At 70.4% G+C, this 56,969-nt stretch carries 50 protein-coding genes and 1 pseudogene (2 of these 51 only partly in view); 29 read left to right on the top strand and 22 right to left on the bottom strand.

The genetic code is table 11. The features are described 5' to 3' along the window. Positions 1-1,408, bottom strand: the 5' portion of a protein-coding gene (treS, locus tag ACTWPT_RS09255) for a maltose alpha-D-glucosyltransferase (protein WP_443176850.1). It extends 296 nt beyond the left edge of the window; only the first 1,408 of its 1,704 coding nucleotides appear in the window; the start codon lies at positions 1,406-1,408; its stop codon lies off the left edge, out of view. Between the two features lie 70 nt (positions 1,409-1,478). Next, entirely contained in the window at positions 1,479-3,566 is a 2,088-nt protein-coding gene (locus tag ACTWPT_RS09250; protein ID WP_443176849.1) for an alpha-1,4-glucan--maltose-1-phosphate maltosyltransferase, read from the bottom strand. A 243-nt stretch (positions 3,567-3,809) separates the two neighbouring features. Here ACTWPT_RS09250 and glgP point away from each other — a divergent pair, with 243 nt between their 5' ends. Beyond that, the gene (gene glgP / locus ACTWPT_RS09245; RefSeq protein WP_443176848.1) at positions 3,810-6,392 is read left to right on the top strand and encodes an alpha-glucan family phosphorylase; all 2,583 of its coding nucleotides are present in this window, start codon (positions 3,810-3,812) and stop codon (positions 6,390-6,392) included. Positions 6,393-6,468: 76 nt separating this feature from the next. Beyond that, positions 6,469-7,365 (top strand): MurR/RpiR family transcriptional regulator, encoded by an 897-nt coding sequence (locus ACTWPT_RS09240; protein WP_443176847.1) that lies wholly within the window; start codon positions 6,469-6,471, stop codon positions 7,363-7,365. Here the strand turns inward: ACTWPT_RS09240 and ACTWPT_RS09235 are convergent. The 5 genes from ACTWPT_RS09235 to ACTWPT_RS09215 all read right to left on the bottom strand — a co-directional run bounded on the left by ACTWPT_RS09235 (position 7,328) and on the right by ACTWPT_RS09215 (position 12,881). Further along, positions 7,328-9,241, bottom strand: a complete 1,914-nt coding sequence (locus ACTWPT_RS09235) for an N-acetylmuramoyl-L-alanine amidase (RefSeq protein ID WP_443176846.1) — start codon at positions 9,239-9,241, stop codon at positions 7,328-7,330. The genes ACTWPT_RS09240 and ACTWPT_RS09235 overlap by 38 nt on opposite strands. Positions 9,242-9,363: 122 nt before the next feature. Further along, a complete protein-coding gene (locus ACTWPT_RS09230) occupies positions 9,364-10,359 on the bottom strand; it encodes a CU044_5270 family protein (RefSeq protein ID WP_443176845.1) in 996 nt (331 codons plus the stop codon). Continuing rightward, positions 10,352-10,948 (bottom strand): RNA polymerase sigma factor, encoded by a 597-nt coding sequence (locus tag ACTWPT_RS09225; protein WP_443176844.1) that lies wholly within the window; start codon positions 10,946-10,948, stop codon positions 10,352-10,354. The genes ACTWPT_RS09230 and ACTWPT_RS09225 overlap by 8 nt, the downstream gene beginning before the upstream one ends. A gap of 75 nt (positions 10,949-11,023) precedes the next feature. After that, entirely contained in the window at positions 11,024-12,166 is a 1,143-nt protein-coding gene (locus tag ACTWPT_RS09220; protein ID WP_443176843.1) for a helix-turn-helix domain-containing protein, read from the bottom strand. Continuing rightward, the gene (locus tag ACTWPT_RS09215; RefSeq protein WP_443176842.1) at positions 12,159-12,881 is read right to left on the bottom strand and encodes a hypothetical protein; all 723 of its coding nucleotides are present in this window, start codon (positions 12,879-12,881) and stop codon (positions 12,159-12,161) included. Before ACTWPT_RS09215 ends, ACTWPT_RS09220 begins: the two co-directional genes overlap by 8 nt. 141 nt (positions 12,882-13,022) lie before the next feature. Between ACTWPT_RS09215 and ACTWPT_RS09210 the strand changes: the two genes are divergently transcribed. The 4 genes and pseudogenes from ACTWPT_RS09210 to ACTWPT_RS09195 all read left to right on the top strand — a co-directional run bounded on the left by ACTWPT_RS09210 (position 13,023) and on the right by ACTWPT_RS09195 (position 15,465). Next, positions 13,023-13,817, top strand: a complete 795-nt coding sequence (locus ACTWPT_RS09210; RefSeq protein WP_443176841.1) for a hydroxypyruvate isomerase family protein — start codon at positions 13,023-13,025, stop codon at positions 13,815-13,817. Between the two features lie 67 nt (positions 13,818-13,884). Then, positions 13,885-14,729 (top strand): annotated as a pseudogene (locus ACTWPT_RS09205) (2-hydroxy-3-oxopropionate reductase). A gap of 23 nt (positions 14,730-14,752) precedes the next feature. Continuing rightward, a complete protein-coding gene (locus ACTWPT_RS09200; protein WP_443176840.1) occupies positions 14,753-14,926 on the top strand; it encodes a hypothetical protein in 174 nt (57 codons plus the stop codon). A 116-nt stretch (positions 14,927-15,042) separates the two neighbouring features. After that, the gene (locus ACTWPT_RS09195) at positions 15,043-15,465 is read left to right on the top strand and encodes a TetR/AcrR family transcriptional regulator C-terminal domain-containing protein (RefSeq protein WP_443176839.1); all 423 of its coding nucleotides are present in this window, start codon (positions 15,043-15,045) and stop codon (positions 15,463-15,465) included. 81 nt (positions 15,466-15,546) lie between these two features. Here the strand turns inward: ACTWPT_RS09195 and ACTWPT_RS09190 are convergent, their stop codons facing one another. Next, a complete protein-coding gene (locus ACTWPT_RS09190) occupies positions 15,547-15,768 on the bottom strand; it encodes a hypothetical protein (protein WP_443176838.1) in 222 nt (73 codons plus the stop codon). Positions 15,769-16,038: 270 nt separating this feature from the next. Between ACTWPT_RS09190 and ACTWPT_RS09185 the strand changes: the two genes are divergently transcribed. Further along, complete coding sequence (locus ACTWPT_RS09185) at positions 16,039-16,758, top strand: helix-turn-helix transcriptional regulator (RefSeq protein ID WP_443176837.1); 720 nt, start codon at positions 16,039-16,041, stop codon at positions 16,756-16,758. On the opposite strand, the gene ACTWPT_RS09180 is transcribed toward ACTWPT_RS09185, so the two are convergent. Beyond that, positions 16,755-18,770 carry a CehA/McbA family metallohydrolase gene (locus ACTWPT_RS09180; protein ID WP_443176836.1) on the bottom strand — a complete coding sequence of 672 codons (2,016 nt, stop codon included), beginning with the start codon at positions 18,768-18,770 and terminating at the stop codon, positions 16,755-16,757. The genes ACTWPT_RS09185 and ACTWPT_RS09180 overlap by 4 nt on opposite strands. 85 nt (positions 18,771-18,855) lie before the next feature. Between ACTWPT_RS09180 and ACTWPT_RS09175 the strand changes: the two genes are divergently transcribed. Next, the gene (locus ACTWPT_RS09175) at positions 18,856-19,545 is read left to right on the top strand and encodes a rhodanese-like domain-containing protein (protein ID WP_443176835.1); all 690 of its coding nucleotides are present in this window, start codon (positions 18,856-18,858) and stop codon (positions 19,543-19,545) included. On the opposite strand, the gene ACTWPT_RS09170 is transcribed toward ACTWPT_RS09175, so the two are convergent. Continuing rightward, the gene (locus ACTWPT_RS09170; RefSeq protein WP_443176834.1) at positions 19,542-19,826 is read right to left on the bottom strand and encodes a Fe-S cluster assembly protein HesB; all 285 of its coding nucleotides are present in this window, start codon (positions 19,824-19,826) and stop codon (positions 19,542-19,544) included. The two genes, ACTWPT_RS09175 and ACTWPT_RS09170, sit on opposite strands and share 4 nt — an antisense overlap. A gap of 96 nt (positions 19,827-19,922) precedes the next feature. Here ACTWPT_RS09170 and ACTWPT_RS09165 point away from each other — a divergent pair, with 96 nt between their 5' ends. The 12 genes from ACTWPT_RS09165 (at position 19,923) to ACTWPT_RS09110 (ending at position 33,533) form a co-directional block, all read left to right on the top strand. Beyond that, a complete protein-coding gene (locus ACTWPT_RS09165) occupies positions 19,923-20,579 on the top strand; it encodes an endonuclease (protein ID WP_443176833.1) in 657 nt (218 codons plus the stop codon). A 95-nt stretch (positions 20,580-20,674) separates the two neighbouring features. Beyond that, positions 20,675-21,448, top strand: coding sequence for an enoyl-CoA hydratase/isomerase family protein (locus ACTWPT_RS09160; protein WP_443176832.1), 774 nt, complete (start codon positions 20,675-20,677; stop codon positions 21,446-21,448). A 56-nt stretch (positions 21,449-21,504) separates the two neighbouring features. Then, positions 21,505-21,888, top strand: coding sequence for a hypothetical protein (locus ACTWPT_RS09155; RefSeq protein WP_443176831.1), 384 nt, complete (start codon positions 21,505-21,507; stop codon positions 21,886-21,888). Further along, positions 21,879-23,096 (top strand): DUF6395 domain-containing protein, encoded by a 1,218-nt coding sequence (locus ACTWPT_RS09150; protein ID WP_443176830.1) that lies wholly within the window; start codon positions 21,879-21,881, stop codon positions 23,094-23,096. The genes ACTWPT_RS09155 and ACTWPT_RS09150 overlap by 10 nt, the downstream gene beginning before the upstream one ends. A gap of 277 nt (positions 23,097-23,373) precedes the next feature. After that, complete coding sequence (locus ACTWPT_RS09145) at positions 23,374-24,216, top strand: M55 family metallopeptidase (protein ID WP_443176829.1); 843 nt, start codon at positions 23,374-23,376, stop codon at positions 24,214-24,216. Positions 24,217-24,231: 15 nt separating this feature from the next. Then, a complete protein-coding gene (locus ACTWPT_RS09140; RefSeq protein ID WP_443176828.1) occupies positions 24,232-25,791 on the top strand; it encodes a flavin monoamine oxidase family protein in 1,560 nt (519 codons plus the stop codon). 75 nt (positions 25,792-25,866) lie between these two features. After that, positions 25,867-26,379, top strand: coding sequence for a YbaK/EbsC family protein (locus ACTWPT_RS09135; protein ID WP_443176827.1), 513 nt, complete (start codon positions 25,867-25,869; stop codon positions 26,377-26,379). A 121-nt stretch (positions 26,380-26,500) separates the two neighbouring features. Further along, positions 26,501-28,477 (top strand): protein kinase domain-containing protein, encoded by a 1,977-nt coding sequence (locus ACTWPT_RS09130; RefSeq protein WP_443176826.1) that lies wholly within the window; start codon positions 26,501-26,503, stop codon positions 28,475-28,477. Between the two features lie 16 nt (positions 28,478-28,493). Then, positions 28,494-30,296, top strand: a complete 1,803-nt coding sequence (locus ACTWPT_RS09125) for a serine/threonine-protein kinase (protein ID WP_443176825.1) — start codon at positions 28,494-28,496, stop codon at positions 30,294-30,296. A gap of 55 nt (positions 30,297-30,351) precedes the next feature. After that, the gene (locus ACTWPT_RS09120; RefSeq protein WP_443176824.1) at positions 30,352-31,545 is read left to right on the top strand and encodes a serine/threonine-protein kinase; all 1,194 of its coding nucleotides are present in this window, start codon (positions 30,352-30,354) and stop codon (positions 31,543-31,545) included. Positions 31,546-31,781: 236 nt separating this feature from the next. After that, complete coding sequence (locus ACTWPT_RS09115) at positions 31,782-32,561, top strand: electron transfer flavoprotein subunit beta/FixA family protein (RefSeq protein ID WP_443176823.1); 780 nt, start codon at positions 31,782-31,784, stop codon at positions 32,559-32,561. 18 nt (positions 32,562-32,579) lie between these two features. Further along, the gene (locus ACTWPT_RS09110) at positions 32,580-33,533 is read left to right on the top strand and encodes an electron transfer flavoprotein subunit alpha/FixB family protein (RefSeq protein WP_443176822.1); all 954 of its coding nucleotides are present in this window, start codon (positions 32,580-32,582) and stop codon (positions 33,531-33,533) included. A 154-nt stretch (positions 33,534-33,687) separates the two neighbouring features. On the opposite strand, the gene ACTWPT_RS09105 is transcribed toward ACTWPT_RS09110, so the two are convergent. The 6 genes from ACTWPT_RS09105 to ACTWPT_RS09080 form a co-directional block, all read right to left on the bottom strand. Continuing rightward, positions 33,688-35,127, bottom strand: a complete 1,440-nt coding sequence (locus ACTWPT_RS09105; RefSeq protein WP_443176821.1) for an ATP-binding protein — start codon at positions 35,125-35,127, stop codon at positions 33,688-33,690. Beyond that, a complete protein-coding gene (locus tag ACTWPT_RS09100) occupies positions 35,124-35,831 on the bottom strand; it encodes a response regulator transcription factor (RefSeq protein ID WP_443176820.1) in 708 nt (235 codons plus the stop codon). Before ACTWPT_RS09100 ends, ACTWPT_RS09105 begins: the two co-directional genes overlap by 4 nt. Before the next feature lie 24 nt (positions 35,832-35,855). Continuing rightward, the gene (locus ACTWPT_RS09095; RefSeq protein WP_443176819.1) at positions 35,856-36,620 is read right to left on the bottom strand and encodes a hypothetical protein; all 765 of its coding nucleotides are present in this window, start codon (positions 36,618-36,620) and stop codon (positions 35,856-35,858) included. Beyond that, positions 36,617-37,522 (bottom strand): ABC transporter ATP-binding protein, encoded by a 906-nt coding sequence (locus ACTWPT_RS09090; protein ID WP_443176818.1) that lies wholly within the window; start codon positions 37,520-37,522, stop codon positions 36,617-36,619. The genes ACTWPT_RS09095 and ACTWPT_RS09090 overlap by 4 nt, the downstream gene beginning before the upstream one ends. A gap of 119 nt (positions 37,523-37,641) precedes the next feature. Beyond that, positions 37,642-38,835 carry an MFS transporter gene (locus tag ACTWPT_RS09085; protein ID WP_443176817.1) on the bottom strand — a complete coding sequence of 398 codons (1,194 nt, stop codon included), beginning with the start codon at positions 38,833-38,835 and terminating at the stop codon, positions 37,642-37,644. A gap of 152 nt (positions 38,836-38,987) precedes the next feature. Further along, complete coding sequence (locus ACTWPT_RS09080) at positions 38,988-39,497, bottom strand: TetR/AcrR family transcriptional regulator (protein WP_443176816.1); 510 nt, start codon at positions 39,495-39,497, stop codon at positions 38,988-38,990. 53 nt (positions 39,498-39,550) lie between these two features. Here ACTWPT_RS09080 and ACTWPT_RS09075 point away from each other — a divergent pair, with 53 nt between their 5' ends. Next, on the top strand, positions 39,551-40,714 hold the full coding sequence (locus ACTWPT_RS09075) for a cysteine desulfurase family protein (RefSeq protein ID WP_443176815.1): 1,164 nt from the start codon (positions 39,551-39,553) through the stop codon (positions 40,712-40,714). 15 nt (positions 40,715-40,729) lie between these two features. Here the strand turns inward: ACTWPT_RS09075 and ACTWPT_RS09070 are convergent, their stop codons facing one another. Continuing rightward, complete coding sequence (locus ACTWPT_RS09070) at positions 40,730-41,785, bottom strand: DUF695 domain-containing protein (RefSeq protein ID WP_443176814.1); 1,056 nt, start codon at positions 41,783-41,785, stop codon at positions 40,730-40,732. A gap of 67 nt (positions 41,786-41,852) precedes the next feature. Between ACTWPT_RS09070 and mnmA the strand changes: the two genes are divergently transcribed. Further along, entirely contained in the window at positions 41,853-42,914 is a 1,062-nt protein-coding gene (mnmA, locus tag ACTWPT_RS09065) for a tRNA 2-thiouridine(34) synthase MnmA (protein ID WP_443176813.1), read from the top strand. 98 nt (positions 42,915-43,012) lie between these two features. On the opposite strand, the gene ACTWPT_RS09060 is transcribed toward mnmA, so the two are convergent. Beyond that, positions 43,013-43,645: an MBL fold metallo-hydrolase gene (locus ACTWPT_RS09060; protein ID WP_443176812.1), complete on the bottom strand. Its 633-nt coding sequence runs from the start codon at positions 43,643-43,645 to the stop codon at positions 43,013-43,015. Between the two features lie 24 nt (positions 43,646-43,669). Between ACTWPT_RS09060 and ACTWPT_RS09055 the strand changes: the two genes are divergently transcribed. The 3 genes from ACTWPT_RS09055 (at position 43,670) to ACTWPT_RS09045 (ending at position 49,391) form a co-directional block, all read left to right on the top strand. Next, positions 43,670-44,662, top strand: a complete 993-nt coding sequence (locus ACTWPT_RS09055) for a methionine synthase (protein WP_443176811.1) — start codon at positions 43,670-43,672, stop codon at positions 44,660-44,662. A 45-nt stretch (positions 44,663-44,707) separates the two neighbouring features. Beyond that, positions 44,708-46,954 (top strand): NAD-dependent DNA ligase LigA, encoded by a 2,247-nt coding sequence (ligA, locus tag ACTWPT_RS09050; RefSeq protein ID WP_443176810.1) that lies wholly within the window; start codon positions 44,708-44,710, stop codon positions 46,952-46,954. Positions 46,955-47,315: 361 nt separating this feature from the next. After that, entirely contained in the window at positions 47,316-49,391 is a 2,076-nt protein-coding gene (locus tag ACTWPT_RS09045; RefSeq protein ID WP_443176809.1) for a putative bifunctional diguanylate cyclase/phosphodiesterase, read from the top strand. Here the strand turns inward: ACTWPT_RS09045 and ACTWPT_RS09040 are convergent, their stop codons facing one another. Then, complete coding sequence (locus ACTWPT_RS09040) at positions 49,392-49,883, bottom strand: hypothetical protein (protein WP_443176808.1); 492 nt, start codon at positions 49,881-49,883, stop codon at positions 49,392-49,394. A gap of 146 nt (positions 49,884-50,029) precedes the next feature. Here ACTWPT_RS09040 and gatC point away from each other — a divergent pair, with 146 nt between their 5' ends. The 4 genes from gatC to ACTWPT_RS09020 all read left to right on the top strand — a co-directional run bounded on the left by gatC (position 50,030) and on the right by ACTWPT_RS09020 (position 54,790). Then, complete coding sequence (gatC, locus tag ACTWPT_RS09035; RefSeq protein ID WP_443176807.1) at positions 50,030-50,329, top strand: Asp-tRNA(Asn)/Glu-tRNA(Gln) amidotransferase subunit GatC; 300 nt, start codon at positions 50,030-50,032, stop codon at positions 50,327-50,329. Then, on the top strand, positions 50,326-51,816 hold the full coding sequence (gene gatA / locus ACTWPT_RS09030; RefSeq protein WP_443176806.1) for an Asp-tRNA(Asn)/Glu-tRNA(Gln) amidotransferase subunit GatA: 1,491 nt from the start codon (positions 50,326-50,328) through the stop codon (positions 51,814-51,816). The genes gatC and gatA overlap by 4 nt, the downstream gene beginning before the upstream one ends. 2 nt (positions 51,817-51,818) lie before the next feature. Next, positions 51,819-53,306, top strand: a complete 1,488-nt coding sequence (gatB, locus tag ACTWPT_RS09025; RefSeq protein ID WP_443177002.1) for an Asp-tRNA(Asn)/Glu-tRNA(Gln) amidotransferase subunit GatB — start codon at positions 51,819-51,821, stop codon at positions 53,304-53,306. Positions 53,307-53,446: 140 nt separating this feature from the next. Further along, positions 53,447-54,790: an MFS transporter gene (locus tag ACTWPT_RS09020; protein WP_443176805.1), complete on the top strand. Its 1,344-nt coding sequence runs from the start codon at positions 53,447-53,449 to the stop codon at positions 54,788-54,790. Here the strand turns inward: ACTWPT_RS09020 and ACTWPT_RS09015 are convergent. The 3 genes in view from ACTWPT_RS09015 to ACTWPT_RS09005 are tightly spaced (each overlapping or abutting the next) and all read right to left on the bottom strand, a layout consistent with a single transcriptional unit that may run on beyond the window. After that, the gene (locus ACTWPT_RS09015) at positions 54,774-56,282 is read right to left on the bottom strand and encodes a tripartite tricarboxylate transporter permease (RefSeq protein WP_443176804.1); all 1,509 of its coding nucleotides are present in this window, start codon (positions 56,280-56,282) and stop codon (positions 54,774-54,776) included. The two genes, ACTWPT_RS09020 and ACTWPT_RS09015, sit on opposite strands and share 17 nt — an antisense overlap. Next, a complete protein-coding gene (locus tag ACTWPT_RS09010) occupies positions 56,283-56,768 on the bottom strand; it encodes a tripartite tricarboxylate transporter TctB family protein (RefSeq protein ID WP_443176803.1) in 486 nt (161 codons plus the stop codon). Then, a protein-coding gene (locus ACTWPT_RS09005) for a Bug family tripartite tricarboxylate transporter substrate binding protein (RefSeq protein ID WP_443176802.1) crosses the window boundary here: on the bottom strand, positions 56,768-56,969 show its 3' portion. Its footprint extends 770 nt past the window's final position; 202 of the gene's 972 nt are visible here — the last part of the coding sequence; the start codon falls outside the window, past its right edge; it ends in the stop codon at positions 56,768-56,770. The genes ACTWPT_RS09010 and ACTWPT_RS09005 overlap by 1 nt, the downstream gene beginning before the upstream one ends.

Genomic DNA, 56,969 nt, shown 5'->3' with positions numbered 1-56,969 from the left:
GGATCTCGATCATGCGCCGGGTCCAGTGCAGCAGCGAACCGGCGTTCTTCTGCATGGCCTCAACGTTGATGGCCTGGTAGCCGTAGATCGGGTCCATGATCACTGGCAGGTAGAGCCGCCCCGGGTCGCAGTCGGAGAAGCCGGCGTTGCGGTCCGGGTCCCACTGCATGGGCGTGCGGACGCCGTCGCGGTCGCCGAGCCAGATGTTGTCGCCCATGCCGATCTCGTCGCCGTAGTAAAGCACCGGGGAGCCGGGCAGCGACAGGAGCAGCGCGGTGAACAACTCGATCTGGTTGCGGTCGTTCTCCAGCAGGGGGGCCAGGCGGCGGCGGATGCCGACGTTCGCCCGCATGCGGGGGTCCTTGGCGTACTCGGTGTACATGTAGTCGCGTTCCTCGTCCGTGACCATCTCGAGCGTCAGCTCGTCGTGGTTGCGGAGGAAGATCCCCCACTGGCAGTGCTCAGGAATCTTCGGCGTCTGGGCCAAGATTTCGGAGATGGGGTAGCGGGACTCCCGGCGTACGGCCATGAAGATGCGAGGCATCAGCGGGAAATGGAAGGCCATGTGGCATTCGTCCCCGCCGCCTACGGGGTCGCCGAAGTACTCCACCACGTCCGACGGCCACTGGTTGGCCTCGGCGAGCAGCACGCGGTCCGGGAAGAGCCGGTCCACCTCGGCCCGGACGCGCTTGAGGTATTCGTGCGTCCTCGGCAGGTTCTCACAGTTGGTGCCCTCCTCCTCGAAGAGGTACGGCACCGCGTCCAGCCGGAACCCGTCGATGCCCAGGTCCAGCCAGAACCGCAGCACCTCGAGCATCGCGTCCTGCACGTCCGGGTTCTCGTAGTTGAGGTCCGGCTGGTGGTGGAAGAACCGATGCCAGTAGTACTGGCCGCGCACCGGATCGTAGGTCCAGTTGGACGTCTCGGTGTCGATGAAGATGATCCGGGCGTCCTGGTACCTCTCATCGGTGTCCGACCACACGTAGAAGTCGCCGAACGGCCCCTCCGGATCGTGCCGCGAGGCCTGGAACCACGGGTGCGCGTCGCTGGTGTGGTTCATGACCAGGTCGGCGATGACCCGCATGCCGCGCTTGTGCGCCTCATCGACGAGCCGTACGAAGTCCCCCAGATCCCCGAACTCGGGCAGGATCTTCATGAAGTCGGCGATGTCGTAGCCGCCGTCCCGCAGTGGCGACTCGTACAGCGGCAGCAGCCAGAGGCAGTCGACACCCAGCCACTGCAGGTAGTCGAGCTTGTTGATGAGGCCACGGATATCACCCGTGCCGTCGCCGTTGGAATCGGCGAAACCTCTGATCAGGACCTCGTAGAAGACGGCCCGCTTGTACCAGTAAGGATCGCGCGGCTTTTCCTCGTCAAAGGTGTTGGGAATGGGCGTGGTGGAGCTCATGAGCGCCCTCGCCGAGAGCTCATGAGGGAGGCGCTTTCACACACGTTGAAGACTCCCCGCTGAATCTGTTCTACCGTGGCGCGGCTCGGACGGTGAGAATGTGGGCAGGCTGGATATGGGGGTCGAGGCGTACATAGTTGCTCTGCCTCCAGCGGAACGACTCGCCGGAGAGCTCGTCGTCGACGACGAACTCGGTGCCCCAGTCGAGGCCGAGCGCGGGCAGGTCAAGATCAACAGTTGCCTCATGGGTGTGGTGCGGATCCAGGTTGACGACCGCCAGAACGACGTCGCCCATCCCGTGCCTTCGTGTGGCCGTGTCATAGGCGCCCGGGAGCCGCTTCGAGAAGCAGACGATGTCCGGTTGGTCGACCCTGTGGAACCGTAGATTACGCAATTCCTGCAGAGCCGGATGCGCTCTTCGGAACAAATTCAGGTGGGTAATGAAGGGGGCCAGGCTCCGTCCTTCGCGTTCGGCCGTAATCCAATCGCGGGGCCTGTACTGATATTTCTCACTATCTAGGTATTCCTCGCTTCCTGGGCGAACCGGGATACTTTCGCCGAGTTCGTACCCGGAATAGACGCCCCACGTCGGCGACGTGAGCGCGGCCAGCACCGCCCTGATCTTGAACGCCGGGATCCCGCCGTGCTGCAGGTACTCGTGCAGGATGTCCGGCGTGTTCACGAACAGGTTCGGCCGCAGGTAGGCGGAGGTCTCGTGGGAGAGCTCCGAGAGGTACGTCTCCACGTCGTACTTGGAGTTCTTCCACGTGTAGTACGTGTACGACTGGTGAAAGCCGATCTTGGCCAGCGTGCGCAACATGGGCGGCCGGGTGAACGCCTCCGACAGGAAGATCACATCCGGGTCGCTCGTGTGGATGTCGGCCAGCAGCCGCTCCCAGAACCCCACCGGCTTGGTGTGCGGATTGTCCACCCGGAAGATCCGCACCCCGTGGTCCATCCAGTGCCGCACCACGCGCCTGACCTCGGCGTAGATGGCCTCGGGATCCTTGTCGAAGTTGACCGGATAGATGTCCTGGTACTTCTTCGGCGGGTTCTCGGCGTACGCGATCGAGCCGTCGGCCCTGATCGTGAACCACTCGGGGTGCTCCTTGACCCACGGGTGGTCGGGCGAGCACTGCAGCGCGAGATCCAGCGCGACCTCCATACCGAGCTCGCGTGTGTGCGCCACGAACTCGTCGAAGTCCTCGATCGTGCCCAGGTCCGGATGCACCGCGTCGTGGCCGCCGTCCTCCGACCCGATCGCCCAGGGCGAACCGGGGTCATCGGGTTCCGGGCTCAGCGTGTTGTTGCGCCCCTTCCGGAACGTGCTGCCGATGGGGTGGACGGGCGGCAGGTAGACGACGTCGAACCCCATCTTGGCGACCGCGGGGAGTCTCTTTGCGGCTGTCTGGAAATTTCCGGACTTGGAGATGCCGTTGTCGTTGACGATCGCCCCCTCCGACCGGGGAAAGAACTCGTACCACGAGCCGTAGAGCGCCCGGCGCCGGTCCACTCGGATCTTGTGGGACTTGGACCGGGTCACCATCTCGCGGTAGGGGTGCGCCTCCAGCAACGCGGCGGTCTCGGGCAACTGCGCGATCGACAACCGGGCTCGGGGGTCCAGGTTCTCGTCACGCAGTGTGGCGGAGATCGACAGCAGCGCCGCCCGGTGCCCACAGGTGCTCTCGCCGTTGCCGTTCCCCTTCTTTTGCCCGTTTGTGCCGCTATTGCCGGTCTTGGGTGCGCCATTGGAGCAGTCCGGCGTGCGTACGGCCTTGGCGGCCCGCTCGAAGAGCCGGGCGCCTTCCTCGCACATGAGATCGACGTCCATGCCGCGCGGGATCTTGATCCCCGCGTCGTGCAGCCACGTGTGGATCGGGTCGCTCCACGCCTCCACGCGGAACAGCCAGTCGCCTTCCGCGGGCAGGGACACATCCACGCCCCAGCGATCGGTGCCGGGCGCGAGCTCGCGCATCGGTCTCAGGCGACCACGCTGCCCGTCGGGCGAGGTGAGCACCACGCCCGCGGCCACGGCGTCGTGGCCTTCTCTGAACACGGTCGCCGAGACCTGGAAGGTCTCGCCGGCGACCGCTTTGGCGGGCCATTGCCCGCAGTCGACGACGGGGGAGATGTCCGAGATGGGAATTCGTCCGATCATCGCATTTCAAGGGTTTGCGGCGGCGCACCCGGTGCCGCCGGAGGCTTTCCTCGGCAGGAACGATCCTTGCACGTAAATTGTGGACAGCAGCGGATAGACCTCCCGAGTGTGGTGCGGGAGAGCCCAACAACATGGAAAGTTGCCCCAATGCTCCCTCTTCATGCTTGTTCCCGGAAGGGGTTTGAAGGGCGTTCCTGGGGGTGAAGGACTGACTGGTCCCTCCTAGCCCGTAGGGTGCACATCGTGAGAGCAATCCGCCGGTTCACCGTCCGCACCGTTCTGCCCGCGGAGCTGGCCGCCCTCGGCGAGCTCGTGCACAATCTCCGCTGGTCGTGGCACCCGGAGACGATGGATCTCTTCGCCGAGGTCGACGCGGAGCTCTGGGAGCAGGTCGGGCACGATCCCGTGGCCCTGCTCGGCGCCGTCACGCCGGCCCGGCTGACCGAGCTGGCCGCCGACCGCCGCTTCCTGCGCCGTCTCGCCGACGCCGCCGATGACCTGCGCGAATACATGACCTCGCCGCGCTGGTACCAGACGCTGCCGGACGGCGCGCGGGCCATCGCGTACTTCTCACCGGAATACGGCATCGCGGCCGCCCTGCCGCAGTATTCCGGCGGTCTCGGCATCCTGGCCGGCGATCACCTCAAAGCGGCCAGTGACCTGGGCGTGCCGATCCTCGCGGTCGGCCTGCTCTACCGGCACGGCTACTTCACGCAGTCGCTCTCGCCCGAGGGCTGGCAGCTGGAGCACTACCCGTCGCTCGACGCGGGCGGCCTGCCGCTGTCCCTGCTCAAGGAGGACGACGGCACCGCGGTCAAGATCCGCCTGTCCCTGCCGGACGAGCGCATGCTGCACGCCCAGGTGTGGGTGGCGCAGGTAGGCCGGGTGCCGCTGCTGCTGCTCGACTCCGACGTGGCCGACAACGACAACGCCGCCAGGGACATCACCGACCGCCTCTACGGCGGCGGCACCGACCACCGGCTCATGCAGGAGCTGCTGCTGGGCGTCGGCGGCGTGCGCGCCATCAGGGCGTACTGCCGCATCACCGGGCACGCCGATCCCGAGGTCTTTCACACCAACGAGGGCCACGCCGGCTTCCTCGGCCTGGAGCGCATCCGCGAGCTGACCGAGGCCCGCCTCTCCTTCGACGAGGCGCTGGAGGCCGTGCGGGCCGGCACGGTGTTCACCACGCACACGCCCGTGCCCGCGGGCATCGACCGGTTCCCCGTTGACATGATCGAGCGCCACTTCGGCGGCTCGTCCGCCTGGCCGACCGTGCCCGTCGAGCGGATCCTTCAACTCGGCGCCGAGTCCGACCCCGGCCGGTTCAACATGGCCGTCATGGGCATGCGGCTGGCCCAGCGGGTCAACGGCGTCTCCCGGCTGCACGGCAACGTCAGCAGGGACATGTTCAAGGACCTCTGGCCGGGATTCGACCTGGACGAGGTCCCGATCGGGTCGATCACCAACGGCGTGCACGCCCCGACCTGGGTCGGCCGCGAGCTCATGGAGCTGGCCGGCCGCGAGCTGCCCTCGCTGCTGGAGCGCGCCCGCGGCTGGGAGGGCATCCAGAAGATCCCCGACAGTGACATCTGGAAGATCAGGGGGACGCTGCGGCGCCGCCTGGTCGAGGGCGCCCGGGTACGCCTGCGCAGGTCCTGGCGCGAGCGCGGCGCCTCCGACGCCGAGCTGGGGTGGATCGACGACGCGCTCGACCCCGACGTGCTGACGATCGGCTTCGCCCGGCGCGTACCGTCGTACAAGCGGCTCACGCTCATGCTGCGCGACCCCCAACGGCTGGCCGAGCTCCTGCTCGACCCGGAGAAGCCGGTCCAGATCGTGATCGCCGGCAAGGCCCATCCCGCCGACGAAGGCGGCAAGAAGCTGATCCAGCAGATCGTCAAATTCGCTGACCAGGCACACGTCAGGCACCGGATCGTGTTCCTGCCCGACTACGACATGACGCTGGGCCAGCTCATGGTCCAGGGCTGCGACGTGTGGCTGAACAACCCGCTGCGGCCCCTGGAGGCGTCCGGCACCTCCGGCATGAAGTCCGCGCTGAACGGCGGGCTCAACCTGTCCATCCGTGACGGCTGGTGGGACGAGTGGTACGACGGCACCAACGGCTGGTCCATCCCCACCGCCGACGGCGTGAGCGACCCGGAGCGGCGGGACGAGCTGGAGTCCGCCGCCCTGTACGACCTGATCGAGCACGAGGTGTCCGACCGGTTCTACGACCGTCCGCTCGACGGGCTGCCGCGGCGCTGGATGGAGATGGTCAAGCACACGCTGGCCTCGCTCGGGCCCAAGGTGCTCGCCGGGCGCATGCTGAGGGACTACGTCGTGGACCTCTACACCCCGGCCGCGAAGGCCGCCAGGGCACTGTCGGTGGACTCGTACGCGCCGGCGAAGGCGTTCGCCGCCTGGCGGGTCCGGGTCACCCGAGCCTGGCCCGGCGTCCGGGTGGAGCACGTCGAGGCGTCGGGCGTGGGGGACACGCCTGAGGTCGGCGCCACCGTGGAGCTGCACGCCACCATCGCGCTCGGCGACCTGGAGCCCGATGACGTGCTGGTCGAGGCGGCCTACGGTAAGGTCGGGCCGCACGACGAGCTGACGCATCCCTCGTACGCGAAGCTGGCCGTGGCGTCGGTGGACGACGACGGGAGGGCGCACTACACGGGCACGGTGCCGCTCGACCGCACGGGTGCTTTCGGGTACACCGTCCGGGTCGTCCCGTACCACCCGCTGCTCGCGACTCCCGCGGAGCTGGGCCTGATCACCGTGCCCGAGGAACCCGCGGGCATGACGAACGGCACGTTGCGATAACGGCGGACAAGAGGCCGTCAACCGCAGCACATCACGCCCTGCTCGGCCATTAGCCGCAGGGGGCATAATCGGGACCGTGGACGACAGCGGCAATGGCCTGCGGGCCGACACTCTGGTGGCCACGGTTCGCGGTGTGCTGCCGTCCCTGACGCCGGCCGCCCAAACCGTTGCCCGGCTCATTCTGGAAGACCCCGCCACGGTGGCCAGGAGCACCATCACGGAGCTCTCCGCCGCCTCGGGCACCAGCGAGGCCACGATCGTGCGGACGTCCCGGCTGCTCGGGTTCGCCGGCTACCCGCAGCTGCGCCTGGCTCTGGCGGCCGCCGCCGCGCAGCCGGACCGGCTCGTGCCCGGCGACCTGGCGCCCGACGACCCGCTGTCGGAGGTGATCCAGAAGGTCGCGCGGGCCGAGTCCGAGGCGATCAACGACACGGTGGCCCAGCTGACCTCGGAGCGGCTGGGCCTGGTCGTCGACGCGATCGTCGCGGCCCGGCGGATCGACGCCTACGGGGTCGGCGCGTCCGGGCTCGTGGCCGAGGACGTCGCGCAGAAGCTGCTGCGCATCGGCCTGTCCAGCCACGCCTTCCAGGACGCGCACCTGGCGCTGACCAGCGCGGTCCTGCTCAGGGAAGGAGACGTGGCGATCGGGATCAGCACGTCGGGGGAGACCCCCGACGTGATCGAGCCGCTGTCGCGGGCGAAGGAGGCGGGCGCGACCACGGTCGCGATCACCAACAACCCGCGCTCGTCCATCGCGGAGCTGGCCGAACACGTGCTGATCTCCGCCGGGCGGGAGACGGAGTTCCGGCCCGGCGCCCTGGCCAGCAGGATCAGCCAGCTCCTCGTCGTCGACTGCTTGTTCGTCGGCGTCGCCCAGCGCACCTACGACTCCTCTCAGGAGGCGCTCGCGAGCACTAGGCGCGCCGTCAAGGAGTTCACCCGGAGAAGCTCACCTGCACGTCGTCAGCTTTGACGAACATCACGCGGTGGCCGAACTGGATCTCCAAGTACTTGGTCTTGCCCCGGACCACCTTGTGGTCCTCCAGGTTGAACGTGACCGCGCGGTAGTACTCCGTGGCCGCCGGCCCGGCGAGGGTGTACTTCTCGCCTGCCGAGAACGTGTACTGCAGTGGGGTCACGGCCTGGTAGGGAATGCCCGCCGGGTACGCCTCCTGCTCCGGGTATGCCCGGCCGTACACCGGCACGGCCGCCTTGCCCGGCTTCGGGGTCACGACCAGGCCCATGGACGGGACAGCGGTCGGCGCGTCGGCCGGGTTGTGGAACCACGCCTTCTGGCCGAGATACCAGATCGCCGTCCAGTCGCCCTGACGATCGGCCACGGCGAAGCGCTGGCCGGTGGTGGCGCGGGCGCTGTGGTCGTAGACGCTGTAGAGCGACTCACCCGTGGGGTGCTTGCCGATGTCCTTGACCAGCGGCGCGTCGGCGCGCGGTTCGGTGCGGAGCCAGACCGTGCTCGCGGGGAGCGGCGGGCAGGCCGCTGACGGGTTCTTGCGGTCGCAGCCGTAGAAGTACGGCTTGTTCGTGGCGAAGTCCGGCTTGATCATGATGGATCCGGCCTGCGGCCCGCCGAATTGGTGCAGCGGCGCCCCCATCAGCTGGAAGTAGTGCGCCCAGTCCCAGAACGGCCCCGGGTCCTCGTGCATCTGCCTGACCGTCGTCGGCAAGGTGCCCGGCACGTTGTCGTGGCCCAGGATGTGGGCGCGGTCCAGCGGCACGCCGTGCCTGAGCGCCAGGTAGCGGACCAGGCGGGCCGAGGAGCGGTACATCGCCTCGGTGTACCAGGTGCTGCCCTCGGCCAGGAATCCCTCGTGCTCGATGCCGATGGACTTGGCGTTGATGTACCAGTTGCCGGCCTGCCAGGCGACGTCTTTGGACTTGATGTGCTGGGCGATGTGGCCGTCGGTGGAGCGGATGGAGTACTGCCAGCTCGCGCGGTAGTTCGGGTCCTGGTTGAGGCGGATGGAGGGTAGGAAATATCCCTCCATGTCGTGAATGATGATGTAGTCGATCTTCTGGCTGAACGGCCGGTTCGCCAGGTCGTAGTGCCCGTAATTGCCGTTGGGCAACTGCTGGTAAGCCGAGGGAATCCACTCGCAGGAGACCGAGGCGGGGCACTCGACGCCGTCGGGACGCGTCGGGCGCAGGCCGAGCTTCTCCAGCCACCTCTCGATCTTCACGAGGTCGGGCACGGCCGGCAGCCGGACCCGCTCCCCATCGTGGGTGGTCCGCTCGGCGCCTTCCTTGATCGTGTTGAAGACCTCGTCGGCGAAGAACTTGGCGGCGCCGGCCTCCTCGGCGCCCGAATACTTGGCCACGGCGCCGTACCATTCGCCCGGGTGGTCGCTCAGCGGTGCGCCGAGCGCCTTCTGGTAGTCGGCCAGCAGTGCCGCGCCGCCCCGGATGTTGGCGCCGTCGTCCGTACGCAGCCGCTCGTGGCTCTCGCCCGTCAGCTCCGCCGCCCGCTCCATGGTGCGCAGGGAGGCGGGGATCTCGGTTGGCTCAGGCTGCTCTTCGGGTGCGGGCAGCGGCCGGCTCTCGTCGCCGCGGGCGTCCTCCTCACCCTCGTGGTGATGGTTGGACCCGGTGTACGCGGCCGCGTCGGTCAGATGCATGGGGCCGAACCCGGCGTCGCTGGAGGGCTGGCCGGTGTGGGCGTCCCACCGGGACTCCAGGTAGGAGACGCCGAGCAGCACGCTCTCCGGCACCTGGAACTCCTCGGCGGCCGCGGCGAAGGCCTGCTGCCGGTCGGCGGGCTCCTGGGCGCGGGCGGCGGTGGCGTTCGTTAAGGGCAGGATGGCGACCACGGCGATCGCCAGTAATCTGCGCATGAACCACTCCTCAGGGCTGGGGGCGCTGTGGTGGAGTTCAGCGTCTCAACATTTTCCTTCGCTGACGAGATCTTTGCGAAGGTATTTTTCAGCCCTTAACACTCTGGCAGGCCGGGCCGATGTCAGGGCCGCTCGCCCGGCCGGTCGACGACGCCGCCCGCGAGCATGCTGCCCCAGCCCAGGATCTGGCCCTTCGTCACGGAGAAATACGTACGTGCGTCCTTTTTGTCCCGCACCACGACCGACCGGTACCCCAGGTACTCGTACGTCTTCGGGTCGATGAAGATCTCGTCCCGCAGGTATCCCTCATGGATCCGGTAGAGGGTCACCCCCGGCCGCTTGGCGAGGTCCGTGGCCCGTGCCTCGTAGCGGACGCCCGGTATGCCGGCCAGGGCGCCGTACATGGCCGCGCGGAGCGTGCGGGGCAGCACGGCGTCCCGCATGCCCTGCACGATGTGCTGGAACGCGTACGTGTGCCGCTGCTCGGCGGTCAGCGGCGGCACCGTGGCCCGGGTCCTTCCCCGGTCCGCCTGCCGCTTGGCGTGCTCGGCGTCGATCTCCTCGTAGACGCGGGCCAGCAGGGCGGCGGGCTCGGTCGGCAGCGAGAGCAGATATGGGTAGGTCACCTCGAACTCGGAGCCGTCGAACACCTCCAGCTTCCCGTCCTCCATGTGGGCGAACTGCTTCTCGTCCGCCCGGCGCCACATCTCGTGGACACGCGTCCCCTTCTCCCCGGACTCCTCGGTTTTGATGTAAGCCCACTGATCGGGCTCGGGGACGGGGTCCGGGTTGGCGGCGGCCAGTGCGGCCGCGTTGCCCGCCAGGTCGTCGGCGCCGGCGACCTTGCGCAGCCGGAGCGGAGTGCTCGACGGGTGGGAGCTGGACGGACGGGCCTGAGGGCTCTCGGAACCCTCTCCGCCTCCAGGAACGATCACGATCGCCGCGGCCAGCGTGACGGCGGCCGCACCCGCCAGCCCGAGCGCCCACCTCATGCCGAGACGGCGGGCCGGGGCGCGGTGCATGTGGGCGAGCAGGCGGGAACGCGACTCGGCGACGGTGCTCTCGTCCGGGCCGGGCAGCGCGTCATGGCGATCCTTCAGTAGCCGCAGCTCATCCATGGTCGTCTACCTCCAGTGCGGGGAAGCCAAGTGTGGTGCGGAGCCGGCGTCTGGCCCGGTTGACGCGGGAGCCGACGGTGCCGATCGGGACTTCCAGGGCGCGAGCCACCTCCGCGTAGCTGAGCTCGGCGCAGGCGACGAGCAAGAGCGCGTCGCGGTCGCCGGCGGACAGCGCGGCCAGGCCCTTGGCCAGCGCCGGGTTCAGTTGTTCTGCGCTCACCCGGTCCGCCACCCGGTCGGCGTGGTTCTCGACGTCGTCGCGGGACGCGGCCCGGGCGAGGGCACGATAGAGCCGGACCTCGGCGCGGTGATGGCGGCCGATCAGGTTGGTGGCGATCCCGTAGAGCCAGGCCCGTGCGCTCGGACAGGTCAGGTCATAGCGGCTCCGCTGGTCGAACGCGGCGAGGAAGGTCTCGGACGCGACGTCGTCCGCGGTGCCGGGCCCTAACCGGGCGGCCGCGTACCGGTGGATCGCGGTGAAGTACCGGTCGAAGATCACCGAGAACCACTCGGGCTCGTGGCGGGCCCTCTCGATGATCGAGGCGTCTGTCGTCCCCTCAAGCATGCGTACCGGAGGGACATAGGTCACGGGCATGCACCGGGTGCCTTTCTGGAGAGGTCATCGGGACTGATTGCCCGAACCCGGCTTTCTTCTTCGCGCCCCTTACAGGACGAGCCTCAGCGACGGGCGTTGGTCGGGCAGGCCGATGAGCTCGCGTACGCGGGAGATGGGCCAGGCCAGCTCCCGGGCCAGGGTGGCGGCGGTCAGGCCGGCCTCCCGGGTGGCCAGGTCGAAGGCGTGGGCCAGCAGGACGGGCTGCTCGCCCGGGTAGCCGGAGACGGGCTCGTTGGTGAAGCCCGGCTGGTCGCGCAGCGCGGCCAGGCGCTGGTAGGCGCGGCTCGCGGCGGAGTCGGAGATCAGCCCCGTCTCGCGGCACCGGTAGAGCAGCGAATCGACCGACACGCCCCACGTCCGCCGCAATTCGGCGAGCTTGCGCAGGTCGGCGCGGAGCGGCAACTGGGGCAGGATGCTCTCGCGCGGCGTCAGGAACTCGGCGGCGAACGCGTCGGCCTCGCGCTCCTGGTGGGTGTCCCCGGCGGCGGTGTCGCCGTGCAGGACGAGGTGGCCCAGCTCGTGCGCGGCGGTGAAGCGGTGGCGGTAGATGTCGTCGAACCTGTTGGGGGTCAGCACGACGATCGGCCTGGGCAGGCTGGAGGTGGAGAAGGCGTCGACGGTGACCGCGTCGGGGTCGTGCCGGGGGAAGGCGACGACGATGCCGTGCGCTTCCATGCGGCGTACGAGGTGGCTGATCGGGCCGGCGCCCAGCCCCCAGTGGGCGCGCAGCGCCCGGGCGGCGCCGGCCGGGTCGCGGGGCAGCGCCGAGTGCATCTCGCCGCCCGCGAACCCGGGCAGGTCCACGGCAGGCAGCTGGATGCGCTTCTCCAGGGCGTAGGTCAGCTCCCACACCTGCTCGACGAACGCGACGGCCTTGGCCCGCTGGTAGGCACGGGTGGAGCGCAGGCTGCGGAAATGCGCCATGGAGCCGTCGAGCTTGCCGTGCGGGCGCCCGGGCAGGAAGAACGCCATAGGAACCCCGAGCGCCTCGGCCAGCAGCGGAATCAGGTCGGGGCGCGGCCGAGTGACGCCTGCCTCGTACTGGCCGACGGCGGCGGGAGAGACGCCGAGGTGCTCGGCGACCTCCTTCTTGGTCAGGGCGGCCAGGTGGCGGGCCTGGGTGAGGCGGGTGGCGTCGAACGCGTCGGCGACGGCCTGCGGGGTCGGCGCGCCGGGTCGGAGACTACTCACCGCTCGCGGCTTCTGCCCTGAACGCGCGCGGCACCCGGGGGTTGAGCGCCGGCGTCGGCACGACGCCCTGATCGAAGGCGACCCCAGGCAACGACGTCTGCGCGGCCTCGGCGTCCATGGCCAGCGGGATCTCCTCACAGTGATGCCAGCGCAGGCTCCCGGTGCGGTCCAGCAGCTCCGCCTCGCCCCACCAGGCGTCCAGCAGCCCGGCATGCGCGTTGCAGGCGTACGCGATCAGGACCAGGCTGGTGTCCTTGGGCAGATCGCCGAGCGCCTCGGCCACCGGCACCGCGTGCGGCGCCACGTCGGCCAGCGCGAGCTGCCGCATCATCGGCTCCGGCCCGAACCGGTTGAACAGCGCCTGCACCAGGGCCGACGGCCGGCCCTCCCCGATGCGCGCGCTCATCACGCTCACCGAGCGGTCCTTGGCGTAGCGGAATGGGAACAGCAGCTTGCCGTCCAGCACCACCAGCTCGTGCGCCGACCCTGCGGGCTTGACGATCCGCACGTCCCCCATGTCCTCGAACGCCTCGGCCAGCGCCTCGAACTTGCGGGACATGAGCGTGAACCCGAACGGATGCGTGTGATCGGTCTGCGCCGCCGTCTGCGCGTCGCGGGCATTGTCCAGCGCGACCGACAGCGCCTCGGCGATCCCCTGTCTGATCACCGGCGCACGCTGCCCGAACGTCTCCTGGGCCCACCGCGACACCAGCATGCGCGCACCTCCGCATCGCTTTGCCCAGCAGCAACCGCACACCGGAGCCACTTCAATTTCCAACATCATAGTCCCGGCCGCGCTTCACGAAGCCCCTTCCCCTGAGGGCGTGTCGCGCCGGCCTCGCTAAGGTGCTGGTCTGTGCACGTGACCAGGTGGACCGTCAACTGCTCGATCCTCTACACGGACCTGCCCCTGCTCGAGCGCCCGGCCGCGGCGGCGGCCGACGGGTTTCGGGCGGTGGAGTTCTGGTGGCCGTGGACGGTCGCGGTGCCCGGCGACCGGGACGTGGACGCGTTCGTGGATGCTGTTGAGGGGGCCGGGGTTCGGCTGACCGGGCTCAACTTCTTCGCGGGTGACATGCCGGGCGGTGACCGGGGCCTGGTGTCGTGGCCTGGGCGCTCGGGTGAGCTGCTGGACAACATCCCTGTGGTGGCCGCCATCGGGGAGCGGCTGGGGTGCCGGGCGTTCAACGCCCTGTACGGGAACCGTGTCCCCGGCGTCGCGGCGAAGGAGCAGGACGAGCTGGCTCTGGAGATGCTGGCGGCCTGTGCGCGTGGTGTCGACGGGACGGTGCTGCTGGAGCCGGTCAGCGGGGCACCGCACTACCCGCTGCGGACCGCCGCGGACGTCGTCGATGTGCTCGATCGGCTCGGTGACCTGCCTGACGTGAGGTTGCTCGCCGATCTCTACCACCTGGCGGTCAATGGCGATGATGTGCCTGCTGCCATCGAGCGGCACGCTGGGCGCGTCGCTCATGTGCAGATCGCCGACGCCCCGGGCAGGGGCGCGCCCGGGACGGGTACGCTGCCGATCCGCGCGTGGATCGACCAGCTGCACGCCGCCGGATATGACGGGTACGTCGGGCTTGAATATCGCTCCGAAGGCCCCGGGGCCTTCGGCTGGCTATCACACGAGCAACGCGCGGGAGGATGAACGTGAGCCCTATCCAACGCGCGGGAGGACGAACGTGAGCAGCATCGCCTTCATCGGCCTCGGCATCATGGGCAGCCCCATGGCCGTGCACCTGGTCAGAGCCGGGCACAGCGTGGCCGGCTACAACCGCTCGCCGGCGAAGGCCAAGGCGCTGGCCGAGGCCGGGGGCCGGGCGGCCGCCTCGATCGCGGACGCCGTGACCGGTGCCGAGGCCGTCGCCCTCATGCTCCCCGACTCCCCGGACGTGCGGGACGTGCTGACCGGTGACGACGGTGTGTTCGCGCACGCCGCCCCCGGCACGTTGATCATCGACTTCTCCTCGATCCGGCCCGACGTCACCCGCGAACTGGCCGAGGAGGCGGGCCGCCGCGGCCTGCGCTACCTGGACGCGCCGGTCTCGGGCGGCGAGGCGGGAGCTCGGAACGCCGCCCTGTCGATCATGGTGGGCGGCGCGCGCGACGCCTTCGAGGCCGCCACGCCGATCTTCGACGCGGTCGGCAAGACCGTGGTCCACGTGGGGCCGAGTGGCGCGGGCCAGACGGTCAAGGCGGCCAACCAGCTCGTCGTGGCCGCCAACATCGAGGCGCTGGCCGAGGCCGTGGTGTTCCTGCGGGCGTACGGCGTGGACCTGGAGGCGGCGCTGGAGGTGCTCGGCGGCGGCCTGGCCGGCTCCGCCGTGCTGGCGCAGAAACGCGCCAACATGCTGAACCACTCCTTCGAGCCAGGCTTCCGCATCGCCCTGCACCACAAGGACATGGGCATCGTGACGTCCGCGGCCCGCGAGGCCGGCGTCGTGCTGCCCCTGGGGCGCTGGTGGCCCAGCTCGTGGCGGCGGCGAACGCCAACGGCGACGGCGGGCTCGACCACTCGGCCCTGCTCCGCGGCGTCGAACGCCTCTCGGGCACCTCGTAACGAACGGCCCGGCGACGAGCGGTGTGAGCACGCCTGCGGCGATGGCCAGGGCCGAGATCACACCGGCCGCCGCGAACCAGCGCCGGCACCGCGTACGGCCAGCGCAGCAGCCCCAGCGCCTGCACCAGGCCGGCGAGCACGCCGACCGGCACGGACAGCGCGGCGGCCGGCCCCGGGGGCAGCAGCCGTCCCGGTAAGACCGCCGCGGGCACGAGCGCCAGCACGCTCACCGCCAGCAGCAGGAACCAGGCGGACACCACCGCCTGATTGGCGGCGAACGCGGCCAGGATCCGCCCGGGAGGCCGACCTCGGGTTGCTGGAGGATGAGAGCCGCGCGCCGGGCGAGCGCATCGCCGCCTTCGCGGTCAACCTGCGCGAGGTGCTGATGCGTCACCCCGCCGCGGTCCCGTCCATACTCGGCGCCGCCTTCAGCGGCCCGGTCGCGCTACGGGTGGGCGAGTCGTTGCTGGCCGCGCTGCCCGACCCGCGTGCCGGGTACACGGTGACGGTGTACGTCCTAGGCTCGATAGCCCTGGAGGCGGCGGAGGTACGCGGGCCCGGCCCCGTCCCGCCGGAGGCCGAACGGATCGCCGCCCGCCGGGTGGCGTTCGACATCGAACCCGAGGCCTTCCCACGTACACACGCCGCCGCGGACGCCATCGCGGCGTATATCTCGACCGGCCAGTTCCGCTGGGGTCTAGAGCGGGTGCTGGCCGGATTGGCGGCCGAGAAGTAGTGTGCCCGGGCGGCTTGGCCTGGGCCGTCCTGGCGCACCCAGCACGGCTCCCCCCGTGCGAGCCACGCGGCCGTGCCAGGACTAGCTGCCTGCGTCCCTGGCGTGCGCCTGCGCGAGCCTGGCCAGCGCCAGTGCCCCGATCATGAGGCCGAAGTCGCGCAACGCGATGTCGTAGAACCCGGAGAACGTCAGCAGGTTGACGATGATCCCGGCGAGCCAGAGGGCGACGACGTACGCCCCGATCCTCGGCGCGAACCCGACCAGCATGCCCGCCAGGATCTCGATCACACCGACGATCCTCATGGCCATCACGGCGTCGCCGGGGACGAGGTTGTCGATCCACGGCGCCAGGTACGCCGTCCACTCGGTCAGGATGTTGGGAACTTGTCGAGCCCGAACAGGATCGGCGCGACCGTGAATCCGGTGCGCAGCAGTGCGAATGCCTGATAAGAGGGATTCTTCAGGCGAGTCGATAAATCAGTACTCATGGTGGGCTCCTAACGGATGCTATTTTGTACGTTAGAAGGTCACCTATGTAACGTCAATGGCTTTCTCCGTTAGAAAGGCCGGCCGGTGCGCGGAGTCGATCAGAACATCACGGGCATCGGCACCCTCGCCGACCCCGTACGCCAGGAGTTGTACCTGTTCGTGTGCGCGCAGCCAGGACCTGTGAGCCGCGACCAGGCCGCCGAGGCCATCGGGATCGCCCGCCACAAGGCCAAGTTCCATCTCGACAGGCTCGAGTCCGAAGGGCTGCTCGAGGCCGTCTACGCCCGGCTCACCGGAAGGACGGGGCCGGGCGCGGGACGCAGCTCGAAGTTGTACCGTAGGGCGGCCCGCGAGTTCGCCGTCTCGTTGCCCAGCCGCGACTACCTGCTCGCCGGCCGGCTCATGGCCGACGCGATCGCCGAGTCGGCCGGGACCGGCGCGCCCGTCCTGGAAGTGCTCCGGCGGGTGGCGGCCGAGCACGGCGCCGCTATCGGCGGAGGGGCGGTGTCCGCCGAAGGCCGGCCCGCCACCCCGCAGGCGGCGCTGGATCTCGCGGTCGGGGCGCTCAGCGAGCACGGGTACGAGCCGCGGCGCGAGAGCACCCGCGTCATCATGGCCAACTGCCCCTTCCACGCTCTCGCAGAAGCGCAGCGGGAACTGGTCTGCCACATGAACCACGCTCTGATCACGGGCCTGGTGGAGAGCGTCGCGCCGCCCAAGGTGGAGGCCAGGCTGGAACCTGGCGACAACCGCTGCTGCGTGAGCCTGGCCATGGAAGGACAGACGGGCGGCCGGTCCGGCTAGGCGAGCCGCCCCCGGTAGACGGCCCTCGCCCGCTCATACAGCTCCAGGTGGTCCCCCAACTGCTCGTCGGTCTCGAACGTGCCGAACTCGCGGACCACGGCCTCCAGCCGGTCCAGCCACGCGAGGCACCACCGCACGTCGGCCTCCCTGGCCACCTGCTCACCCGCGACGTCCAGGTACACCGGGCTGCTGTGCGCGTACGCGCCGCGCCGATGGAAGGCCCGCGGATGCGGCCCGCCCGAGGCCACGGCCACCACGTACGTCGGCTCGCTCACCTCCATCGACGTGACCAGATGCCCGGGCCGCCCCTGCGCCAGCATGCCCGCCGCGGTGTGGATCTCCAGATGCTCGACCTCCGGCCCGATCGAGGCGACCGCGATCTCCACCCGCTGCCCGGGCGCCAGCTCCAGAGTGTCCCCGGGCCCGTGCCCGTTCACGGTGATCTCCAGCCACGGCCCGGTGGTGGCGAACGTGCGGCCGAGCAGGATCGCCTCGGCGAAGGACTCCGCGGTGAGCGGTCCTGCGACGTTCGCGTACACCCGCTCCCACCCCGGGGGGCCGGAGGCGGTGCCGCGGCGGCAGAAGGAGAGCACGGCGTCGGTGCCCGCGGTGACCGTGAGCCGGTTGCCCGCGCCGATCAGGCGGCGGTAGACGGCGGCGGTGGCGGCGATGGAGGAGTGGTTGAGCACGTCCAAGGTGTCGATCAGGCCCAGGGCGGCGTCGGCGACGATCTCCCTGGCCGAGCAGTTGCGCCCCCGCGAGAGCACCACATCGGGCGGGTCGTCGTCGTCGAACGGGGTGTGGAACGGATGCCCGTACCCGGTGATCGCGCCGAGCGCACGCAGCTCTTCGAGCGCGGCCGCGTTGGGCGGCCAGTCCACCGTGTCGAGGAAGCCGGTGTGGTACCGCTTGGGCAGGCCGCGCAGGCCGAACGCGCTCACGTGCCCGACCAGGTCATTCCGGTACTCCACGCCGAGCCTGGCCAGGTGCCGGTCGTCCGACCAGGGCAGGTCCTCGCCCACCCAGTGCTCGAGGGCCTCCACGTCGTAGACCCGCTCGCTCGCGACGTTGCCCGCCACGAGGTTGAGCACGTGCAGGTCCTCGCCGTGCTGCGCGGCCGCGGCCAACTCGGGCGCGGCGGGTTCCTCGCCCATCCAGTTGAGGTGCACGTGCAGGTCGCCGCCGTACCAGCCGCGGGCGGCGGCGTCGTACAGGCGCTCGGGCGCCAGCTCGATCGGCGTCTGCCTGCCCGCCTCGGGGGTCACCTCCACCTCGGCGGAGGTGTACTCCATGCCCCTGGTCACCGTCACCGTGATCGGCTCGGCGGGCACGGCGACCACGAGGTCGTCGCCGTGGAAGAACGGCCTGCCATGGGCGTCCAGCTTGGGCGGCGCGCCCTCGGGGTACCAGCCCTGCCCGTTCGCGGTCGTCACGCTCCACCGGCACGGGAACCCGGCCCGCACCAGGATCGTGGCCGCGGCGGCCCGCCTGGCCAGCCGTGAGAGGTCCACCGGCCGGCCGCCGACGGTGACCTCGCGGTCCAGCTCGACCACCTTGGCGCCGCGTGGCGGCAGCACGTACGCCGTGCCGTCCACGACGACCTCGACCGGCTCGTCCGTGCTCGAGTCCAGCAACAACGCCGTGTGGAAGGGGCGGTCGTCCAGCACCACCCGCGTGCCGGCCTCCAGCGTGGCCCCCGCGGGCGTGAGGCGCAGCGCGGGCAGGTTGTCCGGCACGTCGCCGCCGAGGGCGTCGCGTACCAGCCGGTCCAGGTCCACCTCCTCCATGTGGTCCTCCAGCTCGTCGGGAGGAACGCCGGGGTGGCGCTCGGCCAGCTGACGCAGGGCCGTGCCCCAGTAGTCGTAGCGGGAGTCGAGGAAGACCGTGGCCCACGCCTGGTCGACGTACGAAAGGGGCGGCTCGCCCCAGCAGGGCCCGTGGGCGTCGCGCAGGGCACGGTAGTCGGCCAGCGCGCGGGCGACGGAGTCGGGTAGCAGCGGATTGTCACACATCGGACACCCCCTGAATAGGCCGCGCCGTCATCGTGACACGGAGACCGAGCCCATGCGAGCGGTATCTGGGGGTACGTGAAACCTCATGACGCACATCATCGATCGCGAAGCGGTTCAGGACCTGGTCGCCGCCCGACAGGCCCAGCTGGTCGAGGTGCTGCCGGAGCAGGAGTACGCGTGGGCGCACCTGCCCAGGGCCGTGAACCTGCCGCTCGGCGCCCTCGACGCGGGCTCCTCGGCGCTCGACCCGGCGCGGCCGGTCGTCGTCTACTGCCACGACGCGCTGTGCGATCTGAGCCCGCGCGCCGCCCACCGGCTCGAACGCCTCGGCTTCGGCGAGGTGCACGACTACGGGGCGGGCAAGATGGACTGGCTGGCGGCCGGCCTGCCGTACGAGGGGCAGGCCCACCTGGTGTCGCAGAACGTGCGCCGCGACCCCGTCACGGCCGGCCTGGACGACCCGCTGGAGGAGCTCACCGAACGGATCATCGGCGACCCTGCGGGGCTCGCGGTGGTGGTCGACCAGGACGACGTGGTCCAGGGCGTCGTCGGGTCGAGCGAGCTCAAAGGCACCGACATGAGCGGCACCGCCGAGCAGGCCATGCGCGTCGGGGTGACCACGGTGCGCCCGAGCGAGCAGCTCGAGCCGCTGATTCAGCGGATGGACCGGGCAAAGGTGGATCATGTCGTCGTCACGAAGGCGGACGGCACGCTGGTGGGCCTGTTCGGGCTCGGCGACGTCCGCCCGCAGGCATCGGAGTCCGACCTCGGCTAGGCCCGCCGGTCCAGGCGGAACGTCGGCTGGCCTGGCGTGCCCGGCTGGGCGTCGAGTGACTTGTCGTCCAGGACCGCCACGGTGTCCTCGGCCACGAAGACGCGTACGTCCTCCGCCTCGATGATCTGGTCGCCGGCCTGCGGCTGGCTGGCCAGGGCGAGTTCGAGCGCACCGGCCTCGTCGGCCTTCGCGGAGATGCGCAGGCCCGCGTCGGCGGGCACGTCGACACCGGCCATCACGTCGCGGATCGCGACGACGGCGTTGTGAGTCAAGGTCAGCACTGCAAGCTCCTTCACACCATCGAGAACCTCCGCCTCCCCAGCAGCGATCTGCCCAAACGCGGCATGCCGGGTCCAGCGCCGGGTAGCGGGATGGACATGACCAAGACCGACAAAGCGGTTCTCGACGTCCTGCTCGACCGCTACGGCACCACGTTCGCGGGCGAGGCGGGAATCAAGCTGTCCGACCAGCCGAAGCCGCTGTACCAGCTGCTCGTCCTGGCCACCCTGCTCAGCGCGCGGATCTCGTCCGGTGTCGCGGTCGCGGCCGCGAAAGAGCTGTTCAAGGCCGGGTACGGCACGCCCAAGGGCATGCGGGACGCGAGCTGGCAGGACCGGGTCGACGCGCTGGGCCGCGGCCACTACCGCCGCTACGACGAACGTACTTCCACCATGCTCGGCAACGGCGCCGAGCTGCTCCTCGACCGCTGGAACGGCGACCTGCGGCGGCTGCGCGACGAGGCCAAGGGCGACGACCGCCGGATCGCCTCGCTGCTGATGGAGTTCCCCGGCATCGGGCCGACCGGGGCGGACATCTTCCTGCGGGAGGTCCAGGCCGTGTGGCCGCAGGTCGCGCCGCACCTGGACAAGCGGGTGCTGGACGGCGCGGGCAAGCTGGGGCTGCCGCGGCAGGCCCGCCCGCTGGCCGAGCTGACCCACTCCGGTGAGGAGCTGGCCCGCCTGTCGGCCGCACTCGTCCGGGTGTCGCGTAGCAAGAAGACGGTTGATGAGGTCAAGTCTGTGGCACTCCAATGAGAAGCCTGCTCGCGGACTGCCGCCCTTCTCTACCGTCCGGTAAAGCGCCGTAGCGGCAGCCCGCTTAGCAGGTTTCTCATTGGTAGGTTCAGACCATGGGTGAGTTTGTGAGCGTCGAAGTAGCCGACCAGATCGCCACGATCCGTCTTGACCGTCCGAAGATGAACGCGCTCAACGGCCAGGTCCAGCTGGAGATCGCCGAAGCGGCCCGTCTCGTGGACGCCGACGCGCAGGCGCAGGCGGTGATCCTCTACGGCGGCGCCAAGGTCTTCGCCGCGGGCGCCGACATCAAGGAAATGGCCGACATGTCCTACGCGGACATGGCCGCTCATTCCCGCACGCTTCAGGCGTGCTTCACGGCGGTCGCCCAGATCGGCAAGCCGGTCATCGCCGCGATCACCGGCTACGCCCTGGGCGGCGGCTGCGAGCTGGCCCTGTGCGCCGACTTCCGGGTCGCCGGCGAGTCGGCCAAGCTGGGGCAGCCGGAGATCCTGCTGGGCATCATCCCCGGCGCGGGCGGCACCCAGCGCCTGCCCCGCCTCATAGGCCCCGCCCGCGCCAAGGATCTGATCTTCACCGGCCGTCACGTCCCCGCCGCCGAGGCTCAGGCGATGGGCCTGGTGGACCGGGTGGTGCCGGACGAGCAGGTCTACACGGCCGCGCTGGAATGGGCCGCCACGTTCGTCGGAGGTCCCACGGTCGCGCTGCGCGCCGCCAAGCAGGCCGTCGACCAGGGCCTGGAGGTGGACCTGGACACGGGTCTCGAGGTCGAGCGGCTGCAGTTCTCCGGGCTCTTCGCCACGGACGACGCCACGATCGGCATGCGGGCGTTCGCCGAGAAGACCAAGCCCAAGTTCACCGGCCAGTAGGCCCGTTCGTTCAGGCCGTCCATTTGGCTCCGGGTTTGCCAGTATGGTGGCGTTTCATGATGCGCGTCCTGGTCCCTGCCCGGCTCCGCGCGGCCGTGCGCACGTGGTTCGACTCCCGGTACATCTCGATCGCCGACCACCGCCAGGACATCAAGGACGCGCTCTGGGAGGTCCAGACGCTGCGGCGGGAAGTGGTCACCCTTCAGAACGAGGTGGCACGCCTCAGGAGCGCCAATCCGCCGGTGGCAGCCGACAAGGCGAAGATCGACGACACACACCGGCTCGCCCAGGAGACGGCGAAGGCACTCGACGGGGTGCTCCAGAACGAGGTCCTCGTCTGGCAGGCCATCGACGAGCTGCGCGGCCCGAGCTCCGGCGAGCTCCGGCGCGCTGGAGCCCGCCGGAGCTCGGCCGAGCCGGGGGAGCGGCCGTGCGTGTGACGTGGGCTGTGACGTCGACCGGCGGGGACCTGAGCTTCCGGCTCGACCCCGAGGACGAGATCACCGGGCGGGCCTCCGACGACTACCCGGTCAAGCTGGCCATCAACTCCTGCTCCATCGGCGGCGTACCCGGCGACGCCCACCCCGACCTGTTCGCGGTCGCGGCCTGGACCATCGTCGCGCCGTGGACTCGGCGGCGGATCTCCTTCGACCGGGCCATCTCGGCCGAGCTCGCCGCGGCGTTCCACGACGGCTGGGGCATCGAGGCCGGGCCGGTGGGGGCGCAGGCACGGCAGGCAGGGCGTACGCTCGCGATCTCCTACAGCGGTGGCGCGGACTCCGTGGCCGCCGCCACGATCTACCCCGAAGCGCCTTTCCTCCATTTCCGGCGGGTGGCGCATCGGCGCGTGCCCAATCGGTGGCCGCATTACCGGTCCGACGTGCTGGCGGGGCTCGCCGGGACGACCGGGCGGGCGGTGACCACGGTCACGTCCGACCTGGAATACACGCTCGCCGAGCCGCGCCCCGGCTACCCGGAGCACCATGCGGTGGCGGCGGGGGCGCTGCTCCTCGCCGACGAGTTGGACCTCGGCGGGCTGGGCTTCGGCTACGAGCTCGGCTCACGCTGGCTGGGCGGTGGGCGCTATCTGCACCGGTACACGCCCGACAACCCCATGTGGTCGCCGCACGGCCGGTGGGGGAAGCTGTTCGCCGCGACCGGGGTGCACATCGTGCTGCCCGTCGGCGGCGTGAGCGAGGCGATCACCATGCGGGTGGCCCTGAACTCCGACCTCAAGGGTCAGGTGCGCTGGTGCTTGCGCGGCACCGACGGGCCGTGTCGTACGTGCGGCAAGTGCCTGTACAAGGAGCTCATCCAGGCCGCTGTCGAGCGCCGGCCGCTGGACACGCCGCTCACCGCGGACCGTCCCGTCGTGCGCAAGTGGCTCAAGAAGCCGCCGTACGGTGGGCAGGAGATGATCGAGTACGGGCTGGCGCGGGTGCCCGGGATCGAGAACACGCCCTTCGCCCGGGCGCTCGACTACTTCGAGGCGACCGAGGAGTCGACGAGCTGGCTCGACCACTGCTACCCGCCGGCCATCGACGAGATTCCGGCGCAGTGGCGTGATCAGGCGGCCGCGTTCATGGCGGCCCATGTCGGGTTCATGACCGAGGCCGAAGCCCGCCGGGTGGAAACATGGGGCTCCTGACCCCGCCCACCCTCGGCCTACGCCCGGCATCCCGCTCCGGTTTGCGCTGGGCACCTGGCCGCTGCTCGCGCCCTTGGCCTGCGTTCGACACCCGGCCGCAGCCCGTGCCCGGGTCGGCGCCCCACCGAGTCCGGCCGGGTCCGCCATCGGCGCGCAGAGGGACATCGTCGACCGGGGCGAGGGCCTGCGGTCGGTGGTGCGGTTTACGGTCGGCACGGGCCGGAGAAGGCGCGGCGGGTTCGCCGTGCGGGTGCGAGCTAGGCGAGGAGTTGGGTGCGTGAAGGTTTACCTGTCGGTGGACATGGAGGGCGTGACGGGGCTGACCGACCCCGAGGAGATGCACGCCGGCAAGCGCGGCTACGAGCGCGGTTGCGAGCTGATGACCGCCGACGCCAACGCCGCCGTCGCGGGCGCGTACCAGGCCGGGGCGACGAGCGTGCTGGTCAACGACGCCCACGGCTCCACCAAGAACCTCAGGATCGACCTGCTGGACGAGCGGGCCAGCCTCATCAGGGGACCGGGCAAGGCGCAGCGGATGGCCCAGGGACTCGACGGCTCGTTCCATGCCGCCGGGTTCGTCGGCTATCACGCTCGCGCAGGCGTGCCGGACGGCGTGCTCAACCACACGTGGATGGGCAAGGAGATCCAGAACGTCTACCTCAACGGCGAGCTGTGCGGCGAGACCCGCCTCGTGGCGGCGTGCGCCGGGTTCCACGGCGTGCCCGTGGTGCTGGTCACCGGGGACGAGGCGGTCGGTGAAGAGGCACGCGAGCTGCTCGGGGACGTCGAGACGGTCGCGGTGAAGAAGGGGATCGACAAGTTCTCGGCCGAGTTGCTGCCGCCGAGCGTCGCCCAAGCTCGCATCCGTGAGGCCATGGCTCGCGCTCTCGGCCGGTTGAGCGACTTCACGCCCTACCAGTTGGCGGCGCCGTACACGCTCGGAGTGGAGTGGAACTCCACCGCCATCACCGCGGCCGTCGCGCTGATTCCCGGCGTGAAGACGGTCGGCTCGCGGCACATCGAGTTCAGCACCGACGACTTCGCCCAGATCATGGCGCTGTTCGGCATCTTCGCCACCATCGGTGGCCAGGTCGCCTGCGGCAGCGGCCCCTACGGCTGAGGGAGGGGAAGGGGCGTGGAAGGCGCGAGCTCCGCGGCGCTGACCCGGCGGGGACTGCTCGTCGGGATCGGGGCTGTGGGTGGCGCGGGTGCCATGTACGCCGCCATGGGCGCTTTGGGCCTGGCGCCGTCCGGGCAGGACAAGCAGTTCGCCGCCCCCAGGCCGGGCGACTTCACCCTGCGCGGGAAGGCCGCGGCCAAGGTGGTGATCCTCGGTGCGGGCGTCGCCGGCCTGACCGCCGCGTACGAGCTCGGCAAGGCCGGCTACGACTGCACCCTCCTTGAGGCCAGGGAGAAGGCGGGCGGCAGGAACCTGACGCTCCGCGGCGGCGACCGGCTGACGGAGCTGAACGGCCCGGCCCAGGAGGTGACGTTCGGCGAGGGCGTGTACTTCAACGCAGGCCCTGGCCGCATCGCCCCCTGGATGGTGACCCTCGACTACTGCCGCGAGCTTGGCATCCCCATCGAGACGTTCGTGAACAACAACGCCTCCGCGTACGTGCACACCAACGGCCAGACGGTACGGGCCCGCACGGCCCGAGCCGACATGTATGGATATGTCGCGGAATTACTCGCCAAAGCCACCGACCTGGGGGCCCTCGGCAAGGCCATCACCCAGGACGACCGGGAACGCCTGCTCGACTTCCTCAGAAGGTTCGGCGACCTCGGCCCTGAGCTCGAGTACGAAGGCTCCCACCGCCGCGGTTTCGTGAAATATCCGGCAATCGACCTCGGCACCCCCCTCGACGCCCCCGCCACCCTCCGCGACGTCCTCGCCGCCGGCACCGGCCGCGCGATCACCAACGACTTCGGCTACGACCAGGCCACCCCCATGTTCCAGCCCGTCGGCGGCATGGATGCGATCGTCACCAAGCTCAGCGAGGCGGTAGGCCGGGACCGCATCATCACAGGCGCCAAGGCCACCAAGATCACCACGCTGGCCGACGGTGTGGAGGTCGTCTACGAAGGCGGCACCGTCAAGGCCGACTACTGCATCGCCACCCTCCCGCCCCACATCCTCGCCAAGATCCCGCACAACCTCGGCGCCCAGGTCACCACCGCGCTCAGGACCCCGGTCCCGATCGCCGCCGGCAAGATCGGCCTGGAGTACGGCACGCGCTGGTGGGAGCTGGAGGACCGCATCTACGGCGGCGTGACCGAGACCGACCTGGACATCACGCACATCTGGTATCCGTCGCACGACTATCACTCCGGGCGCGGCCTCATCGTCGGCTACTACAACACCGAGCGCCACGCCGAGATCTACGGCGCTCTCATCCCCGAGGACAGGAGGCGCAGGGCGCTCACCCAGGGCAGGAAGATCCACGGCGACAAGTACCGCCAGAACCTTCTGTCCAGCGTCTCCATCGCCTGGGAACGCCAGGCCCACATCCAGGGCGGCTGGGTACGCTGGCCCGCCTTTGATTCGTCCTTCACTCTTCTGCAACGCCCGGCCGGAAGGGTTTACTTCGCGGGCGACTGGCTCACCCACTTGATCGCTTGGCAGGCGGGGGCCATGGAGTCCGCCCGCGGCGCCGTCACCCAGCTGCACCAGCGCGTGTTGCAGTCGCCGTGACGGCACGCTGCTCCCTGGACCGGCGTAGGGTCCTGGGAGAAGCGAGAGCATTGGCGACGGGATCTAGGAGATGGGATGACGTTGCACTGGGTCCCCGCGACCGAACGGACCGACCTCCTGGCCGATCCCGTGGCTCACGCCGTGGCCGGCATGGAGGGCGTCGAGGTGGCCGAGATCGACCCCGATCTCGCCGACACCGCGGCGTTCTGCGAGCGGTACGCCGTACGGCTCGACGAGTCGGCCAACTGCGTGGTCGTGGCGGCCAAACGGGGCGGCGAGACGCGCTACGCCGCCTGCATGGTGCTGGCGACCATGCGCGTCGACGTGAACGGCGTCGTACGCAGGCATCTCGACGCCCGCAAGGCGAGCTTCGCGCCGATGGACGACGCGGTCGAGCTGACCGGGATGGAGTACGGCGGCATCACGCCGCTCGGCCTGCCCGACGACTGGCCGATCCTGGTGGACGCGCACGTCGCCGAGCATCCGAGGGTGGTGATCGGTAGCGGCGTGCGCAGGTCGAAGCTCGCCGTCTCCGGCGCCGCGCTGTCCGGAATGAAGCGGGCCGAAGTGTTGCCGCTAGCAAACTGAAGCCGATTCGAGACCGTTGGATGGGAAACCGATGAGGCCATTGCGGACGTTGTACGAGTGGGAATGTGGCCTCATGGTTCATCTCGTGGGCGGGGATTAAGCCGGTATGGTGCTTCATGCCATGAACGATGACCGACTAGGCCCTTACCGGCTGCTCAGGCGGCTCGGTGAAGGCGGGATGGGCGTTGTCCACCTCGCTGTCGACCCGCAGGGGCGGCAGGTGGCGGTCAAGGTCCTGCGCGGAGAGGTCGCCGGCGACGAGGTCGCCAGGCGGCGGCTTTCGCGCGAGGTCGAGACGATGCGCCGGGTCCGCAGCAAATACATCGCCGAGGTCGTCGACGCCGACGTCACCGGTCATCGGCCTTATATCGTCACCCGTTTCGTGCCGGGCCGCCCGCTGGACGAGATCGTCAAGGACGACGGCCCGCTCGACCTGTCCGCGCTGGCCAGGGTCGCGCACGGGGTGGCGTCGGCGTTGGCCGCCGTGCACTCGGTAGGCGTGATCCACCGCGACCTCAAGCCCGGCAACGTCATGATCCTGGACGGCGATCCCGTCCTGATCGACTTCGGCATCGCCCAGGCGGTCGACGCGACCAGGCTGACGCAGACGGGCATGTTCATCGGCACGCCCGGCTACCTCGCGCCCGAGATCATCGAGGGGCAGGAGGCGGGGCCCGAGGTCGACATCCACGCGTGGGCGGGCACGCTGCTGTTCGCGGCGACCGGCCAGCCGCCCTTCGGCAAGGGCACGCTGGAGATGATCTTCTACAACATCACCGCGGGCAAGGCGGACGTCAGCGCCGCCCCGGCGACGTTGCAGCCGCTGCTCAAGGCGGCCTTCCATCGCAACCCCAACAAGCGTCCCAAGGCGGCCGAGCTGGCCGAGCAGGCCGCCAGGATGTTGCCCCAGCAGTCGCCGCCGGGCAATACGCCCGACGAGATCTCCACCATGCCCCGCTCGTCGGACACGCCTCCGCCCCGCGTGACGGACAAGCCGGCCTACGACATCTCCACGCCGCCGGTCACGCCCAGGCGGCTGCTCGAAGGCCAGGACCAGCCCGCCGTGCCGCCGCAGGACCAGCCGTACGTCTCGCTGCTGCCCAACCAGGCCGACCCGTGGCCGACCCGCCGGGTCACGCCCGAGGAGCTGCGGCAGATCCAGCGCGAGGGCGCGCCGGTCCCGCCCAGCCAGCCGTGGCCGCAGCAGCAGGCCAACAACCACCCGGCCCCGCCGGGCGAGACCGATGTGCCGACCAGGCGCGTACGCCCCGATTCGCCGGACTACGGCAGGCGCAACGCGGGCCCCGACGCGGGCAGGCTCGCTTCCGGCCCGGCGGCCGACATGGGCAGGGTGGGCCACGGCCCCGACGTGCCCGACTACGGCAGGCCGAGCCCCACGCCGGCCCAGCCGCCCCCTTACATCCCCGCGCAGCCGCAATACCCGCCGGACCGGATGACCAGGCGGGAGCCGTACATCCCGGCGGCGGTGCCTGGCAAGGCACTGCAGCGTTCCAGGGCGTACGGGGTGGCGAGCGCCATGCTGCTCGTCCTCATGACCGTGGCCGCCGTGCTGGCGCCCGTGCTCGTGGCCGTCGTGGCGATCCCGATCGCGGCGCTGCTGCGTGCGGCCGACCTGGCGCAGCCCCGGCTGACCGCCCGGCGCGCAGCCGGGGCCGCGGCGCTCGACGTGATCAGGGTGTTCGCCTACCCGAAGGCGCTCGCCAAGTCGGTGGGTATCACGCTCGCCTTAGTGCTCTACGCGCTCATTCTGGGGCTGCCGGTAACATTGTTGCTATCGGTGGTGGCAGGGATGGACTCGTACAACGCCCTCGCCTGGGGTGCCGCGGTCGCGCTGTGGACCGTTTGCGCAGGCCCCGGAGTCGAGGGTCCCGGCAAACAAATGCGCAGAACGCTCTCATCGCTCGTACCCTCGAGAACAGCGGCGATGGTGGTAGCGGGAATCCTCGCGGCAGGCGCCGCGCTCTCGCTCATCCTCGCTTACGGCACGTTCGGGGACAACGCAAGGGGGGCCGTATGGACTCCGCTGAACGTCGATCCAGCAGTGGAGCTGCTCGACGACCTGAAGGACGGGGGATGATCCGGGGGAGGCGGCGATGAGCACCCAAGCACCAGAGCGTCTCGGCCCGTACCGGCTCGTCAGGAAGATCGGCGAAGGCGGCATGGGGGTCGTCCACCTCGGTCTCGACGGCGAGGGCCGCGAGGTCGCCATCAAGGTGCTGCACCCGCACGTGGCCGCCGACCTCAAGGCGCGCGACCGGCTGACCCGCGAGGTCGAGACCATGCGCCGGGTGCGCAGCCCGTTCGTCGCCGAGGTCATCGACGCCGAGCTCGTAGGCGGCCAGCCCTACGTCGTGACCCGATTCGCCCCCGGCCGCACGCTGGAGGACACCGTCCTGACCGAAGGCGCCCTCTCGGCGCGCGAGGTCATCAAGCTCGCCCAGGGGCTCTGCCAGGCGTTGGTGTCCATTCACGCGGCCGACGTGATCCACCGCGACTTCAAGCCGTCCAACGTCATGCTCGTCGACGGTGAGCCGCTGGTCATCGACTTCGGCATCGCCCACCTGGTCAACGCCACCCGGCTGACGCAGACGGGCATGTTCGTCGGCACGCCCGGCTACCTGGCACCGGAGATCATCCGCGACTCGGACATCACCCAGGCGGCCGACGTGCACGCCTTGGCCTCGACGGTGTTCTTCGCGGCGACCGGCGCGCCGCCGTTCGGCACGGGAACGTTCGAGGCGGTCTGCTTCAACATCATGGAAGGTCGGGCGCAGATCGACAAGGCGCCCGCGTGGCTGCGCGCCTGGCTCAGCCGGGCCCTGCAGGTCGACCCGGGAGCCCGGCCCGGGGCACATGAGCTGCTGCGGATGGCCAGGGCGCTCGACCCGTCGGTGACCACGTTCAACGAGACGGCCACCTTCGACGGGCCGACGGGCACCAAGCGCATGGGCAGCGGCACGCGGGTCATGGACTCGTACTCCGACCTGCTGCCTCCGGTCGAGTACGCCAAGCCCGCGCCGCCGCCCCCGGCTCCGCCGCGGGAGAAGAAGCGGCGCGAGGAGAAGCGTCGTGAGGAGAAGCCGCCACCGTACGTGCCGGCGCCGATCGCCGCCCGGCCGCCGCATGCCGACCAGCGGGTGGCCGGTTACCCGGCGCCGCAGCCGCGCACGGCCCCGCCGCCACCGGCGCCTCGGTACACCCCGCCGCCCCAGTACACTCCGCCGGCCGAGCGTAAGAAGTATCTGTTCGGCAGCCAGTTCACGGGCTTGTTGCTGCTGGTCACGCTGATCGCGCTGACCGTCATGATGCCGGTCATGGTGGGCGCGGTGGCGGTCGTGCTTGCGCTGGTGCTGCGGCTCGGCGAACACCTGTTCGGCGACCTGGTCAAGCGGCGGCAGATCCGCGGGAGCAGCGGATCCGACCCGCTGCTCGTGGTGGTCGGCACGCCATGGGCGCTGGTGAAGTCGGCGCTCGTGACGGCCGTGCACGTGCCGCTGGCCCTGTTGTTCGGCGTGTGCGTGTGGGGCGTGCTGTACTGGGCGGGCCAGATGAGCGTCAACGAGGCGGCCGCCTACGGAGCCGGAGCGTTCGCGGCCGGGCTGTTCGTGCTGCCCGGCGGTGGTGCGCCGCGCCAGGCGGTCACCCGGTCGCTCACCGGCGTCCTGCGCACTCCGGGCGCGGCGTTGGTCGCGGTGGTGCTGGTGGGCACGGCGGCGTTGTTCGCGGTGATGTTCGCGCTGGGCCAGCAGCCGGTGTGGTCGCCGTGGCAGGCGCCGGAGACGGTCATCGACCAGCTGGCCGGCGAGGCGAGGCAGAGCACGATCGGGCTGATCAGCGGACTGATCGGCAGCCTGCTGGACGATCTCGGGCTGGGCTTCCTGACCAACTGGTTCTGAGGCTGTGGTCCCGGGGGGTCGTGTCCCGGCGAGCTGCCAGGGGGAGAGTAGAGGTATGAGCGAGCGTCTCGGCCCCTATGAGCTACTCTCCCGGCTCGGGGCGGGCGGGTTCGGCGAGGTGCATCTCGCGCTCGACGCCGAGGGCCGCACAGTGGCGGTGAAAGTGCTGCACCCGCACGTCGCGGCCGACGGCGCGCTCGCCCGCCTGGCGCGCGAGGTGGAGACCATGCGCAGGGTCGGCGGGCCGCACGTGGCGGAGGTGCTCGACGCCTCGCTGGAGGGCGCCAGGCCCTACCTCGTGACCCGCTACGTTCAGGGGCGCCCGCTCAGCGCCTTGCCCGCGCCCGTGGACGACCTGCACAGGCTGGCCTCCGGGCTGGCCGACGCGTTGCTGGCCATGCACGAGGCCGGAGTGATCCACCGCGATCTCAAGCCGGCGAACGTGATGATGGCCGAAGGAGATCCCGTCGTCATCGACTTCGGCATCGCCAGTGCGCTCGACTCGCTGTCGGTCACCGCCTCGGGCGCGGTGGTGGGCACGCCCGGCTACCTGGCTCCTGAGGTGCTTGAGGGCAAACACGCGGGCATGGAGGCCGACGTGTTCTCCTTCGGGGCGACGCTGGCGTACGCGGCGACCGGGCGGCAGCCGTACGGGCAGGGTCCGGCCTCCGCGGTCGCCTACCGGGTCGTGCACCACCCGCCCGATCTGGAAGGCGTGCCCGAGTGGCTCGCGCCGCTGTTACGGGAGTGTCTGTCCGTCGATCCGGCCGCGCGGCCGACGGCCGCGCAGATCTGCGCCAAGCTGGGCGTCTCTCACGTGCCTGCTCCTCCGCGCCGCGGCTCCCGCGCGGCCGACGATGTGATGACCATGGAGTGGCGGCCGGGCAAAGAACGGCATCGGCGGACGGTGGAGGACTCCAGGGCCCGGCATCGGGAGAAGGTACGCAGGCGCTGGCTGATCGGCTCGGGCCTGTTCGTGTCGTTACTGGCCGCGGCGGCGTGGGAGCCGCTGCCGGAGGTCGCGCTCTTCCTGCTGGCGGCGTACGCGCTGGTCGTCGTGGCGGACGCGGGGGTGGCGCTGTTCTCGCGCAGGCCGTACCGGCGCAGTCGCATGATCACGGATATGGTGAGCGTTGCGGGGGTCGTCGGGCTGTGTTTCGGGCTGGCGGCGGTGTTCAGCACGTTCACGCTGGCGCTGTTCGCGGGCACGGCGCTGGTGGTCGGGATCGTGTTCCTGCTGTCGGCATGACGTTCAGCGGCAGCGCGGGGCCTGATGGGCGTCAACAGAATTAAGCTCGGTATGGTGGCATCGTGTCGTCCGCACCCGCGGCGGTTTGCGCGTAAGCTACCCATGGGTAACATGACCGCGACAAGCCACCCTCTGCCGGGAGCCCGGAGGACACCTGGCAGTCTGGACAGCATTGCATCCGGCGCCAACCGCAGCGACGCGGTGGCGCACGCGAAACGGGAGGTCGGCCACCGGCCATGAACATCGTCGTCTGCGTGAAGCAGGTCCCCGACACGGCGACCGAGCGCAAGCTGCGGTCCGATGACAAGACGCTCGACCGCGACGCCGCCGACGGCGTGGTCAACGAGCTTGACGAGTACGCGGTCGAGGAGGCGCTGAAGCTCAAGGAAGCCCACGGTGGCGAGGTCACCGTGCTCACCATGGGCCCAGGCAAGGCCACCGAGACCATCCGCAAGGCCCTGGCCATGGGCGCCGACAAGGCCGTGCACCTGAGCGACGAGGCCCTGCACGGCTCGGACGCGCTGTCGACCTCGTACGCGATGGCCCAGGTGCTCAAGAAGATCGGGTTCGACCTGGTCGTCCTGGGATCGGAGTCCACTGACGCGCGCACCGGCGTGCTGGCCGCCATGCTGGCCGAGCGCCTCGGCACGCCGCAGCTCACGCTGGCCAACAAGGTCGAGATCGAGGGCTCCTCGATCACCATCCAGCGCCTCACCGACTACGGCTTCGACAAGGTCGCGGCCACGCTGCCGGCCGTCGTGTCCGTGGTGGAGAAGATCAACGAACCGCGTTACCCGTCGTTCAAGGGCATCATGGCGGCCAAGAAGAAGCCGGTCGAGACGCTCGCCATCGGCGACGCCTCCATCGACGCCGCCCAGGTCGGCCTGACCGCGGCCTGGTCCGAGGTTGTCGACTTCGCCGCGGCCCCGCCGCGCGCGGCCGGCACGGTCGTCAAGGACGAGGGCGACGGTGGCGAGAAGGCCGCCGAGTTCCTCGCGTCCAAGAAGTTCATCTGAGAGCGGGGGTTTACTGAAATGTCGGAGATTCTCGTTCTTGTCGAGCACGTCGACGGCGAGGTCAAGAAGGTCACGCTGGAGCTGCTCACCCTGGCCCGCTCTCTCGGCACGCCGGCCGCGGTCTGGGCCGGCCCCGGCATCACGCCGGACGCCAAGGCCAAGCTGGCCGAGTACGGCGCCGAGAAGATCTACGTCGCTCCGTCGAGCGACATCGTCGAGTACGTCGTCGCGCCGAAGGCCGAGCTGCTGGCCCAGCTGGTGGCCGGCAAGTCGCCCGCGGCCGTCCTGGTCGCCGCCACGCCCGAGGGCAAGGAGATCGCCGGCCGCCTCGCGATCAAGACCGACTCCGGCGTCATCACCGACGCCGTGGGCCTCGCCGAGGGCTTCGTGGCCGACCAGTCCATCTTCGGCGGCGGCGTCAATGTGCAGTCGAAGGTCCGCAAGGGCACGCCGATCGTCGCCGTACGCCCCAACTCCACGGCCCCCGCGCCCGCCCAGGGTGCCGGAACCGAGGAGGAGATCTCGGTGGCGCTGTCCGACGCGGCCAAGGCGGCCCGCATCGTGGAGCGCGTCAAGCAGGAGAAGGGCGCCCGCCCCGAGCTGACCGAGGCCGCCATCGTGGTCTCCGGCGGCCGTGGCGTCGGCTCGGCCGAGAACTTCTCCATCATCGAGGAGCTCGCTGACGCACTGGGCGCGGCCGTCGGCGCCTCGCGCGCCGCCACGGACGCGGGCTGGTACCCGCACCAGTTCCAGGTGGGGCAGACGGGTAAGACGGTGTCGCCGCAGCTGTACATCGCGGCGGGCATCTCGGGGGCGATCCAGCACCGGGCCGGTATGCAGACCGCGAAGACGATCGTCGCCATCAACAAGGACCCCGAGGCGCCGATCTTCGAGCTGGCCGACTATGGCGTGGTGGGCGACCTCCACCAGGTGGTGCCCCAGCTCACGGAGGAAGTCAAGAAGCGCAAGTAGGGTGCCGGGGGACAAGCACGGTCTTCGCTAGGTAGCGCTTCGCGCGAGGGAGCTCAGGCTGTGGCATTGGGGGGCGCAGCCCCCCAATGCCCCGCTCAATAGCCGCTTCGCCGATACGTTGCGCCATCGCGAGGGATGTGAGCGTCCTCGGATTTCACTGGAGAGCGGCGGTCGGGAGGTGGATGCGGAAGGCGGCGCCCTTGCCGGGTGCCGAGCGGACCTCCACCCTTCCCCCGTGGGCGGTGACGATGGAGCGGACGATGGCCAGGCCGAGTCCCGCGCCGCCCGTTGTGCGTGCCCGTGAGCCGTCCGCCCGGTAGAAGCGGTCGAACACCCTGGCCGCCTCCTCGGCGCTGAGCCCTGGACCCTCGTCCTCGATCACCAGCACGGCCTCCGACCCAGAGGTTCCCACGCCGATCCGCACCGGGGTTCCCGCCGGCGTGTGGGTGACGGCATTCCCCACCAGGTTGCTGACCACCTGCCGGAGCCGGGCCTCGTCGCCCAGCACCGGAGCGCTCGCCGCCAGGCCGCCGAAAGGCCCGGTGAACGCGACGGGGCGGGACGGGTCGAGGGCGGCGAAGTCGTGGCGGGCGTCGGCGGCGAGGGTGCGGAGGTCCATCGGGGTGAGGTCCAGGGCGGGGCCGTCGGCTTCGTCGAGGCCGGCCAGCAGCAGCAGGTCCTCCACCAGCCGCGCCAGCCGCCCGGATTCGCTCTCGATGCGGGCCAGCGCGGGCCCGGCCTCCGTGCCGCCCATGCGATACAGCTCCGAGAAGCCCTTGATACCGAACAGCGGGGTACGGAGCTCGTGGCTGACGTCGGCGACGAAGCGGCGCATGCGGGCCTCCGATTCCGCGCTGGCCGCGACGCCCTGCTCGATCTGGGCGAGCATCTTGTTGAGTGAGTGGGCCAGCCGTCCGACCTCGGTGTTCGGTGGGCCGGGTTCAGGCACACGCTTGGACAGTTCGCCGTCGGCGATGGCCGCGGCTGTTTCCTCGACGCGGCGCAGCGGCGCAAGTCCCGCTCTGATCGCGAACCCGCCCACCAGCGCGAGCATCCCCAGCAGCATGGAGCCCGCGATGAGGCTGGCCGCGCGGAGCCGGGCGATGGTCGAGTGCATGGCCTCCAGCGAGACGGCCCCGACGACGCTGGCGTGGTCGGAGCCGCCCGTGGCAGTCCGCGGCAGGGCCACCGCCCGCCACTCCTCGCCGTCTGGGCCCTCCACGGTGAACGGCTCGCCGGCACGGGCCGACACGGTCGCGGCGTCGAGCCGGGGCAGGTCGGGCCCTACCGGGTCGCCCATCTCACGGACGACCGCGCCGTCGGCCGACAGGTACGCGGTGTACGCCTTCTCGACCAGGTCGAGCTGCGCCGCGCGCAGCGGCGCCCGGTCCGCTTGCCGCCGCATCCTGGTGACGAACTCGGGCGGGATCGCTGACAGCGCCGTGCCCAGCGGCGCCAGTTGCGCGTCGATGCGGGCCAGGAGCTGGGTCTCCAGCTGGCGCAGCACGATCGAGCTGATCGCCACCAGGCCGACCACGAGCAGTCCCATCGCAATGGCCAGCAGCCGGGCGCGGAGGGACAGCCTGCCGATCATCGGTGTCTCGGCTTGCGGAGTACGTAGCCGACCCCGTGGACGGTGTGGATCAGCTTGGGCTCGCCACCGGTGTCGAGCTTGCGGCGCAGGTAGCTCACATACGTGTCCACGATGCTCGTGTCGCCGGCGAAGTCGTAGCGCCATACGTGCTCGAGGATCTGCGGCTTGGGCAACACGTGGCCGGCGTTGAGCGCCAGGTAATGGAGGAGCCGGAACTCCGTCGGTGACAGGCGTACCGGATGGCCCGCTCTGGTCACCTGGTGGCCGTCGGGGTCGACTTCCAGGTCGCCGACGACGATCGTGTGGTCGTCGGGGATCGCGCCCGTACGCCGCAGGATCGCCCGGATGCGGGCGAGCAGCTCCTCCAGGTCGAACGGCTTCGTCACGTAGTCGTCGCCGCCCAGCCGGAGCCCGTTGATCTTGTCGGCCGTCGCGTCGCGCGCCGTCAGGAAGAGCACGGGTACGGGTCCCGGCCGGCCGCCCGCCCGCGGCAGGCTCCGCAACCTGCGGATGACCTCGAACCCGTCGAGATCCGGCAGCATGACGTCGAGCAGGACCAGGTCGGGCGGGTCGCGCCGAGCCGACTCCAGTGCTTCGGCACCGCTCTCCGCCGAGCTCACCGTGAAGCCCGCGAAGCGTAACGTCGCCGAGAGCAGCTCCTTGACGGTGGGCTCGTCGTCGACCACCAGCAGTCTCTCGCCCACGGCACCTCCCCCGGTCCAGCGTAATCAGACGTCGCGGTTCTTGAACCGGACGAAGGCGGCGATCAGCATGACCGCCACGAAGCCGGCGAGGATGCCGGATCCCGCCCAGGCCGGCAGTTCGGACGTTCCGGAGACGGTCTGGAAGGCGGCCATGTTCGGCCAATAGGTGGAGATGAAGTGCCGCACGAGGTCGGGGGAGGCCGTGGCGAAGATCGGCAGCAGGAGGAAGGCGGTGCTGACGTTCACGGCGGCGGCCGTGCCGCGCAGCAGCAATCCCAGCGCCAGCCCGAACAGCGCCAGCAGCGTGAACACCACAGGCCCGAGCAGCAGCATCCGCAGTGCACCCGGATCGCCGGGCATGGTGTACGGCGCGCCGCCCGTTGCCAGGGTCGTCTGGCTCACCACGTACATCAGCCAAATCCCTGCCACGCTCACCGGCAGCGCGGTCAGCGCGGTCAGCCACGCTTTGGCCGCCACCAGGCGGCCTCTCCTGCCGACGGCGGCGACGCTGGCCCGCATGGTGCCCGAGCCGTACTCGGAGGAGGCGACCAGCACGCCCAGCGCCGCGACCAGCAACTGCGCGATGAACAGGCCGCGCATGCCCATGTCGAGAGGCTGGAAGTCCAGCCGTTCCTGTGGTGTGGCCGAGGTGTACTGGTTGGCCGCCGCCTGGCTGAACAGCCACCCGAACGCCCCTGACACGGCGAACGTCGCCAGCGACAGCACCATGGTGGCCGTGATGCTGCTGAACTTGGTCCACTCCGCCCTGAGCACTCCTGCGTCGATCATCGGGCCGCCCCCGCTCCGAACTCGACGCTGTCCCGAGTCAGCTCCATGAAGGCCTCCTCCAGTGATGTACGCCGCGGGGTGAGCTCGAACAGCGGTACCCCCTCGGCCGCCGCCAGCCGCCCGATGTCGGGCGCCGTCATGCCGGTCACGATCAGCTCGCCCTCCCCGCCCGCCTGCACGTGCGCGCCGGTCAGCTCCAGTCGCCGGGCGAAGGAGGGGGCGTCGGGCGAGCGCACGAGCACCGCGGCGTCGCCCTCGGTGAACTCACCGATGTCCGACTCGGCGATGAGCCGGCCCTTGCCGATGACCACCAGTCGGTCCGCGGTCAGCGCCATCTCGCTCATCAGGTGGCTGGAGATCAGCACCGTACGGCCCTCGGCGGCCAGGCCGCGGATGAGCGTGCGGATCCACAACACGCCCTCCGGGTCCAGGCCGTTGACCGGCTCGTCGAGCAGCAGCACCGGCGGGTCCCCGAGCAGGGCGGCGGCGATGCCCAGCCGCTGGCTCATGCCCAGCGAGAACCCGCCGGCCTTCCTGTCCGCCGCGTCCGTGAGCCCGACCAGGTCGAGGACTTCGTCGACGCGGGCCGGCGGGAGGTCGTTCGTCTGGGCCAGGTAGAGCAGGTGCTTGCGGGCGGTGCGCCGCGGGTGCACAGCCTGCGCCTCCAGCAGCGAGCCGACCTCGCGTAGCGGGTGTGGGAGGTCCTGGTGGAGGAGGCCGTTGACGGTGGCGGTGCCGGAGGTGGGCAGGTCCAGGCCGAGGATCATGCGCATGGTCGTGGTCTTGCCTGCGCCGTTCGGGCCCAGGAAGCCGGTGACCAGGCCCGGCCGTACCGTGAAGGTGAGATCGTCCACGGCGAGCACCTCGCCGTGGCGTTTGGTCAATCCGCTGAGCTGGATCATGGGTCCAGCATGTGGTGGCCGGTTGCGTGTGCTCTGAGGAGTTCTGTGAGTTCTCTGTGAGGTGGCGACGCCCTATGGTCGGGCCCGCGGGAATCCACAGAGAACTCACAGGCCCCCGGTCAGGCGGCGGCCTCGGCGGGCTCCCGATCCCTCACCGGCAGCGGGCTGATCGCGGCCGGCTCCCTGCTCGGGAGGAGGCGGGCGGCCAGGGCGATCAGCAGGCCCAGGACGACGCCGATGCCGAGCGCGGTACGCAGGGTGGTGGCGTCCGACAGGAAGCCGATCACCACGGGGCCGAGCAGCAGACCCGTGTACCCCATCGCGCCCGCCTGCGCGATCGCCGGACCAGGGGTGTCGGTTGCGGTCCCGGCGAGCGACAGCGTGAGCGGCGAGATCGTCGCCACGCCGAGGCCCACGAAGAACATCGCGAACACGGCCACCAGCGCCGCGGGAGCCAGCAGCACCACTGCGAAGAACCCGGCCGTGGCCAGCCCGGAGACGGTCAGCATGCCGCGCACGCCGAACCTGGTCCGCAGGCGGTCGCCGGTGAGCCTGGCGATCAGCATGCCCGCCTCGAAGACCGGGTAGCCGAGCACCGCCAGGGCTTCGGGGGCGCCGAGCTCGTCACGCATGTACAGGCCGTTCCAGTCGGCGACGGTGCCCTCCACCATGAAGGCGAAGAACATGATCGCGCCGAGCAGGTAGACGATCGGCGGCATGCGGCGGCGGGCCGTCGCGGCGGTCTTGGCGGCCGGCGTCTCGGGCAGGTACGTGCGGCCGAGCAAGATCATGACCGGCAGCGCGGCCAGGCCGATCAGCGCCACGTTGGCGGTGAACGACAGCCCCAGGGCGATCGACAGGCTCCCCAGGGCGCCTGCCGCGATCGCGCCGACGCACCAGCCCGCGTGCATGCCGTTCATCAACGGACGGCCGTACGCCTGCTCGACGGTGGAGCCCTGGGCGTTCATGGCGATGTCGACCATGCCGAACCCCAGGCCGAACACTGCCACGGCGGCCATGAGCCACGGGAGATCCGGGGCGAAGGCCACGGCTACGAGGCTGAGGGCGGTAAGTGGGCCGCCGACCCGCAGGACCGCCCTGCTGCCCGCGCGGGCCATGATCCCGCGCATCAACTGCATGGTCACCAGGGCGCCCAGGCCCCAGACCAGCAGGATGGCACCGATCGTGGACTCGGACAGGCCGAGTTTGTCGGTCAGCGCCGGGATGCGCACGGTCATCGTGCCCACCATCAGGCCGCCAAGGACGAAGGTGAGGACCGCCCCGTAGCGGGCGCTCCTCAGGTTGCGGGTCATACGGCAACACCCCATGAAGTCGTAGTTTCAGCGTTTTTGGGCGCATGGCATCACATCGGGTCAGCCCGAAGGGTGGCCACGCGGTCGTAACCCCGGCACACGAAAAGGAGGCGCGCCGAGGTGTCAGAGTGAAAGGTGGGAGAAGGGCGGGCTCAGGCAGGTTTGAGCAGGGCTCTCAAGCGACCCTCGAGGGCCCGCAGGTCGTCCTCGGTGTTCAGCTCCGGGTCGTGGCTGGCCACGTCCCAGAGCCCTTCACACGCGAGCCGTACGATCTGCGACGCCTGAGGATCCGGCTCGTCGCTCAACCCCTCGCGATGCCACCGGGCCATAGCGTCACGTAGCGGCGCGAGGAGGAAGAGGTTGCCCGACGCCCCGGTGACGACGGCCCATCGTCGCAGGCGGCCCGATCGCACGGCGGCCATGGTGGCACCCACGTAGCGCTCGGTATAGGTCTCGCCTGACTGAGCGGCCATGAGATCGTCGAAGTCCTCGATCAACCGCTCCACCATGCCCTTGATCAAGGCTTCTTTGGAGCCGTAGTGATAGAGGAGGCCACCCTTGCTCACGCCGGCGCGCTCCGCGACGGCTGACAGCGTGAGCGCGGTCGAGCCCTGGTCGCAGAGGAGCTCCTCCGCCGCGTCCAAAAGCTCGTCTCTTCTCATGCCCTTACTGTACCGTCCGGACGGTACAGTCGCAAACGAGATACCCTGAGCACGTGACCAGACCGTCGGCCTATCTTGATCATGCAGCGACCACGCCCATGCTGCCCGAGGCGATCGAGGCCATGACGGAGCAACTCAAACGGGTCGGAAACCCTTCCTCGCTGCATGCGGCGGGTCGCCAGGTGCGCAGGGTGGTCGAGGAATCGCGGGAGACGATCGCCGACGCGCTCGGCGCCCGGCCCAGCGAGGTCGTGTTCACCTCGGGCGGCACCGAAGCCGACAACCTGGCGATCAAGGGGCTCTACTGGGCCCGGCAGCCGCGGCGGCGCGTGCTGCTCAGCTCCGTCGAGCACCACGCCGCGCTGGACCCGGCCCATTGGCTGGCCGGCAGCCAGGGCGCGGAGGTCGAGCTGCTGGAGGTCGACGCGTACGGCCGCGTGCACCCCGACACGCTTCGGGAATCGATCGAGCGCGACCCCGACGGCGTGGCCATGATCAGCATCATGTGGGCCAACAACGAGGTCGGCACCGTCCAGCCGGTGCGCGTGCTGGCCGCCATCGCCCGCGACCACGGCATCCCGTTCCACACCGACGCCGTCCAGGCGATCGGGCAGCTGCAGGTGTCGTTCGCCGAGTCGGGGACCGACGCCCTCACGCTGACCGGCCACAAGGTCGGCGGCCCGATGGGCGTCGGTGCGTTGTTGCTGGCGAGAGGGCTGACCCCGGTGTCCGTACAGCACGGCGGGGGCCAGGAGCGCGACGTGCGCTCCGGCACGCTGGACGCGCCCGCGATCGCCGGGCTCGCGGCCGCCGTCAGCACCGCCGTCAACCACCGGGAGGCCCTGAGCCGCCGCCTGACGGCGCTGCGCGACGAGCTCATCGAACGTGTCCGCCAGGCCGTGCCCGACGTGGTGCTCAACGGCGACCCGGCGCACCGGCTGCCCGGCAACGCCCACTTCTCCTTCCCCGGCTGCGAGGGCGACGCGCTGCTCATGCTGCTCGACGCCAAGGGCGTGGAGTGCTCGACGGGCTCGGCCTGCTCGGCGGGCGTGGCGCAGCCGTCACACGTCCTGCTGGCCATGGGGGCCGACGCGGCCGCGGCGCGGGGCTCGCTCAGGTTCACGCTGGGCCACACCTCGACCCGCGAGGACGTCGACCGGCTGATCGAGGTGCTCCCGGCCGTGGTCGAACGCGCCCGCCGCGCCGGCCTGAGCTGAGACCGGCCGATCCGGTCAGCTGAGGAAGGGCGCCACGGCGGTCCATCCGGCGTCGGTGCCGACGTCCACCCGGGGCTCGCCCTCCTCCCAGCCCACGATGAGCTCCTTGGCGTGGATGGCGGCGTCGCCGGTCGGGTCGGCGTAGACGTGGATCGTCCGCAGTCCCTCGGTGCTCAGGTGCGCGGCGAGCACCGCGTCGTCGCGCAGTTTGAGCATGCGGGCGGCCAGCCGCTCCTCGAAGTCGCGCAGCGCCGTCAGCGACTCGCCGATCGGCAGGCCGGCCTCGTCGCGGTGCGCGTACGGCAGCGTGATCGCGATGTGCTGGTCGAACAGCGGATAGTCGACCGGGCGCAGCGGATAGCGGGCCGTGGCGACGAGCGGCGCGCCGCCCGCCGTCTGCCCTTCGAGCAGCACCCACTGCTCCTCGTCGAAACCGGAGGCCACGTCGGCGACCACGGCGGGCAGATGCACGGCGGGGACCGCGTCGATCGGCTCGAACGTGACGGCCGTGATCTCGCCCACCCACCTGGCCACGTCGTCCTCGCCGAGCAGCCAGTCCAGGGCCAGCAGCGCGGTCTCCAGCCTGGTGTCCTCGTCGAGCTCGCCGAAGATCGGATGGTAAGCGGCCACGTCGACCCGCGGCGTGTCCCGCGGCGCCCGCAGGCCCAGCATCAGCTTGTCGAGCGCGAACTCGAAGCCGCCCACGTCCAGGGTGAGCTCCAGCGCCTGCGGATTGGCCTGCCGCGACGGGTGGAACTCCCAGAGCAGGTCGGCCTCCGGCGCTGCCTTGGCCCAGCGGTGCGCGAGCGGGCGCAGCTCGGCGTCGCCCGCCGAGGTCACCACCAGGGTGTGCATGGCGTTCCTGCCGGGCGCCACCTCCCAGACCAGGCCGGGATGCAGGGCGGCGACGGCCGGGGCGAGCAGGTCCTCCAGCCCTTCGGCGTCGCCCGCGGCCACGAGCGAGTCGAGCCGCGGCCTGGCCTCCTGCCACCACGTCCAGAACTCGGCGATCCCGTCTCCGCGCGGCTCGTCGTCCTCGTCGTCTGCGTCTTTGCGCCCGAACAGTCGCATGGGCTGAATACTCCCAGATCCCTGCCATGGTCGCGCACTCCCCGCCGGACAGTACCCTGGAAAGGTCATGGGACTGCGTGTGCTTGCCGCCATGTCGGGCGGCGTCGACTCAGCCGTGGCCGCCGCTCGGATCGCCGAGGCGGGCCACGATGTCACTGGTGTCCACCTTGCCCTGTCGGCCAACCCCCAATCCCACCGCACGGGCGCCCGGGGGTGCTGCACGATCGAAGACTCGCGGGACGCGCGCCGTGCCGCCGACGTGATCGGCATCCCGTTCTACATCTGGGACATGGCCGAGCGTTTCCAGCGCGACGTGGTCGAGGATTTCGTGGCCGAATACGCGGCGGGCCGCACGCCCAACCCGTGTCTGCGCTGCAATGAGAAGATCAAGTTCGCCGCGGTGCTCGACCGGGCGCTGGCCCTGGGCTTCGACGCGGTCGCCACCGGTCATCACGCCAGGCTGGTCGACGGGGTCCTGTCCAGGAGCGCCGACGAGGGCAAGGACCAGTCCTACGTGCTGGGTGTGCTCACCCGCGAGCAGCTCGGCCATGCGATCTTCCCGCTGGGCGACTCGACCAAGGCCGAGGTGCGTGAGGAGGCCGCCGGACGCGGCCTGACCGTCGCGGACAAGCCCGACAGCCACGACATCTGCTTCATCGCCGACGGCGACACACGGGGCTTCCTGTCCAAGCGGCTCGGGTCGGCGGAAGGGCCGATCGTGGACGAGGGCGGTGCGGTGGTCGGCAGCCACCAGGGCGCGCACGGCTACACGATCGGCCAGCGCAAGGGCCTGCACATCGACCGCCCGGCCGCGGACGGCCGGCCGCGCTACGTGTTGTCGATCGAGCCGGTGTCCAACACGGTCACGGTCGGGCCGCGTTCGGCGCTGGAGGTCACGTCGATCACCTGCGGTCCGCCGGTGTGGAACGGGCCGTCCGAGGTCTCTGGCGAGCTCACCGTGCAACTGCGGGCACACGGTGAGGTCTACGGGTGCCGCTTCGAGGAGATCGACGGCGGGTTGCGCATCGACCTCGACCGCCCGGCCATGGGCGTCGCGGCGGGCCAGGCGGCCGTCCTCTACCGCGGGGACACCGTCGTGGGGTCCGCCACCATCGCCGGCGCCTCGTAGCGCTCGCGTCCGAGGGCGTCGTCACGGCCTCGTAGCGCTCGTCGCGTCTGAGGTCGTGACGACGCCGGCCGAACGGTGGACGCCGACCTGACCTGACGTCAGCCCAGGGTGACCGACTCGCCGATCTGGAGACGGCGGATGTCGGCGCCGAGCTTGTCGGATTCCACCCTCAGCCAGTTGTCCACGAGGCCGAGGCCGTTGTCGTTGAGCAGGCCGTCGTGGGTGGAGTACGCCCGCGCGGGGCGTACCGTCCGCAGATACTCCACCATCTCCGCCATCTTCAGCCACGGCGCGTTGGTGGGCACCAGCAGCGTGGGCACCTCCGCCTCGGGGACGGTGAGCGCGTCACCAGGGTAGAAGACCTCGTCGTCCACCAGGAAGCCGACATTTTGGACGATCGGCCAATCGGGGTGATTCTTTGCATGCCACTCGCCGAACACCTTCACCCCGAAACCGGCCGCCTCGAAGCCGTCGCCGTGCCGGACCACGTTCACCTTGACCGGCACGTCGGACAATTCGCCGGCGACGCCCTCGCACGTCCAGATCTCCACGCCCGGCGGGGCGGTCGCGAGCTTGCCAGGATCGACGTGGTCGAAGTGCTGGTGGGTGATCAGGACCGCGTCGGCGCCGTCGAGCACCGGGTCCTCGGTGAACGCCCCCGGGTCGATGACGAGGACCTTGCCGTCCTTCTCCAGGCGTACGCACGCGTGACCGTACTTGGTGAGCTTCATTCGCCAGAGCCTACGCTTGTACCCATGTCTACGTGGGAAGCCACCGGGGTCGGCTCGCATCCTGGAGATAATCATCTTGAAGCGGTCCGGGTCGTGTTCGGTGAGGTGCCGGGGCTGCCGTACCTGCCCGAGCTGCCGGCCAGGGGCGTCGGCGCCGACATGGTCGGCAGGACGGCCGCGCTGCTGATCGAACTGCCCGTCGAGGTGCAGCCGTCCGGGTGGCGGCTGACCGACCGGCCCGGGCGTGATCATCAGCGGGCCGTCGATCATCTGCGGCGGGATCTGGACGCGCTGGAGGAGATCGGGCACGACTACGCCGGGCCGTTGAAGCTCCAGGTCTGCGGGCCGTGGACGCTGGCCGGGACGATCGAGCTCAGGCACGGGGACAAGGTGCTCTCCGACGCCGGGGCCGTACGCGACCTGACCGCCTCGCTCGCCCAGGGAGTCGCGGACCACTGCGCCGAGGTGCGGCGGCGGCTGCCCGGGGTGACGGAGATCGTGCTGCAGCTCGACGAGCCGGGGCTGCCTGGGGTGCTGGCCGGGACCGTGCCGACGGCCTCCGGGTTCGGCCGGCTCGCCGCCGTGGAGGAATGGCGGGTCGAAGAGTCGCTGCGGCTGTTCGACGATCCGGTCGTGCACTGCTGCGCCCGCTCCGTGCCGTTCGACGTGCTGCGACGGGGCGGGGTGCGCGGGGTTTCCGTGGACGCCTCGCTGCTGCGGCGGCGGGACCAGGACGCGCTGGGGGAGCTCGTCGAGGCCGGGGCGATGTTGTTGCTCGGCGTCGTGCCGGGCAGGGACGTGCGGTTGCCGGATGTGGGAGTGATCGCCAAGCCGGCGGTGGAGCTGTGGCGGCGGCTCGGGTTCCCGCCGGACAAGCTGGCCGGGCAGGTCGTGCTGACCCCGGCGTGCGGGCTGGCCGGGGCGTCCCCCGCCTACGCCAAGGCGGCGCTGGCGGCGTGCAGGAAGGCCGCCCAGGTGCTCAAGGAGGATCCTGCGGGCGGCAGGCAAGAGGGCTGAGCGCGGATACGCGCTGGGCCCTCTTGGATCCCCGGGCCATTCGCGATGTCGGTGCTCGGCGGTAGCGTTTGCTCAAGCCGTCGGACGAGAGGAGAGGGTGCCGTGACCAGCGAGTCGAGCGTCGGGGGCGTGCCTGTGGCCGCGCTCAAGCGGCATGCCGAGCTGAGCGAGCTGGTCGAGGACGCCCGCTGGCGCTACTACGTGCTCGACCAGCCCACGGTCAGCGACGCCCAGTTCGACGAGTGGTTCAAGGAGCTGCTCGCGCTGGAGGAGGCCCATCCGTCGCTGCAGACGCCGGACTCGCCGACGCAGAAGGTCGGCGCGCCGGTCGCGGGCGACTTCGCCAAGGTCGAGCACCTGGCCAGGATGGAGAGCCTGGACAACGCATTCAACGCCGAGGACATGACGGGGTGGGCGACGCGCGCCGAGCGGCTGGCCGAAGGCGACCCCGGGCCTTACCTGTGCGAGCTGAAGATCGACGGGCTGGCGATCGCGCTGGTCTACCGGGACGGCAGGCTGGAGCGCGCCGCCACCCGGGGCGACGGGCGCACCGGCGACGACGTCACGGCCAACGTCCGCACGATCAAGGGGATCCCGCACCGGCTCAAGGGTGACGACGTGCCGAGCCTGGTCGAGGTGCGCGGCGAGGTCTACATCCCGGTCGAGGACTTCAAAAAGCTCAACGAGCAGCTCGTGGAGCAGGGCAAGCCGCCGTTCGCCAACCCGCGCAACTCGGCGGCGGGCACGCTGCGGCAGAAGGACCCGCGCATCACGGCCCAGCGGCCGCTGCGGATGCTGGTGCACGGCATCGGCGTCTGGGAGGGCGCGAAGGAGCCGCGGGCACAGTCGGACGTCTACGACCGGCTGCGCGAGTTCGGGCTGCCGGTGAGCGATCTCTACAAGGTGGTGCCGGACTTCGACGGGGTCAACGGCTACATCGAGCACTACCGCGAGCACCGGCACGATCCCGCGTACGAGATCGACGGGGTCGTGGTCAAGATCGACGCCTTCCGCACGCAGCGCGAGCTCGGCTCCACCTCGCGGGCACCGCGCTGGGCGATCGCGTACAAATACCCGCCGGAGGAGGTCAACACCAAGCTGCTCGACATCCAGGTGGGGGTGGGCAGGACCGGGCGGGTCACGCCGTACGCGGTCATGGAGCCGGTCGTGGTGTCCGGTTCGACCGTCGAGCGGGCCACGTTGCACAACGCGGCCATCGTGGTCAAGAAGGGCGTGCTCATCGGCGACACCGTCGTGCTGCGCAAGGCGGGCGACGTCATCCCCGAGATCGTCGGGCCGGTCGCGGCGCTGCGTGACGGGTCCGAGCGGGAGTTCGTCATGCCGACGCACTGCCCGGAGTGCGGGACGCAGCTGGCGTACGAGAAGGAGGGCGACGCCGACCTGCGCTGCCCCAACGCCCGGAGCTGCCCGGCGCAGATCCGTGAGCGCATCTACTTCGCGGCCGGGCGCTACGCGCTCGACATCGACGGGCTCGGCTACGTCGCGGCCACCGCCCTCACGCAGCCGCTGCCGCCGCAGGAGCCCGTGGTGCGCACCGAGGCCGATCTGTTCGACCTGAAGATGGAGCAGCTCATCCCGATCAAGTCGGTCGTCCGTGACCAGGACACCGGCCTGGCCAAGATCGACCCCAGGACCGGCGAACAGAAGATCGTCTCGTTCTTCTCCAACATCAACGGCGAGCCCAGCCAGAACGCCCGCCTGATCCTGAAGGAGCTGGAGGACGCCAAGCAGCTGCCGCTGTGGCGGGTGCTGGTCGCCTTGTCCATCCGGCACGTCGGGCCGCCCACCGCGCGCAAGCTCGCCGACGCCATGCGGTCGATCGACGCCATCATGAACGCCTCGCAGGAGGAGCTGGCGGCGGTCGAAGACGTCGGGCCGCGGATGGCGGCCACGATCAAGGAATGGTTCGGGGTCGACTGGCATCGGGAGATCATCGAACGGTGGCGGGCCGCCGGGGTCCGGATGGAGGACGAGCCGGCGCCGGAGAAGGGGCCGCAGATCCTCGAGGGATTGACGTTCGTGGTCACGGGGACCCTGGAGGGTTACACCCGGGACTCGGCTTCCGAAGCGCTGGCCGGGCGGGGCGGGAAGGTCGCCTCGTCGGTGTCGAAGAAGACGTCGTTCCTGGTGGCGGGGGAGAACGCGGGGTCGAAGTACGACAAGGCAGTGAGCCTGGGGGTGCCGATCCTCGACGGGGCCGGGTTCGAGGTCCTGCTGAAGGACGGGCCGGAGGCGGCGGCACAGGTGGCGGTCAAGCCCGAGGAGGCTTAACGGCGCCCGCCCCGGCCGTGGCGCCCGGCCGGCACGTGGCTCGTTCGGGTGGGCGGACATGGGCGGTGCGAGGAGGGGCGGGGCGACGGCTGCATGCGGTCGGCCGGGGTTGGGGGCTTGCGCGCATGGGGCGGTGATTTGCGCGCATTGTGCCTACGGGTCGCGGGCCGGCGATCCCCCGGTGCGGTGGGAGGGCGGGGCCGTGCCCCACGCGCACATACGGATGGCTGCCTGCTTGCTACGCACGGTGGTTTTTGGGTATATGTCGGAAAGGAGAACTACGGACCGTACGCGCTTGGTTTCGCGAAGTGGGGTAAAGGTCGTACCCTCCCATAGTGACCTAATGGGGGTTCTGTTACCGATGACTGACCCAACCGACACCCGCGATACCGGACCACGCGTCGGCACGCCGCTGTGGGCGTTCCTCGCCGGCGTCACCATGATCGGCTTCACCGCCCTCGTCGTGGCGATGATCAGGCTGGACTGGGTGGCGCTCGTGGAACTGGCCCGCACGGCACTGTTCTGGGTGCTGGCGGTGCTCGTGATCCTGGGCGAGCTCAGGCCCGTGATGGTGTCATCCGCCAGCCTGGTGGGCGGCACCTACCCCTCCACCATGTTCACCTTCGCCGTGCTGCTGCACTTCGGGCTGCCGGTCGCGGTGTTGATGCAGGCCGTCGCCGTCGCCATCAACGGCGTGGTGACCCGCAAGTCCTGGCATCGGGTCATGTTCAACATCGCTCAATCGACCCTGGCGCTGACCGCGGCGGCCGTGGTGCTGGGGGCGTTCGGGATCGTGCCGAGCCCGGCCGCGCCGTGGGAGCCCGGCGGCGGCCACCTGCCGGCGATCGCGCTGGCCGGGGTCGCGTACTTCGCCGCCAGGGCGACGCTGGTCAGCGGGGCGGTCGCGCTGCACGAGCGGCGCTCGATCGTCCGGGTGCTGAAGGTCACCGTGGGGCCGCAGAGCCTCGTCTACGCCGCGCTGCTCGGCCTGGCGCCCCTGGTCGTCGTGGTCATGAACCATTCGCCCGGCCTCGTGCCGCTCTTCGTCGCCCCCCTGGCCGCCGTCTACTTCACCGCAACGCTGTCCATGCGCCGTGACCACCAGGCCCTGCACGACGAGCTGACCGGTCTGCCCAATCGCAAGATGCTCATCGTGAGCACCGAGGAGGCGCTCGCGGAGGCCCGGCAGGACGAGCGGGTCGGCCTGTTCCTCCTCGACCTCGACCGGTTCAAGGAGGTCAACGACACGATGGGCCACCCGGTGGGCGACCGGCTGCTGCAGATGGTGGCGCACCGGCTCACCCATTCCGTACGACCCAAGGACGTCGTGGCCAGGTTGGGCGGCGACGAGTTCGCCGTGCTGCTGCCCTCGATCAGGGACGCCCACGCGGCCAGGGAGGTGGCGGCAAGGCTCCGCGCCGCGCTGACCGAGCCGGTGCGGCTGGAGGGCATGACCTTCGACGTGGACGCCTCGGTCGGGATCGCGCTTTATCCCGATCACGCGCCCGACTTTGAGCTGCTGCTCCAGCGGGCCGACGTGGCGATGTACCTGGCCAAGGAGGGACGCACCGGCGTCGAGCTCTACCAGCCGGACAAGGACCGCAACTCGCCCGAACGGCTCACGTTACTTGGTGATCTCCGCCGCGCCATCGACAACCACGAGCTCCGGCTGCACTACCAGCCCAAGGTGAGCCTCGGCAGCGGCGCCGTCCAGGGTGTGGAGGCCCTGCTGCGCTGGCCGCACCCGGTGCACGGGCCGATCGCGCCCTCCGAATACGTCCCGCTGGCCGAGCAGTCCTACCTGATGCGCCAGCTGACCGCGTACGTCATCGAAGAGGCGCTCGAGCAGGCCGCCCGCTGGTGGCACACCGGGCTCAAGGTGCAGATCTCCGTCAACATCTCCGCCCGCGACCTGCTTGACTCGGCCCTGCCCGAGCAGTTGGAGGTAGGCCTGGCCAAGTACGGGCTGCCGCCGTCGGCCATCCAGCTGGAGGTGACCGAGCGCATTCTGACCGGCGACCAGGCGTACACGCAGGAGACCATCAAGGCCCTGGCCGCCCTAGGTGTGCCGCTGGCCCTGGACGACTTCGGCACCGGCTACTCCTCCCTGATCAGGCTGCAGCGGCTGGCGGTGTCCGAGGTCAAGATCGACGCCTCGTTCGTGCGCAGGATCGCCGGCTCCGAGGACGACGCCCGGATCGTGCGCTCGATCGTGGACCTGGTGCGCTCGCTCGGGCTGCGTTCGGTGGCCGAGGGCGTCGAGTCGGACGAGGTCGCCATGCGGCTGGCCGAGATGGGCTGCGACATGGGTCAGGGCTGGCTTTTCTGCAAGCCCATGCCCGCCGCCGATGCCACGGTCTGGCTCCGCGAGCGCTCCGAGGCCGCGGCCGCCCAGGTCGAGTTCGGTTACCGGCCCGAGGTCAGCCGCTCCGCCTGACTAGAGTCGATGGCCTTTCCACGTCGGCCGCTCCGGCGTCCACTTGGGCGGGCTCTTCCAGAGCGCGCGCCGGAACAGGTACACCGGCAGGAGCAGGGTCGCCAGCGAGAAGCCCGCCAACAGCAGCACGCCGGGCAGGTCGTAGTGACCCGGACGGAAGACCTTGACGTCGTGCCCGGCATCGAGTGCCGCCACCCGGTCGCCCGCGGCCAGCTCGTCCGACCCGTATCCGAAGATCCAGGCGTCCGGCTTGGTCAGCGAGCCGTCGCCTGACACGTAGACGCCGTTCCAGTTGCACGGGCCGCGGCCCGAGCAGTCCAGCTCCCGCGCGGTGAAGTGCCCCATCGTGCCCTGCTTCCGCGCGGCTCGGAACTCCAGCTGGGCGGCGTCCACGGTGAGGACGGTCAGCAGCACACCGGCCAGCAGGACCAGCGGCGTGGTCAGGGCCACCAGGACAATCAGGCATCCCGCGCCGCACCCGTTACGCTCCATGGCCCCCGCCTCCTGAAGGGGCAACGAGCGGGCGGCCGGGATCGTTCGGCGTGTTGCGGGCCGGTTAATGGTTCGGGGGCGCTACGTCAAGCCCCCTAGGATGGCAGTGTCCAAAGACTCCATCCACGAAACGGGTTAAACGACTCATGTCCGCCATAACCCGCGACGAGGTCGCACACCTGGCCCGGTTGTCCAGGCTGGCGCTCACCGACGACGAGCTCGATCACTACGCCACCCAGCTCGATGCCATCATCGAGGCGGTCGCGAAGGTCTCCGAGGTCGCCGCCGAGGACGTGCCGCCGTCGTCGCACGCGCTTCCGCTGACCAATGTCTTCCGTGCCGACGAGGTGCGACAGTCGCTGACCCCCGAGCAGGCGCTCGCCGGCGCGCCCGCCGTCGAGGGTGACCGCTTCCAGGTGCCGCGCATCCTCGGGGAGGAGGCATGAGTCTGATTCGCAAGACCGCCGCCGAGCTGGGAGCGATGATCGCCGCCGGCGACGTGTCGGCCGCCGAGGTGGCCGAGGCGCACCTGGACCGCATGGCCGAGGTGGAGCCCAAGATCAGGGCGTTCCTGCACATCGATCGCGAGGTCACGCTGGAGCAGGCGCGGGCCGTCGACGCCAGGCTCAAGGCGGGCGAGAAGCTCGGTCCGTTGGCCGGGGTGCCGATCGCGCACAAGGACATCTTCTCCACGCGCGACATGCCCACGACGGCCGCGTCCAAGATCCTCGAGGGCTGGCGGCCGCCGTACGACGCGACCGTCACCAAGCGGCTGCGCGAGGCCGGACTGGTCTTCCTGGGCAAGACGAACCTCGACGAGTTCGCCATGGGCTCCTCGACGGAAAACTCCGCCTACCACCCGACGCACAACCCGTGGGACCTGACGAGGGTGCCGGGCGGCTCGTCCGGCGGTTCGAGCGCCGCCGTGGCCGCGTACGAGGCGCCGCTGTCCACCGGCACCGACACCGGCGGCTCGATCCGGCAGCCTGCGGCCGTGACCGGCATCGTGGGCATGAAGCCGACGTACGGCGGCTCGTCCCGTTACGGGATCATCGCGTTCGCGAGCTCGCTCGACACGCCCGGCCCGTTCGCCCGCAACGTGCTCGACGCGGCGCTGCTGCACGAGGCGTTCTCCGGGCACGACGCGATGGACTCCACCTCCATCGACGCCCCGGTCCCCAGCGTGGTCGAGGCCGCGAAGAACCCCGACATCGCCGGCATGCGGATCGGCGTCGTCAAGGAGTTCTCCGGCGAGGGCTATCAGGCCGGCGTGCTGGCCCGCTACAACGAGGTCGTCAAGCTGCTGGAGTCGCTCGGCGCCACCGTCGTAGAGGTCTCCTGCCCGTCGTTCACGACCGCCCTGCCGGCCTACTACCTGATCGCGCCGTCGGAGTGCTCGTCCAACCTGGCCCGCTTCGACGCCATGCGATATGGCCTGCGCGTTGGCGACGACGGCACCCGCAGCGCCGAGGAGGTCATGGCACTGACCCGGGCCGCCGGCTTCGGCCCCGAGGTCAAGCGGCGCATCATGCTCGGCACGTACGCGCTGTCGAGCGGCTACTACGACGCCTACTACGGTCAGGCACAGAAGGTGCGCACGGTCATCACGCGCGACTTCGAGGCCGCCTACCAGCAGGTCGACGTGCTGGTTTCGCCGACCACGCCGACGACGGCGTTCCCGATCGGCGAGCGCACCGACGACCCGATGGCGATGTATCTCGCCGACCTGTGCACCATCCCGTCCAACCTGGCCGGCAACGCCGCCATGTCGGTGCCGTGCGGCCTGGCCGACGAGGACGGCCTGCCCGTCGGCCTGCAGATCATGGCGCCGGTCCTGGCCGACGACCGCTGCTACCGCGTCGGCGCCGCCGTGGAGAAGGCCCTGGAGAGCCGCTGGGGCGGCCCGCTGCTGAAGGAGGCCCCGTCGCTATGACCATGGTCTATGACGAAGCGCTCGACCGGTTCGAGCCGGTGCTCGGCCTGGAGACCCACGTCGAGCTGGGCACCAAGTCGAAGATGTTCTGCGGCTGCAAGACCACTTTCGGCGCCCCGCCCAACACCCAGGTCTGCCCGACCTGTCTGGCGCTGCCCGGCGCGCTGCCGGTGGCCAACGAAATGGCCATCGAGTCGACGATCCGCATCGGCCTCGCGCTGAACTGCTCGATCGCCGAGTGGTGCCGCTTCGCCCGGAAGAACTACTTCTATCCGGACATGCCGAAGAACTACCAGATCTCGCAGTACGACGAGCCGCTCTGCTTCGACGGCTACGTCGACGTCGAGGTGGGCGGCGAGACCGTGCGGATCGAGATCGAGCGGGTGCACCTGGAGGAGGACACCGGCAAGTCCACGCACGTGGGCGGCGCGACCGGGCGTATCCACGGGGCCGACTACTCGATCGTCGACTACAACCGGGCCGGCATCCCGCTGGTCGAGATCGTCACCAAGCCCATCCCGGGGACCGACCGGCTCGCGCCCGAGGTGGCCAAGGCGTACGTCACCGAGCTGCGTGAGATCATGCGCTCGCTCGGCGTGTCCGACGTGCGCATGGAGGAAGGCTCGCTGCGGTGCGACGTCAACGTCTCGCTCATGCCGCGCGGCTCGTCCGAGTGGGGCACCCGTACCGAAACCAAAAACGTCAACTCGCTGCGCAGCGTCGAGCGGGCCGTGCGGAGCGAGATCGAGCGGCAGGCCGCCGTCCTCGCCGACGGCGGGAAGATCATCCAGGAGACCAGGCACTTCCACGAGGACACCGGCACGACCACGTCCGGCCGGTCCAAGGAGGAAGCGCAGGACTACCGCTACTTCCCCGAGCCCGACCTGGTGCCGATCGCGCCGGATGCGGCTTGGGTCTCCGAGCTGAAGGCGGCCCTGCCCGAGCTGCCGTCGGTCCGGCGCAAGCGGCTGCAGGCCGAGTGGGGGCTGTCCGACCTCGACATGCAGGCCATGCACAACGCCGACGCTTTCGACCTGGTCGAGGCCACGGTCGCGGCCGGGGCACCGGCGGCGGACGCGCGCAAGTGGTGGATGGGCGAGCTGGCGCGGCGCGCCAACGAGAGCGGGGTCCCGCTGGCGGACCTGCCCATCACGCCGGCCCAGATCGCTCGCGTGACCGAGCTGGTGGCCTCCGGGGCGCTCAACGACAAGCTCGCGCGCGAGGTGCTCGAAGGCGTGCTGGCCGGTGAGGGCACGCCCGATGAGGTGGTCGAGAAGCGCGGGCTGCAGATCGTCAGCGACGAGGGCGAGCTACTGGCGATCATCGACCAGGTGCTGGCGGACAACGCCGACGCGGCAGAGAAGGTGCGGTCCGGGAAGATCGCGGCGGCCGGTGCACTGGTGGGTGGCGTCATGCGGGCCAGCAAGGGCAAGGCCGACGCGGGCCGGGCCCGCCAGCTGATCCTGGAGAAGCTGGGCGTCGAAGGGTAACCGTCCCGTCTCACGAGGGCCTCGCCACTCCGGTGGCGGGGCCCTTGGGCGTGCTGCGCCGGTCCTAGGTCCAATTGCCGGTGCGGGTCTAGGGCCCCTGCTGGAGGTGCGCAGCCGCAGGCCCTCGTAAGTTCGTCGGCATGACGAGGAAAGCGTTGACGGCGGGCCTGGTGGCGATGGTGTCGCTGGTGGCCTTCGAGTACATGGCGGTCGCGATCGCCATGCCGGTCGTGGCCAAGGAGCTCGGCGGGCTGGAGCTGTACGGGCTGGCGTTCAGCGGCGCGATGGCCGCGAGCGTGGTCGGCACGGTGCTCGGCGGTCGGTGGGCGGACGTAGGCGGCCCTCAGGCGCCTCTGTGGACCGGCGCGGCGGGGTTCGCGGCCGGGCTGGTGGTCGCGGGGCTGGCGCCGACCATGGAGGTGCTGATCGCCGGCCGGTTCCTGCAGGGCTTCGGCGGGGCGCTGGTCAGTGTGGCGTTGTACGTGGTGGTGGCGAGGGTCTACCCCGAGAGCCTGCATCCGAGGATCTTCTCGCTGTTCGCGACCGCGTGGGTGGTGCCCTCCATGGTGGGGCCGGCGATCGTGGGCGTGGTGACCGACACGCTCGGATGGCGCTGGGTGTTCTTGCTGGTGCCGATCCTGACCGTGGCCGCCGGACTGATGCTGCTGCGCGGGCTGGCCGGGCAGCCGGTCAGGGGCGGCCAGAGTGAACCCGCGCCCGGCCTGATCGGCAAGATCGCTTGGGCGGCGGTGACCGCCGTCGGCGCGGGGCTCATGCAGTACGGCAGCAGCGGCGGCCGGTTCCCCCTGCTGATCGTCGGCCTGGTGGTGCTGGCCGTGGCGCTCCCGAGGCTCCTTCCCCGCGGCACGCTGCGCGCCGCCCGCGGGTTGCCTGCCGTGGTGGGGCTGCGCGGCCTGTCGGCCGGAGGGTTCTTCGCGGCCGAGGTGATGGTGTCGCTCATGCTGGTCGACCACCGCGACCTGCCCACGTGGGCGTCCGGGCTCGCGCTCATGGGAGGCTCACTGACCTGGTCGTTCGCCTCCTGGGTGCAAGGGCGGGAGATCTTCAGCAAGAAGACGAACCTGCGGCTCGGCTCGGCCATGATGGCGCTGGGCATCCTGGTCATGGGCACGGTGGCGTTCACGGCGGTGCCGGTTGCGCTGGCGTACCCGGCGTGGATCATCACCGGGTTCGGGATCGGGCTGGTGTACCCGACGCTGTCGGTGCTCACGCTGGAGTTGTCGGCGCCCGGTGAGCAGGGCAAGAACAGCTCGGCGCTGCAGGTGGGCGAGTCGGTGTTCGCGGTGGTGGCGGTGGCCGTCACGGCCGCGCTGTTCACGGCCTCCGGGTCGGGTTACTGGGCGGTGTTCGCGGCCACTCTCGCCATGGCGCTGGCCGGGCTGGCCATCGCCGGGCGGGCGATCAGGGACGGTTCCGCCGCGGCGGCGGAACCGTCCCGAGAATCGCTCACTCGACCCGCGTGACGTCGGCCTTCCGGGCGAAGAGCCTCCTGAACAGGGGCGTGAACAGGGCGAGGAGTGACACCGCCAGCAGCACGGCCGCCACCGGGCTGCGGACCAGGACGGTCACGTCGCCCGCGCCGATCGCCAGGGCGCGGCGCAGCTGGATCTCCGCCATCGGGCCCAGGATCATGCCGATCACGGCGGGGGCGACCGGGAGGCCGAAGCGGCGCATGGCGTACCCGAGCAGGCCGAGCAGGAACAGCACGAACAGGTCCACCACGGTGCCGTTCAGCGCGTAGACGCCGAGGGCGGCGAAGAGCACGATCCCGGCATACAGGTACGGGCGCGGGATCCGCAGTACCTTGGCCCACGCCGGCGCCAAGGGCAGGTTCAGCACCAGCAGCATCGTATTGCCGATGAACAGCGACGCGATCATGCTCCACACCAGCGCCGGGTCGTGGTCGAACAGCTGGGGCCCGGGCTGCAGGCCGTACTGCTGGAAGGCGGCCAGCATGATCGCCGCCGTCGCCGACGTGGGCAGGCCCAGGGTGAGCAGCGGGACCAGGGTGCCGGCCGCGGAGGCGTTGTTGGCCGCCTCCGGGCCTGCGACGCCTTCGATGGCGCCCTTGCCGTATTCCTCCTTGGCCACGCCCTTGGCCAGGCGCTTCTCGGCCGCGTACGACAGGAACGTGGGGATCTCGGCCCCGCCGCCGGGCAGCGCGCCGAACGGGAAGCCCAGCGCCGTGCCGCGCAGCCAGGGCCGCCAGGAGCGACCCCAGTCCGCCCGGCCCATCCACGCCCGGCCGACGGGCACCACCTCGGGCGTTGCGTGGCGCAGCCGTGAGGCCACGTACAGGGCCTCGCCGAGGGCGAAGAGGCCGACCGCGACGATCACCACGTCGATGCCGTCCAGTAGTTGCGGGATGCCTAGCGTGAGCCGCGCCTGCCCGGTCTGCTGGTCGATGCCGACCAATCCGATCGTCAGGCCGAGTCCCAGGGAGGCCAGGCCGCGCACGATCGAGCGGGACAACACCGACGACACGGCGGTGAACGCCAGGATCGCCAGCGCGAAGTAGTCCTCAGGGCCGAACGAGATCGCGAACGCCACCACGGCCGGCGCCGCCACCACCAGCAACGCGGTCGCGATGGTCCCCGCCACGAACGAGCCGATGGCCGCCGTGGCCAGCGCCTGGGCGGCCCGCCCGCGCCTGGCCATCTTGTTGCCCTCCAACGCCGTGATCATCGACGAGGACTCGCCGGGCGTGTTGAGCAGGATGGACGTGGTCGAGCCGCCGTACATGCCGCCGTAGTAGATGCCGGCGAACATGATGAACGCGCTGGCCGCCGGCACCGTGAACGTGATCGGCAGCAGCAGCGCCACCGTCATCGCGGGCCCGATGCCGGGCAGCACGCCGACCAGGGTGCCGAGCGTGACGCCGATCAGCGCGTACATGAGGTTGACCGGGGTGAGCGCGGCGGCGAACCCGTCGAGCAGGAGCTGCAGCGACTCCACCTAGATCACCCCCTGCAGCGGGCCGCCCGGCAGCGTGACGCCGAGGCCCTTGACGAACAGCAGGTACGTGGCGATCCCCATGACGACCGCGACCACCGCCGCGCGCACCTTGTGCTCGGCGCCGAGCGCCAGCGACAGCCCGAAGAACAGCAGGCTCGCGCCGATGATCCAGCCGAGCACGTTCAGCAACGCCGCGAACGCCAGGAAGATCCCGCTGACCAGCCCCACGCTGCGCCAGTCCGCGGGCGCTTCCACGTCCACGTCTTCGCTCTCCTCGGGGTCACCGTGCCCGCCGCGCAGCACGTCGATCACGTAGAACAGACCGACGAGCACCATGGCCCCGCCGACCAGCATCGGGAAGAACCGCGGCCCGATGCCAAGCTGGGAGGCCGCCGCCGAGACGTCCAGCGTCCCGGCGATCACGAACACGCCCAGCCCGAGCACCACGACCGCCAGCCCGAGCTCGGGCCGCCACCAGCGAGCCATCAGGAGACGAGCCCCATCTCGGCGATGACGGCCTTGACCCGGGTCTGCTCGGCGTTCAGGTAGTCGGCGAACTGCTGCCCGGTCTGGAAGGAGTCGATCCAGCCGTTCTTGGCCACCGCGTCCTTCCACGGCTGCGAGTCGTGCATCTTGGTGACCAGGTCGGTCAGGGACTTCTTGTCGGTGTCGGACAGCCCGCCGGGG

Origin of the sequence: Nonomuraea sp. 3N208 (genome assembly GCF_052245935.1) — a bacterium.
In the GTDB taxonomy this organism is placed as follows: Bacteria; Actinomycetota; Actinomycetes; order Streptosporangiales; family Streptosporangiaceae; genus Nonomuraea.
The sequence above is the reverse complement of the archived record's forward strand: the minus strand, read 5'-3'. Positions and strand labels throughout refer to the sequence as shown.

Coding starts and splice junctions, on each gene's coding strand:
- gatB (WP_443177002.1), top strand. CDS start 51,819: ATGGTCTATGACGAAGCGCTCGACCGGTTCGAGCCGGTGCTCGGCCTG.
- ACTWPT_RS09230 (WP_443176845.1), bottom strand. CDS start 10,359: ATGGATGAGCTGCGGCTACTGAAGGATCGCCATGACGCGCTGCCCGGC.
- ACTWPT_RS09165 (WP_443176833.1), top strand. CDS start 19,923: ATGACCAAGACCGACAAAGCGGTTCTCGACGTCCTGCTCGACCGCTAC.
- ACTWPT_RS09085 (WP_443176817.1), bottom strand. CDS start 38,835: ATGACCCGCAACCTGAGGAGCGCCCGCTACGGGGCGGTCCTCACCTTC.
- ACTWPT_RS09190 (WP_443176838.1), bottom strand. CDS start 15,768: ATGAGGATCGTCGGTGTGATCGAGATCCTGGCGGGCATGCTGGTCGGG.
- ACTWPT_RS09080 (WP_443176816.1), bottom strand. CDS start 39,497: ATGAGAAGAGACGAGCTTTTGGACGCGGCGGAGGAGCTCCTCTGCGAC.
- ACTWPT_RS09095 (WP_443176819.1), bottom strand. CDS start 36,620: ATGATCGACGCAGGAGTGCTCAGGGCGGAGTGGACCAAGTTCAGCAGC.
- ACTWPT_RS09090 (WP_443176818.1), bottom strand. CDS start 37,522: ATGATCCAGCTCAGCGGATTGACCAAACGCCACGGCGAGGTGCTCGCC.
- ACTWPT_RS09235 (WP_443176846.1), bottom strand. CDS start 9,241: ATGCGCAGATTACTGGCGATCGCCGTGGTCGCCATCCTGCCCTTAACG.
- ACTWPT_RS09125 (WP_443176825.1), top strand. CDS start 28,494: ATGAGCACCCAAGCACCAGAGCGTCTCGGCCCGTACCGGCTCGTCAGG.
- ACTWPT_RS09055 (WP_443176811.1), top strand. CDS start 43,670: ATGTCTACGTGGGAAGCCACCGGGGTCGGCTCGCATCCTGGAGATAAT.
- ACTWPT_RS09130 (WP_443176826.1), top strand. CDS start 26,501: ATGAACGATGACCGACTAGGCCCTTACCGGCTGCTCAGGCGGCTCGGT.
- ACTWPT_RS09250 (WP_443176849.1), bottom strand. CDS start 3,566: ATGATCGGACGAATTCCCATCTCGGACATCTCCCCCGTCGTCGACTGC.
- ACTWPT_RS09175 (WP_443176835.1), top strand. CDS start 18,856: ATGACGCACATCATCGATCGCGAAGCGGTTCAGGACCTGGTCGCCGCC.
- ACTWPT_RS09060 (WP_443176812.1), bottom strand. CDS start 43,645: ATGAAGCTCACCAAGTACGGTCACGCGTGCGTACGCCTGGAGAAGGAC.
- ACTWPT_RS09155 (WP_443176831.1), top strand. CDS start 21,505: ATGATGCGCGTCCTGGTCCCTGCCCGGCTCCGCGCGGCCGTGCGCACG.
- ACTWPT_RS09105 (WP_443176821.1), bottom strand. CDS start 35,127: ATGATCGGCAGGCTGTCCCTCCGCGCCCGGCTGCTGGCCATTGCGATG.
- ACTWPT_RS09070 (WP_443176814.1), bottom strand. CDS start 41,785: ATGCGACTGTTCGGGCGCAAAGACGCAGACGACGAGGACGACGAGCCG.
- ACTWPT_RS09215 (WP_443176842.1), bottom strand. CDS start 12,881: ATGCTGGTGTCGCGGTGGGCCCAGGAGACGTTCGGGCAGCGTGCGCCG.
- ACTWPT_RS09045 (WP_443176809.1), top strand. CDS start 47,316: ATGACTGACCCAACCGACACCCGCGATACCGGACCACGCGTCGGCACG.
- gatC (WP_443176807.1), top strand. CDS start 50,030: ATGTCCGCCATAACCCGCGACGAGGTCGCACACCTGGCCCGGTTGTCC.
- mnmA (WP_443176813.1), top strand. CDS start 41,853: ATGGGACTGCGTGTGCTTGCCGCCATGTCGGGCGGCGTCGACTCAGCC.
- ACTWPT_RS09020 (WP_443176805.1), top strand. CDS start 53,447: ATGACGAGGAAAGCGTTGACGGCGGGCCTGGTGGCGATGGTGTCGCTG.
- ACTWPT_RS09120 (WP_443176824.1), top strand. CDS start 30,352: ATGAGCGAGCGTCTCGGCCCCTATGAGCTACTCTCCCGGCTCGGGGCG.
- ACTWPT_RS09010 (WP_443176803.1), bottom strand. CDS start 56,768: ATGGCTCGCTGGTGGCGGCCCGAGCTCGGGCTGGCGGTCGTGGTGCTC.
- ACTWPT_RS09160 (WP_443176832.1), top strand. CDS start 20,675: ATGGGTGAGTTTGTGAGCGTCGAAGTAGCCGACCAGATCGCCACGATC.
- ACTWPT_RS09115 (WP_443176823.1), top strand. CDS start 31,782: ATGAACATCGTCGTCTGCGTGAAGCAGGTCCCCGACACGGCGACCGAG.
- ACTWPT_RS09180 (WP_443176836.1), bottom strand. CDS start 18,770: ATGTGTGACAATCCGCTGCTACCCGACTCCGTCGCCCGCGCGCTGGCC.
- ACTWPT_RS09110 (WP_443176822.1), top strand. CDS start 32,580: ATGTCGGAGATTCTCGTTCTTGTCGAGCACGTCGACGGCGAGGTCAAG.
- gatA (WP_443176806.1), top strand. CDS start 50,326: ATGAGTCTGATTCGCAAGACCGCCGCCGAGCTGGGAGCGATGATCGCC.
- ACTWPT_RS09135 (WP_443176827.1), top strand. CDS start 25,867: ATGACGTTGCACTGGGTCCCCGCGACCGAACGGACCGACCTCCTGGCC.
- ligA (WP_443176810.1), top strand. CDS start 44,708: ATGTCGGTGCTCGGCGGTAGCGTTTGCTCAAGCCGTCGGACGAGAGGA.
- ACTWPT_RS09040 (WP_443176808.1), bottom strand. CDS start 49,883: ATGGAGCGTAACGGGTGCGGCGCGGGATGCCTGATTGTCCTGGTGGCC.